General features: G+C 68.8%; 51 protein-coding genes (1 of these 51 running past the window's edge). 29 read left to right on the top strand and 22 right to left on the bottom strand.

The genetic code is table 11. The features are described 5' to 3' along the window. From ABD255_RS22020 to ABD255_RS22010, 3 genes are all read right to left on the bottom strand, one after another. A protein-coding gene (locus ABD255_RS22020) for an ABC-F family ATP-binding cassette domain-containing protein (protein ID WP_344216851.1) crosses the window boundary here: on the bottom strand, positions 1–1556 show its 5' portion. 25 nt of this gene lie to the left of the window's left edge; the window shows 1556 of its 1581 coding nt (coding positions 1–1556); its start codon is at positions 1554–1556; the stop codon falls past the left edge of the window. Positions 1557–1722: 166 nt separating this feature from the next. Next, positions 1723–2394, bottom strand: coding sequence for a FadR/GntR family transcriptional regulator (locus ABD255_RS22015; RefSeq protein WP_344216849.1), 672 nt, complete (start codon positions 2392–2394; stop codon positions 1723–1725). A gap of 128 nt (positions 2395–2522) precedes the next feature. Next, positions 2523–4112: a tannase/feruloyl esterase family alpha/beta hydrolase gene (locus ABD255_RS22010; protein WP_344216847.1), complete on the bottom strand. Its 1590-nt coding sequence runs from the start codon at positions 4110–4112 to the stop codon at positions 2523–2525. Between the two features lie 94 nt (positions 4113–4206). Between ABD255_RS22010 and ABD255_RS22005 the strand changes: the two genes are divergently transcribed. The 3 genes from ABD255_RS22005 (at position 4207) to ABD255_RS21995 (ending at position 9091) form a co-directional block, all read left to right on the top strand. After that, positions 4207–4611, top strand: a complete 405-nt coding sequence (locus ABD255_RS22005; protein WP_344216845.1) for a DUF3052 domain-containing protein — start codon at positions 4207–4209, stop codon at positions 4609–4611. Between the two features lie 423 nt (positions 4612–5034). Further along, a complete protein-coding gene (locus tag ABD255_RS22000; RefSeq protein ID WP_344216843.1) occupies positions 5035–8913 on the top strand; it encodes a multifunctional oxoglutarate decarboxylase/oxoglutarate dehydrogenase thiamine pyrophosphate-binding subunit/dihydrolipoyllysine-residue succinyltransferase subunit in 3879 nt (1292 codons plus the stop codon). A 1-nt stretch (position 8914) separates the two neighbouring features. Then, positions 8915–9091 carry a DUF6104 family protein gene (locus ABD255_RS21995; protein ID WP_165554028.1) on the top strand — a complete coding sequence of 59 codons (177 nt, stop codon included), beginning with the start codon at positions 8915–8917 and terminating at the stop codon, positions 9089–9091. Positions 9092–9166: 75 nt separating this feature from the next. Here ABD255_RS21995 and ABD255_RS21990 read toward each other — a convergent pair whose 3' ends face one another. Next, complete coding sequence (locus ABD255_RS21990) at positions 9167–9541, bottom strand: ArsR/SmtB family transcription factor (protein WP_344216839.1); 375 nt, start codon at positions 9539–9541, stop codon at positions 9167–9169. Positions 9542–9656: 115 nt separating this feature from the next. Between ABD255_RS21990 and ABD255_RS21985 the strand changes: the two genes are divergently transcribed. Then, a complete protein-coding gene (locus ABD255_RS21985) occupies positions 9657–10889 on the top strand; it encodes a sodium:proton exchanger (RefSeq protein WP_344216837.1) in 1233 nt (410 codons plus the stop codon). A 13-nt stretch (positions 10890–10902) separates the two neighbouring features. On the opposite strand, the gene ABD255_RS21980 is transcribed toward ABD255_RS21985, so the two are convergent. The 5 genes from ABD255_RS21980 to ABD255_RS21960 all read right to left on the bottom strand — a co-directional run bounded on the left by ABD255_RS21980 (position 10903) and on the right by ABD255_RS21960 (position 14697). Then, positions 10903–11202: a WhiB family transcriptional regulator gene (locus tag ABD255_RS21980; RefSeq protein ID WP_344216835.1), complete on the bottom strand. Its 300-nt coding sequence runs from the start codon at positions 11200–11202 to the stop codon at positions 10903–10905. A gap of 153 nt (positions 11203–11355) precedes the next feature. Then, complete coding sequence (locus ABD255_RS21975; RefSeq protein WP_344216833.1) at positions 11356–11865, bottom strand: GNAT family N-acetyltransferase; 510 nt, start codon at positions 11863–11865, stop codon at positions 11356–11358. Position 11866: 1 nt separating this feature from the next. Then, on the bottom strand, positions 11867–12835 hold the full coding sequence (locus tag ABD255_RS21970) for a zinc-binding dehydrogenase (protein WP_344216831.1): 969 nt from the start codon (positions 12833–12835) through the stop codon (positions 11867–11869). A 45-nt stretch (positions 12836–12880) separates the two neighbouring features. Continuing rightward, complete coding sequence (locus ABD255_RS21965) at positions 12881–13471, bottom strand: DUF1349 domain-containing protein (RefSeq protein ID WP_344216829.1); 591 nt, start codon at positions 13469–13471, stop codon at positions 12881–12883. A 20-nt stretch (positions 13472–13491) separates the two neighbouring features. Continuing rightward, a complete protein-coding gene (locus ABD255_RS21960; RefSeq protein WP_344216827.1) occupies positions 13492–14697 on the bottom strand; it encodes an NAD(P)-dependent malic enzyme in 1206 nt (401 codons plus the stop codon). A gap of 292 nt (positions 14698–14989) precedes the next feature. On the opposite strand from ABD255_RS21960, the gene ABD255_RS21955 reads away from it, so the two are divergent. The 3 genes from ABD255_RS21955 to ABD255_RS21945 are packed head-to-tail and all read left to right on the top strand — an operon-like array spanning position 14990 to position 17444. After that, positions 14990–15841, top strand: a complete 852-nt coding sequence (locus tag ABD255_RS21955) for an ABC transporter substrate-binding protein (protein WP_344216825.1) — start codon at positions 14990–14992, stop codon at positions 15839–15841. Then, positions 15838–16659, top strand: a complete 822-nt coding sequence (locus ABD255_RS21950; protein WP_344216823.1) for an amino acid ABC transporter permease — start codon at positions 15838–15840, stop codon at positions 16657–16659. Before ABD255_RS21955 ends, ABD255_RS21950 begins: the two co-directional genes overlap by 4 nt. Further along, positions 16659–17444 (top strand): amino acid ABC transporter ATP-binding protein, encoded by a 786-nt coding sequence (locus ABD255_RS21945; protein WP_344216821.1) that lies wholly within the window; start codon positions 16659–16661, stop codon positions 17442–17444. The genes ABD255_RS21950 and ABD255_RS21945 overlap by 1 nt, the downstream gene beginning before the upstream one ends. A 77-nt stretch (positions 17445–17521) precedes the next feature. On the opposite strand, the gene ABD255_RS21940 is transcribed toward ABD255_RS21945, so the two are convergent. Together ABD255_RS21940 and ABD255_RS21935 are read right to left on the bottom strand one after the other, a co-directional pair. Next, complete coding sequence (locus ABD255_RS21940) at positions 17522–18475, bottom strand: NEW3 domain-containing protein (protein ID WP_344216819.1); 954 nt, start codon at positions 18473–18475, stop codon at positions 17522–17524. A 13-nt stretch (positions 18476–18488) separates the two neighbouring features. Then, positions 18489–19937, bottom strand: a complete 1449-nt coding sequence (locus ABD255_RS21935; RefSeq protein ID WP_344216817.1) for a Gfo/Idh/MocA family protein — start codon at positions 19935–19937, stop codon at positions 18489–18491. A 168-nt stretch (positions 19938–20105) separates the two neighbouring features. Here ABD255_RS21935 and ABD255_RS21930 point away from each other — a divergent pair, with 168 nt between their 5' ends. Together ABD255_RS21930 and ABD255_RS21925 are read left to right on the top strand one after the other, a co-directional pair. After that, positions 20106–20498 carry an ATP-binding protein gene (locus ABD255_RS21930; RefSeq protein ID WP_344216815.1) on the top strand — a complete coding sequence of 131 codons (393 nt, stop codon included), beginning with the start codon at positions 20106–20108 and terminating at the stop codon, positions 20496–20498. Beyond that, a complete protein-coding gene (locus tag ABD255_RS21925; protein WP_344216813.1) occupies positions 20495–21286 on the top strand; it encodes an RNA polymerase sigma factor SigF in 792 nt (263 codons plus the stop codon). Before ABD255_RS21930 ends, ABD255_RS21925 begins: the two co-directional genes overlap by 4 nt. 24 nt (positions 21287–21310) lie before the next feature. Here ABD255_RS21925 and ABD255_RS21920 read toward each other — a convergent pair whose 3' ends face one another. Next, on the bottom strand, positions 21311–21721 hold the full coding sequence (locus ABD255_RS21920; RefSeq protein ID WP_344216811.1) for a hypothetical protein: 411 nt from the start codon (positions 21719–21721) through the stop codon (positions 21311–21313). Positions 21722–22125: 404 nt separating this feature from the next. On the opposite strand from ABD255_RS21920, the gene ABD255_RS21915 reads away from it, so the two are divergent. Further along, positions 22126–22377 (top strand): WhiB family transcriptional regulator, encoded by a 252-nt coding sequence (locus ABD255_RS21915; protein WP_012922773.1) that lies wholly within the window; start codon positions 22126–22128, stop codon positions 22375–22377. A gap of 273 nt (positions 22378–22650) precedes the next feature. Here the strand turns inward: ABD255_RS21915 and ABD255_RS21910 are convergent, their stop codons facing one another. After that, positions 22651–24126, bottom strand: coding sequence for a sensor histidine kinase (locus ABD255_RS21910; protein WP_344216809.1), 1476 nt, complete (start codon positions 24124–24126; stop codon positions 22651–22653). A 178-nt stretch (positions 24127–24304) separates the two neighbouring features. Between ABD255_RS21910 and ABD255_RS21905 the strand changes: the two genes are divergently transcribed. Beyond that, positions 24305–25210, top strand: a complete 906-nt coding sequence (locus tag ABD255_RS21905; RefSeq protein ID WP_344216807.1) for a DUF2785 domain-containing protein — start codon at positions 24305–24307, stop codon at positions 25208–25210. Between the two features lie 27 nt (positions 25211–25237). Here the strand turns inward: ABD255_RS21905 and ABD255_RS21900 are convergent, their stop codons facing one another. Beyond that, positions 25238–26290 carry an endonuclease/exonuclease/phosphatase family protein gene (locus tag ABD255_RS21900; protein WP_344216805.1) on the bottom strand — a complete coding sequence of 351 codons (1053 nt, stop codon included), beginning with the start codon at positions 26288–26290 and terminating at the stop codon, positions 25238–25240. A 94-nt stretch (positions 26291–26384) separates the two neighbouring features. Here ABD255_RS21900 and ABD255_RS21895 point away from each other — a divergent pair, with 94 nt between their 5' ends. The 3 genes from ABD255_RS21895 (at position 26385) to ABD255_RS21885 (ending at position 29026) form a co-directional block, all read left to right on the top strand. After that, positions 26385–26657 carry a DUF3311 domain-containing protein gene (locus ABD255_RS21895; RefSeq protein ID WP_344216803.1) on the top strand — a complete coding sequence of 91 codons (273 nt, stop codon included), beginning with the start codon at positions 26385–26387 and terminating at the stop codon, positions 26655–26657. Continuing rightward, positions 26654–28309, top strand: a complete 1656-nt coding sequence (gene mctP / locus ABD255_RS21890) for a monocarboxylate uptake permease MctP (protein ID WP_344216801.1) — start codon at positions 26654–26656, stop codon at positions 28307–28309. The genes ABD255_RS21895 and mctP overlap by 4 nt, the downstream gene beginning before the upstream one ends. A 135-nt stretch (positions 28310–28444) precedes the next feature. Beyond that, positions 28445–29026 carry a DUF5317 domain-containing protein gene (locus ABD255_RS21885; protein ID WP_344216799.1) on the top strand — a complete coding sequence of 194 codons (582 nt, stop codon included), beginning with the start codon at positions 28445–28447 and terminating at the stop codon, positions 29024–29026. Here ABD255_RS21885 and ABD255_RS21880 read toward each other — a convergent pair. Together ABD255_RS21880 and ABD255_RS21875 are read right to left on the bottom strand one after the other, a co-directional pair. Beyond that, positions 28988–30262: an HD-GYP domain-containing protein gene (locus ABD255_RS21880; RefSeq protein ID WP_344216797.1), complete on the bottom strand. Its 1275-nt coding sequence runs from the start codon at positions 30260–30262 to the stop codon at positions 28988–28990. The genes ABD255_RS21885 and ABD255_RS21880 overlap by 39 nt on opposite strands. Next, the gene (locus tag ABD255_RS21875; protein ID WP_344216795.1) at positions 30263–31615 is read right to left on the bottom strand and encodes an HD-GYP domain-containing protein; all 1353 of its coding nucleotides are present in this window, start codon (positions 31613–31615) and stop codon (positions 30263–30265) included. Positions 31616–31871: 256 nt separating this feature from the next. Between ABD255_RS21875 and ABD255_RS43845 the strand changes: the two genes are divergently transcribed. Together ABD255_RS43845 and ABD255_RS21870 are read left to right on the top strand one after the other, a co-directional pair. Continuing rightward, positions 31872–31946, top strand: coding sequence for a 50S ribosomal protein bL37 (locus tag ABD255_RS43845; protein WP_369759046.1), 75 nt, complete (start codon positions 31872–31874; stop codon positions 31944–31946). A gap of 330 nt (positions 31947–32276) precedes the next feature. Continuing rightward, entirely contained in the window at positions 32277–34706 is a 2430-nt protein-coding gene (locus ABD255_RS21870; RefSeq protein WP_344216793.1) for an ATP-binding protein, read from the top strand. Between the two features lie 74 nt (positions 34707–34780). Here ABD255_RS21870 and rsrA read toward each other — a convergent pair whose 3' ends face one another. The 5 genes from rsrA to ABD255_RS21845 all read right to left on the bottom strand — a co-directional run bounded on the left by rsrA (position 34781) and on the right by ABD255_RS21845 (position 38476). Then, positions 34781–35053 (bottom strand): mycothiol system anti-sigma-R factor, encoded by a 273-nt coding sequence (gene rsrA / locus ABD255_RS21865; protein WP_344216791.1) that lies wholly within the window; start codon positions 35051–35053, stop codon positions 34781–34783. Beyond that, positions 35050–35691, bottom strand: coding sequence for a sigma-70 family RNA polymerase sigma factor (locus ABD255_RS21860; RefSeq protein ID WP_344217053.1), 642 nt, complete (start codon positions 35689–35691; stop codon positions 35050–35052). The genes rsrA and ABD255_RS21860 overlap by 4 nt, the downstream gene beginning before the upstream one ends. A gap of 113 nt (positions 35692–35804) precedes the next feature. Next, positions 35805–36437 carry an alpha/beta hydrolase family protein gene (locus ABD255_RS21855; RefSeq protein WP_344216789.1) on the bottom strand — a complete coding sequence of 211 codons (633 nt, stop codon included), beginning with the start codon at positions 36435–36437 and terminating at the stop codon, positions 35805–35807. Between the two features lie 48 nt (positions 36438–36485). Further along, on the bottom strand, positions 36486–37286 hold the full coding sequence (locus ABD255_RS21850; RefSeq protein ID WP_344216787.1) for an SOS response-associated peptidase: 801 nt from the start codon (positions 37284–37286) through the stop codon (positions 36486–36488). A 374-nt stretch (positions 37287–37660) separates the two neighbouring features. Further along, positions 37661–38476, bottom strand: a complete 816-nt coding sequence (locus tag ABD255_RS21845) for a hypothetical protein (protein WP_344216785.1) — start codon at positions 38474–38476, stop codon at positions 37661–37663. Between the two features lie 234 nt (positions 38477–38710). Between ABD255_RS21845 and ABD255_RS21840 the strand changes: the two genes are divergently transcribed. The 10 genes from ABD255_RS21840 (at position 38711) to rsgA (ending at position 52417) form a co-directional block, all read left to right on the top strand. After that, positions 38711–40963, top strand: a complete 2253-nt coding sequence (locus ABD255_RS21840; protein ID WP_344216783.1) for a sigma-70 family RNA polymerase sigma factor — start codon at positions 38711–38713, stop codon at positions 40961–40963. A gap of 291 nt (positions 40964–41254) precedes the next feature. After that, a complete protein-coding gene (gene aspS / locus ABD255_RS21835; RefSeq protein ID WP_344216781.1) occupies positions 41255–42544 on the top strand; it encodes an aspartate--tRNA(Asn) ligase in 1290 nt (429 codons plus the stop codon). Positions 42545–42622: 78 nt separating this feature from the next. After that, positions 42623–43924 (top strand): ArgE/DapE family deacylase, encoded by a 1302-nt coding sequence (locus tag ABD255_RS21830; protein ID WP_344216779.1) that lies wholly within the window; start codon positions 42623–42625, stop codon positions 43922–43924. Positions 43925–43946: 22 nt separating this feature from the next. Continuing rightward, entirely contained in the window at positions 43947–46649 is a 2703-nt protein-coding gene (locus ABD255_RS21825) for an ATP-binding protein (RefSeq protein WP_344216777.1), read from the top strand. Positions 46650–46767: 118 nt separating this feature from the next. Next, on the top strand, positions 46768–47535 hold the full coding sequence (locus ABD255_RS21820; protein ID WP_344216775.1) for an alpha/beta fold hydrolase: 768 nt from the start codon (positions 46768–46770) through the stop codon (positions 47533–47535). Beyond that, complete coding sequence (locus ABD255_RS21815) at positions 47532–48338, top strand: alpha/beta fold hydrolase (protein WP_344216773.1); 807 nt, start codon at positions 47532–47534, stop codon at positions 48336–48338. Before ABD255_RS21820 ends, ABD255_RS21815 begins: the two co-directional genes overlap by 4 nt. Positions 48339–48574: 236 nt before the next feature. After that, complete coding sequence (locus ABD255_RS21810) at positions 48575–49300, top strand: DsbA family oxidoreductase (protein WP_344216771.1); 726 nt, start codon at positions 48575–48577, stop codon at positions 49298–49300. Between the two features lie 179 nt (positions 49301–49479). Continuing rightward, positions 49480–50070: a DoxX family protein gene (locus ABD255_RS21805; protein ID WP_344216769.1), complete on the top strand. Its 591-nt coding sequence runs from the start codon at positions 49480–49482 to the stop codon at positions 50068–50070. Between the two features lie 83 nt (positions 50071–50153). Beyond that, positions 50154–51425, top strand: a complete 1272-nt coding sequence (gene aroA / locus ABD255_RS21800; RefSeq protein WP_344216767.1) for a 3-phosphoshikimate 1-carboxyvinyltransferase — start codon at positions 50154–50156, stop codon at positions 51423–51425. Beyond that, entirely contained in the window at positions 51425–52417 is a 993-nt protein-coding gene (gene rsgA, locus ABD255_RS21795; RefSeq protein ID WP_344216765.1) for a ribosome small subunit-dependent GTPase A, read from the top strand. The genes aroA and rsgA overlap by 1 nt, the downstream gene beginning before the upstream one ends. A 3-nt stretch (positions 52418–52420) precedes the next feature. On the opposite strand, the gene ABD255_RS21790 is transcribed toward rsgA, so the two are convergent. Beyond that, on the bottom strand, positions 52421–52915 hold the full coding sequence (locus ABD255_RS21790) for a DUF2231 domain-containing protein (RefSeq protein WP_344216763.1): 495 nt from the start codon (positions 52913–52915) through the stop codon (positions 52421–52423). 136 nt (positions 52916–53051) lie between these two features. Between ABD255_RS21790 and hisN the strand changes: the two genes are divergently transcribed. The 3 genes from hisN to ABD255_RS21775 all read left to right on the top strand — a co-directional run bounded on the left by hisN (position 53052) and on the right by ABD255_RS21775 (position 56245). Beyond that, positions 53052–53831, top strand: a complete 780-nt coding sequence (hisN, locus tag ABD255_RS21785; protein ID WP_344216761.1) for a histidinol-phosphatase — start codon at positions 53052–53054, stop codon at positions 53829–53831. Between the two features lie 85 nt (positions 53832–53916). Next, positions 53917–54732 carry an SAM-dependent methyltransferase gene (locus ABD255_RS21780; protein ID WP_344216759.1) on the top strand — a complete coding sequence of 272 codons (816 nt, stop codon included), beginning with the start codon at positions 53917–53919 and terminating at the stop codon, positions 54730–54732. 244 nt (positions 54733–54976) lie between these two features. Further along, on the top strand, positions 54977–56245 hold the full coding sequence (locus ABD255_RS21775) for an IS110 family RNA-guided transposase (protein ID WP_344216757.1): 1269 nt from the start codon (positions 54977–54979) through the stop codon (positions 56243–56245). Positions 56246–56384: the final 139 nt, after the last annotated feature.

Genomic DNA, 56384 nt, shown 5'->3' with positions numbered 1-56384 from the left:
GTGTTGTCTTCGATGGAGAGCCAGCGGGTGATGCCTAGTTGGTGGAGGAAGGGGACGTCGTGGCTGGCTACCAGGAGGGCTCCCTGGTAGGACGCCAGGGCGTCTTGGAGTTGGGCGACGCTGGACAGGTCGAGGTTGTTGGTGGGTTCGTCGAGCATCAGGAGTTGGGGTGGGGGTTCGGCGAGGAGCAGGGCTGCGAGGGTGGCTCGGAAGCGTTCGCCGCCGGAGAGGGTGCTGACCGGCTGGTCGGCGGCTCGGCCGCGGAAGAGGAAGCGGGCGAGACGGGCTCGGCGGTCCTGGTTCTCCGCGCTCGGAGCCAGTAGGGCCAGGTTCTCGACTACCGACAGGTCGTCCTGCAGCAGGTCGAGGCGTTGTGGGAGCAATCGCCAGGGAACCAGCGGTTTGTTGTCGGAGGCAACGGCGTGGAGCAGGGTGGACTTGCCGGCGCCGTTCGAGCCGGTGAGGGCGATCCGCTCGGGGCCGCGGATCTCCAGGGCGGCGTGCAGGCCGGTACGCAGTACGTAGTCCTCCAGGCGGAGCACGATCCGGCCGGCCGGGACGACGGTGTTCGGCAGGTCGACGCGGATGGCGTCGTCGTCATGGACCTTCTCCTCCGCCTCGGCGAGTGCTTCCTGCGCGGCGTCGAGGCGTTCGCTGTGCACGCCGAGGTGTTTGCCGGCCGACACCTGCGCGCCGCGTTTGAGGTTGCCGGCCATGATCTTCGGAATGCCGCCCTGCTCGAACGCGCGCTGGCCGGCCGCCCGCCGGCGGTCCATCTTCATCCGCGCCTCGATCAACTCGCGCTTCTGCTTGCGCAGGTCGGACTCGGCCGAGCGGACCATCCGTTCGGCCGCCTCCTGCTCCACCGCGACCGCTTCCTCGTACGCCGTCAGGTTGCCGCCGTACCAGGTCACCTCGCCCCTGCGGAGATCGCCGATCTGGTCGACCCGGTCGAGGAGTTCGCGGTCGTGGCTGACGATCAGCAGAGCTCCCCGGAACGACTCCACGGCGTCGTACAGGTGCCGTCGGGCACGCAGATCCAGGTTGTTCGTCGGCTCGTCGAGCAGCAGTACGTCGGGTCGCCGCAACAACTCAGCCGCCAGGCCGAGCAGGATCGTCTCGCCACCTGACAGTTCGCCCACGCTGCGATCCAGGCTGATCGACCCGAGGCCGAGCTTGCCCAGCATCGCCTCGGCGCGCTCCTCGACGTCCCACTCGTCGCCGACGGCCGCGAAGTTCGCCTCCGAGGCCTCCCCGCGTTCGATGGCGTTGATCGCTTCACGTACGCCGGCGATGCCCAGCGCCTGGTCGACGCGCAGAGCAGTGTCCAGGGTCAGGTCCTGCGGCAGGTAGCCGAGTTCGCCGCTGACCCGGATCGACCCGCGTTGCGGAGTGAGTCGGCCGGCGATCAGCCGAAGCAGGGTGGACTTGCCGACGCCGTTGCGGCCGACCAGCCCGGATCGGACCGGGCCGGCCACGAAGCTCAGGCCGTCGAACTGGACGTCGCCGTCGGGCCAGGCGAAGAAGAGGTCGGTACAGGTCAGGGAATAGCTCATGCGCGCACTCCAAAGAGGTCTCCGACGAAATCGCTCGACCTCGGATCAGAGGGAGCGATCGACTGCTCAGAAGAAAGACCTTGGAGTTACAACGCAGGCTCCAACCGCCGGCAACAGGACGTCACCAAGACTAGGTCCTCGCGAGGAGGCCTTCAATCGGATTTGGTCAGCGGGCCTTGCGGAGCCAGTTCTCGACGCCGGCGATGTGCGCGGTCATCCAGGCGCGAGCGGCGTCGGCGTCCCCGATCTCGATGGCGTCGAGGATCGCGGTGTGTTCGGCCAGGGTCCGTTCGACCGCGCCGGCCTGGGTGACGCCGCGCCAGATCCGGGCTCGCTGGGTGGCGCCGGAGATGCCGTCGAGCAACGAACAGACGACGGAGTTGCCGCTGGCCTCGGCGATGCCGCGGTGGAAGCGCAGGTCGTTCGCGACGAGTTCGTCCACGGGCGCGGAGGCGGTCAGGTCGCTGGTGAGCAGGCGGAGGTCAGCGAGCTGTTCCTTGCTGATCCGGGTCGCGGCCAGCGCTGCCACGCCGGGCTCGAGCAACCGCCGTACTTCGAAGAACTGCAGCACCGAGTCGTCTTGGTGGAGGTCGACCATGAAGCTCAGAGCGTCGAGCAGGTGCGCCGAGTCGAGGCTCGTCACGTAGGTCCCGTCACCGTGCCGTACGTCGAGCACGTTCACCAGGGTGAGCGCCTTCACGGCCTCCCGCAGTGAGTTTCGGGACAGGCCGAGGCGCGCCGCGAGATCGGCCTCCTTGGGCAGCCGGTCCCCCGGCCCCAGTTCGCCTGAGGTGATCATCCCCTTGATCTTGACGATCGCCTCATCCGTCAGTGCCATTCGCCAAGTATGCCGCCGCGCACGCTCTCCGCGACGTACCCGGAGGCAACGATCTGACCTAGCGGCGAGGGAGCGTTCCCCAAGAGCGAACGCCGCACTCCCCCAAGGCGGGGAGTGCGGCGATCGGATCAGCCGCAGCGGTAGCTGGCGGCGTTGGCGGGATCGCCGTGGCCGAGGTACACCGAGACCTGCGGGTAGCGGCAGAGGTCGCGGGTCACCTGATTGCCGCCGGCATCAATGCCGGCAGCAGGGAGCGTCGCCGGAGCCTTGCCCTCCTCGACCCACTTGACCACCGCGGCCAGCGGATCAGTCGGCGCCGGGCCTGCTCCGGACCTGCAGTGCGCCGCACCCGGCGCGAGGAACAGCCGGTAGAAGTCGTCGACCTGAGCCCCGACAGTGCGCTCCACCTTCTTGCGGTAGTCCACCGTTCCCTGCGGGAAGATCAACTGGTCGGCCTGACCGTGCCACGAGAGCAGCTTGCCACCCGACTTCTTGAAGGCGGACAGATCCGGCTCGTCGGTGCCGATCACCACGCCGTACTGCGCCTCCGACTGCCGGAACAGCTCGGCGAACTGGCGATAAGTGACCTTCGAGGTGTCGAACGCCGGCTGCTGCTTCACGAAGTACTGGATCCAGGCGTTGGAGACCGGGAACACCTGGGCGGCACCTCCAGCAGTGGCAGCCAAACCGTCGAAGCCGGCGCCCCGGTTCAGCCCATACCAAAGTCCCTTCGGCCCTTGCCAGATCTTCCGCACGACCGCGGCGTCGGCAGCCGAGATCGTCAGCACCTTGCCCTCACAGACGACCTTCTTGCCGATCAACTGCGCCGGATCCCACTTGCAGAGCTCAGGCCGGCCGATGACGCCGTCGGCGACACCGTCGAGGCGGTCGCAGGCCTTGACCGCGGCCGCGGTGAACGCGTCGAACTCGCAGGTCGTCGGAACGTTCTTCTCCTGGTTGATCACGACGTTCGGCCACTGCGCAGCGACGGACCACTTCGCCCAGTTGATGGCCGGCGCGGCGGCGACGATGCCGTCGAAGTCGTCGGGGTATTCCTGGGCCTCCAGGTAGCCCTGCCGGCCACCTGTCGAGCACCCGTTCCAGTACGAGTAGGCGACCGCGCGACCGTAGAACTCCTTGGCCGCCGCCTTCCCGACCACCGCGAGGTCGTGCACCGAGCGGGAGGCGAAGTTCTCCAGCAGCGGCTGGTTCACCTTGCCGCTCGACGTCAGCGCCCACGAACTCACGTCGAGGAAGTCCAGCGGATGTCCCGCGTCGGTCGATCCGGCGGCGTACCCGGCCTTCACTCCCTCGGCCAGCGCAACGCCGAAGTCGCCGGCCGCGTAGGCACTACCGCCGGCGGCCAGAAATCGGCCGGTCCAGTTCTCCAGCGGTGCCCAGACCTTGACCTGAGCATGGTCCCCGGCGCCCGGGTGGGTCAGCACGACCGTGATCTCGCAGTACGCCGGTACGCCGCTGACCGGATCCGGCGCGGGGAAGGGTGGTTGGGCCGGGAAGGTCACCGTGCCGCCGGGGCGCTCGACAGCCGACACCGACTCCACCTGCGCACCGGCCGGCGCCGGAACGGAGAGGTCGGGGGAACACGCCGCCGAGGCGGACTGGGATGCCGTGCTGGTCGAGACAGGCACCAGGACGGACAGCGGCAGGACGGCCGCACCGAGGAGCAGGACGAGTCGTTTCTTCGATAGTCGCAACACGTTCGGCAGGCTAGAAAACGCTCAGCCGGCTCCGCGCCCGTCAGATGACGCCATTCCTGTACGTCATCCGATCCCCGTACGCCATGATCGGGACATGACCGCCGGCTACTCGGGCAAACCGCTCGCCGCCAAGCTCGGGATCAAGCCCGAGCACGGCGTTGTCCTGGACAACGCACCGGCCGGTTTCGTCCTCGAGGGACTGCCCGACGGAGTGCGGCTGGTCGGCCGGGCCGGGCGGACGCAGTACGACGTGGTGCTGGTGTTCTGCCCCGATCGGGCCCGGTTGGCCGCGCGGTTGCCGGTCCTGCTGGAACGGACCACCACCGCCGGGATGATCTGGGTCGCCTGGCCGAAGCGGTCGTCCGGCGTACCGACCGATCTGGACGAGAACGGGGTCCGGGAGATCGCCTTGCCGCTCGGGGTGGTGGACGTGAAGGTGTGTGCGATCGATGCCACCTGGTCCGGACTGAAACTGGTCCGGCGGTTGGTCAACAGATAGCCAATCACCTCGAACTGGACTGATCCAGTGAGTGACGTCTGCCACATTCCTGTCCACAGCTGACCATCACACCCCGCCAGCGCGCAGCTGCATACAGTGGCCAGCCAGGCGTACGACGCCCTGCCCGCGACCGGCCCCGGGACGCCGGAACCCCACCTCTGCAACGGGTCCCGCAGTAGATCGGAGGTCAGTCCACCTCGTCAAGCCCGGCCCGGCCGGCCGGATCCCTGAAACACCTGTCATCACGGTGTTCCAGCGGTCGATCGATCAACGGCCCGGGCCCGAACCACTCGATCGACTGGTCCGGTGATCCCGGGCTGCGGAACTGTTGTGGCAGCTATTAGCCTTGGCTCGGGAAGTCCCCCATAACTCCCGTAGTCATAACCGTGGTATCTGACTCGATCGGAAGAGGCGAACTGCCAAGTGGCCACCGAGCCATCAGAAACTGACCCCCTTGCAGCCTTCGGCGCGAACGAATGGCTGGTCGACGAGATGTACGAGACCTACCTCGAGGATCCCAAGTCGGTGGACCCGGCCTGGAAGACCTATTTCGAGGGCGACAGTTTCAAGGGGCACAGCCCGGGTGATGCGAAGCAGACGAAGCCTGCCGACGTTCCCCGGCCCGATGCGGTGTCGGACAACAAGACTCCCGAGGCACCCAGCCGCGGTACGGCGGCGGCGGCTCCGTCCTCCAGCCAGCCGGCCGCTCAGGCCGCCGCTGCGGCACCCGCTCCCGCTGCGCCGGCACCGGCCGCTGCCCAGGCCCCGGCCCAGCCGGCCGCCGGTCAGCCGACCGCGGCCGCTCAGCAGGCCGCGCAGCCCCAGCCGGCCTCGTCAGCGCAGAAAGCAGCGCCCGCGGCGAGCGGCGCCCCGACCGGAGGCACGGTGAACCAGCCGCCCAGCGCGCAGCCCAAGCCCGCTCCCGCGACCAGCACGGACACCAAGCGCGTGATTCTGCGCGGCGCGCCCGCGCGGACCGCGCAGAACATGGAGACGAGCCTCCAGGTCCCGACCGCGACCAGCGTGCGGCAGGTGCCGGTCAAGCTGCTGATCGACAACCGGATCGTCATCAACAACCACCTGCGCCGGGCCCGCGGCGGCAAGATCTCCTTTACCCACCTGGTCGGCTGGGCCCTGGTGAGGGCGCTCAAGACGCTGCCGGAGATGAACGCGTCGTACGACGAGACCGAGGGCAAGCCGACGCTGGTCCAGCCCGAGCACATCAACCTCGGCCTGGCCATCGACATGCAGAAGCCCGACGGCACCCGGCAGTTGCTGGTGCCGTCGATCAAGGCGACCGAGTCGATGACGTTCGCCGAGTTCTGGATGGCCTACGAGGACATCGTCCGCCGGGCCCGGGACAACAAGCTCGCGCTGCCCGACTTCCAGGGCACCACGATCAGCCTGACCAACCCCGGCACGATCGGCACCCAGCACTCGGTGCCGCGGCTGATGAGCGGCCAGGGCTGCATCATCGGCGTCGGCGCGATGGAGTACCCGACGGAGTACCAGGGCGCGGCCGAGGAGACGATGGCCAAGCTCGCGGTCAGCAAGGTGATGACGCTGACCTCGACCTACGACCACCGGATCATCCAGGGCGCCCAGTCGGGTGAGTTCCTGCGCCGGCTGCACAAGTTGCTGCTCGGCGAGGAGGGCTTCTACGACGAGATCTTCCAGTCGCTGCGGATCCCCTACGAGCCGATCCGCTGGGCCGCCGACCTCCCGCACAGCCACGAGGAGGACATCAGCAAGCAGGCCCGGATCCTGGAACTGATCCACGCCTACCGGGTGCGCGGCCACATCATGGCCGACACGGATCCGCTGGAGTACAAGCAGCGCAGCCACCCCGACCTGGACGTCGCCACCCACGGGCTGACCCTGTGGGACCTGGACCGCGAGTTCGCCACCGGCTCCTTCGGCGCCCAGAGCGACCGCCGGTTCCTGAAGCTGCGCGACATCCTCGGCATCCTGCGCGACTCGTACTGCCGGACCACCGGTATCGAGTACATGCACATCCAGGACCCCGAGCAGCGCAAGTGGATCCAGGAGCGGGTCGAGCGGCCGCACACCAAGCCGCCGCGCGAGGAGCAACTGCGGATCCTGGCCAAGCTGAACGAGGCCGAGGCGTTCGAGACCTTCCTGCAGACCAAGTACGTCGGCCAGAAGCGCTTCTCGCTGGAAGGCGGCGAGACCACCATCCCGTTGCTCGACGAACTCTGCGAGGAAGCAGCCGGCGCCGGCCTCGATGAGGTCACCATCGGTATGGCGCACCGCGGCCGGCTGAACGTGCTCGCCAACATCGTCGGCAAGTCGTACGGCCAGATCTTCCGCGAGTTCGACGGCAACATCGACCCGCGGACCGTCCAGGGCTCCGGTGACGTCAAGTACCACCTGGGCGCCGAGGGCGAGTTCGTCTCCGAGTTCGGCGACAAGATCAAGGTGTCGGTGGCGGCGAACCCGTCCCACCTGGAGACCGTCGACCCGGTGCTCGAGGGCATCGTCCGGGCCAAGCAGGACATCCTCGACCAGGGCCCCACCTTCCCGGTGCTGCCGGTCCTCGTCCACGGTGACGCGGCCTTCGCCGGCCAGGGCGTCGTGGCCGAGACGCTGAACCTGTCCCAGTTGCGCGGCTACCGCACCGGCGGCACGATCCACGTGATCGTCAACAACCAGGTCGGTTTCACCACCTCGCCGGCCTCGTCCCGCTCGTCGATGTACTGCACCGACGTCGCGCGGATGGTCCAGGCGCCGATCTTCCACGTGAACGGCGACGACCCCGAGGCCTGCATCCGGGTCGCGGACCTGGCCTTCGAGTACCGCCAGGCGTTCAACAAGGACGTCGTCATCGACCTGGTCTGCTACCGCCGCCGCGGTCACAACGAGGGCGACGACCCGAGCTTCACCCAGCCGCTGATGTACGACCTGATCGAGCAGAAGCGGTCCGTCCGCAAGCTCTACACCGAGGCCCTGATCGGCCGTGGCGACATCACGGTGGAAGAGGCCGAGCAGGCGATGCGGGACTTCCAGCAGCGGCTGGAGCGGGTCTTCACCGAGGTCCGCGAGGCGAAGAGCCAGCCGGACACGCCGGCGCCGTACGTGACCGTCCCGGTCTACCCGGACAAGCCGGAGGGCCCGGACGCGACCGCGACCACGCCCGAGGTGCTGAAGAAGATCGCCGACGCGTACACGACGCTGCCGGAGGGCTTCACCGCGCACCCGAAGGTGATGCCGCAACTGCAGCGCCGGGCCGCCGCGATCACCCAGGGTCCGGTCGACTGGGCCAGCGCGGAGATCACCGCGTTCGGTTCGCTGCTGCTGGCCGGGCGTCCGGTCCGGCTCGCGGGCCAGGACAGCCGGCGCGGCACCTTCGTCCAGCGGTTCGCCGCGGTGATCGACCGGGTCAACGGCCAGGACCACGTGCCGCTGCAGCACCTGGACGAGAACCAGGCGAACTTCTACGTCTACGACTCGCTGCTGAGCGAGTACGCCGCGCTCGGCTTCGAGTACGGGTACTCCGTCGCCCGGCCGGACGCGCTGGTGCTCTGGGAGGCGCAGTTCGGCGACTTCGTCAACGGCGCCCAGTCGATCATCGACGAGTACATCTCGGCCGGTGAGGCGAAGTGGGGCCAGAAGTCCGGTGTCGTGCTGCTGCTGCCGCACGGCTACGAGGGCCAGGGCCCGGACCACTCGTCCGCGCGGATCGAGCGGTTCATGGCGCTGTGCGCCGAGAACGCGATGACGGTGGCCCAGCCGTCCACCCCGGCGTCGTACTTCCACCTGCTGCGTCGCCACACGCTGCAGGAGGAGCACAACCCGCTGATCGTCTTCACCCCGAAGCAACTGCTCCGGTTGAAGGCAGCGGTGTCGCAGCCGGAGGAGCTCACCAGCGGCACGTTCCGCCCGATCGTGAACGACCCGGAGGCCGAGCAGAACACCGCGGCGGTCGAGCGGGTCATCCTGGCCTCGGGCCGGATCAACTACGACCTGCTGGCCGAGCGCAAGAAGGCCGAGCCGGACAAGATCAGCACCGCGATCCTGCGGGTCGAGCAGCTCTACCCGCTGCCGGCCGAGGAGATCAAGGCCGAGTTGGCGAAGTATCCGAACCTGCAGGAGATCCGCTGGGTGCAGGACGAGCCGGCGAACCAGGGCCCGTGGCCGTTCATGGCGCTGAACCTGACCGAGCACCTGGGCGGCAAGCCGTTCTACCGGGTGTCCCGGCCGGCCATGTCCGCACCGTCGGTCGGCTCGCACGGCGTCCACGTCGCCGAGAACGCGACGCTGATGAAGCAGGCCTTCAGCTGACGTGTACTTCACCGACCGAGGGATCGAGGAACTCGAGGGCCGGCGTGGCGAGGAAGACGTCACGCTGGCCTGGGTCGCGGAGCGACTCCGCGAGTTCGTCGACCTGAACCCCGAGTTCGAAACCCCGATCGAACGCTTCGCCACCTGGCTGGCCCGGCTGGACGACGAGGACGACTAGCCGCAGTTCTTCCGCTCCACACCGAGTGCCCTTCGCCGCGTCCGCGCGGCGGAGGGCATCAGCGTTTTCAGGACGTCAGTCCACGTGTGGCGGGCGGCGGCGTAGCGGCGGGTCGGGGGCCAGGGAGCCGTCGGGGGCGATGTGTTCGAAGATCTGGTCGACCATGTTGAGGACGTGTGGGTCGTCGACGGTGTAGATGTGCCGGCGACCCTCGCGGCGGGCCGTGATGATGCCGGCCAGGCGGAGCTTGCCGAGGTGCTGGCTCGCGGTGGCGATGCTCACGCCGACCCGCTCGGCCAGGGTACCGACGTCGTACTCGCCCTGGGCCGCCAGGGACACCAGGTGGAGCCGGACGGGCGCCGAGAGCATGGCGAAGGTGCTGGCGGCGGCGTCGAGTTGCGCTCGGGTGGGTTCGAGCGGTGCTCGGGTGGGTTCAGGGGGTGTGCTCATCGCGGAGTCATTGTGACCTCTCCGGAGGTCCCCCGGTACACGGCAGGCCGATCGTGAGGACGGTCTCATACTTTCGCAATTGCGAAAGTATCAAAACGATGGCACGCTAGACAGCGTGATCAGAGCCCTGCGCCCCGTTTTCCTGTGCCTGCTGGCGGCTGTCCCGGCGGTCGCACTCCGACTGGGCGGGGTGCACCCGGCGGCGCCGTTGGCGATCGTTGTCTTCGGACTCGCGGTCGTCGCCGCGTCGTTCGTGCTCGCCTGGGCGGCCGAGGCGGCCGAGGTCGACATCTCGGGCGGGCTCGCGATCGCGCTGCTCGCGGTGATCGCCGTACTCCCGGAGTACGCGGTGGATCTGTACTTCGCTCACACGGCCGGCAGCCAGCCGGAGTACGTCGCGTACGCCGCCGCCAACATGACCGGCTCCAACCGGCTACTGCTCGGCCTGGGCTGGTCCAGCGTCGTACTCATCAGCCTGTACGTCGCCAGCCGGCGCAGCGGGCAGACCATCAAGGCACTGGTGCTCGACTCCGGCTACCGGCGTGAACTGGGCTTCCTGGCAGTGGCGAGCGTGGTCGCCTTCATCATCCCGGTGACCGGGCAGATCCACCTGGTGCTCGGCATCGCCCTGCTGGCCTTCTTCGCCTACTACCTCTGGCGGGCGGCCGCGTCCGGCCACGACGACGAGCCGGACCTGATCGGCCCCGCGGCGCGGATCGGTGGACTGCGGAAGGTCCAGCGGCGGGTAGCGGTGGTGTCGATGTTCCTGGCCTCGGCCGGCGTGATCCTGCTGTCGGCAGAGCCGTTCGCCGACTCCCTGGTCGAGGGCGGGCACGTGCTGGGGATCGACCAGTTCCTGCTCGTCCAGTGGCTGGCTCCGCTGGCCTCCGAGGCGCCGGAGTTCATCATCGCGATCCTGTTCGCCTGGCGGGGCAAGGGGGCCGCTGCGCTGGGCCTGCTGATCTCCGCGAAGGTGAACCAGTGGACGCTGCTGATCGGCAGCCTGCCCATCGCGTACGGCATCGGCGGCGGTCCCGCTGCCCTGCCGCTGGACGGGCGCCAGGTCGAGGAGTTCCTCCTGACCGCCACCCAGACTGTCCTGGGGCTGGCCATCCTGCTGAGCCTGCGCTTCCCCCGGTGGGCCGCGTGGACGCTGCTGGGCCTGTTCGCCGTACAGTTCGCGATTCCGGGCCAGACCGGGCGGTACGTCATCGCCGGCATCTACCTCGCGCTGGCCATCGGCGCCCTCGTCTACAACCGCCAGCACATCATCCCGACCCTGACGTCACCGTTCCGCCGCACCCCGACGGTGACGGCGGACCGGTCGGACGAACTCGTCGGAGTCTAGGACCAGACCCGGCCTAGCTCGCCTGCTGCTCCTCGACCAGAGGGGTCGGGCGGCGGCGCTCCTGCGGGCCGGGACGTCCACGGCGGCGGCCGGAGAGGAACTTCTCCCCCGCCGCGGTGCCGGTGAACTTGGTCCGGCGGGCCCACTCACGGCACTCCTCGATCACCGGGCACGCGGTCAGGCAGATCGCCTGCGCCCTGCGCTGCTCCCAGTGACTCGCGCTCTCGTCGTACGCCGGCGCCTGGCCGATGCAGGCCGCACGCATCATCCAGCGGTCGGCGGGGTCGGCGATCACCGTCAAGGTCGGCCTCATGGGCGCTCCTGTTTCCGTCATCGATCGGGCGGATCGAATCCGTGGGGGTTTCCCGCGGTAGGAACAGCCTGCGCCAGCGGCGTTGCCCCGGTGCGACGGCAATGTTTCAGCCATGAAACGTCACGCCGGACAGGTGTCACATCAGTGCCGCTGTCACTGACCGGGCCGGACCATCCTGATCTCCGGTACGCCGAATAACGGCTCGTCGACCCGGCTGCCGTCCTCGACGAAGCCCTGGCGGCGGTAGAACGCCTTCGCCCGCTCGTTGCCTTCCAGCACCCAGAGGCTGGCCGCTTCCTTGCCGATGGCAACATCCAGCAGCCGGTCGCCGAGCCCGCTGCCCCACCACTTCGCCCGGACGTAGATCGCGTACAACTCCAGCGGCGTCGGGGCGTCCTCGTCCCGGGTCGGGCCGGGGCAGGAGAAGCCGATCACCCGGTCCTCGACCGGCGCAGCCGGGTCCGGGTTGAGCGCGATCCAGCGAACCACGCCGGCTTCGAGGGCCTGGGCCCACCGCTTGCCGCGTCCCTCGGGATCACCCGTCTTCTCGGCGAGCCGCGCGGGGTCGGCGAGGTCGGCGTACGCCTCCTGCCAGCACTTCAGGTGACACCAGGCGCCCGCTGCCGCGTCCGCGACCCCGGCACGGCGAATCTCGATCTCCACGTCAGACAGTGAAGACGATCTTGCCGAACACGTCACCCTCGTTCATCTTGGCGAACCCCTTGCGGGCGTCGGCCAGGGCCAGCGTGGTGTCGATGTGCGGCTTGATCCCGGCGTTGTGCATGAACTGGAGCAGTTCGGCCAGTTCGGTCCGGGTGCCCATCGTCGAGCCCTGCACGCGCAGTTGCAGGAAGAAGATCCGGTTCAGTTCGGCGGACTTCGGCGCCTGGCCGCTGGTCGCGCCGGAGATCACCAGCGTGCCGCCCTGCTTGAGCGACTTCAGCGAGTGCGACCAAGTCGCCTGCCCGACGGTCTCCATCACCGCGTCGACCCGCTCGGGCAGCCGCGCGCCCGACTCGAACGCCTCGTGCGCGCCGATCTCGACGGCCTTGGCCCGCTTGCCCTCGTCCCGGCTGGTCGCCCAGACCCGGATCCCGGCCGCCCGCGCCAGCGTGATCAGCGAGGTCGCGACCCCACCACCGGCGCCCTGCACGAGCACGGTGTCACCCGGCTTCAACCCGGACTGCGTGAACAACATCCGGTACGCCGTGAGCCACGCCGTCGGCAGGCACGCCGCCTCCTCGAAGCTCAACCCGGCAGGCTTCGGTACGACGTTGCGCGCCGGCACCACGACCTTCTCGGCCAGCGTCCCCTGATACCGCTCACTCAGCAGCGACCGCTTCGGGTCGAGCGTCTCGTCGCCCTTCCACGCCGGATCCGAGATCACCGCGTGCACGACGACCTCGTTGCCGTCCGGGTCGATCCCCGCCGCGTCGCACCCAAGGATCATCGGCAGATTCTGCTCAGCCAGCCCGACACCCTTCAGCGACCACAGGTCATGGTGATTCAACGCCGTCGCCTTGACGTCGATCGTCACCCACCCGTCCGGCACGACCGGCTCAGGCCGCTCCCCCACCTCCAACGCGGAGACAGGGTCCTCGGCATCAAACCTGGCAGCGAAAGCAGCAAGCATGCCGCCCACCCTAGGCCCGCGGGGCGGAGCAGTCAGTTACAAACGTCACGAGTGCAGGGCGGCATCGGGGTCGGTGACTGCGAACGAGGTGAAGCGGACGGTGAGGCCTTCGCGGGTGGGGGCGCAGACCATCGGACCTGCGGCGGCGGTCGCGCCGGGATCGAGAGGCGCCAGGCGGACCATGCGCCAGGGCTCGTCCTCGCAGCGGGCGCGGAGAGTGATCGCGTCGCCGGTGCGGCTCGCGCGGATCGTCACCTCGCGACCGTCCCACTCCGGCACCGGAGCGAGCGACCAGTCCGAGCGCCCGTGCGTCACCACGGCGCCCAGGTACGGCGCTCCGTCGGTGTACTCGATGCCGGCCTTGATCCAGGTCTGCTCGTCCACCCGGATCAGCAGGCCGGCCTGGTCGTACAACTCCTCGAAGGACGCCACGAAGGCGACCTCGATCGCGGTGCCGACGCCGAAGTCCGTCAGCAAAGCGTGCCCGTCGTCGTGCACGAACCCGTAACTGGTGGTCCGCCAGAAGTCACTGCCCTTCCTGGCGGTCACCAGCAGGTTGCTGCCGTCCGCGAGCACCGCCTCCGGCTGGTTCAGCCAGGCTGCCTCGGACCACTCGATCGCGCGTCTGTTCTCCACCGCGCCAACGCTAGTGCCCCTCAGGCGCGGGCTACTCCGTCACGGTGCGCCGCGTCCGCGACGGCGGCCGCGACAGCCGGCGCCACCCGCGGGTCGAACGGCGACGGGATCACGTAGTCCGGGCGGAGGTCGTCGGCGGAGATCAGGTCCGCCAGCGCCTCGGCCGCGGCCAGTTTCATCCCCTCGGTGATCCGGGAGGCGTTCACGTCGAAGGCGCCGCGGAAGATGCCGGGGAAGGCGAGCACGTTGTTGATCTGGTTCGGGAAGTCGGAGCGGCCGGTCGCCACCACCGCGGCGTACCGGTGGGCGATGTCGGGGTGGACCTCCGGGTTCGGGTTCGCCAGGGCGAAGATCATCGCGCCCGGCGCCATCCGCGCGACGGCCTCCTCCGGCACCGTGCCACCCGAGACGCCCAGGAACACGTCGGCGCCGTCGAGGGCATCGACCAGGCGGCCGGACAGCCCGCCGGTGTTGGTGTCCTTGGCCAGCGAAAGCTTGACCGGGTTCAGGTCGGCCCGGTCCTCCGACAGCACCCCTTTGCTGTCGACAACAGCCAGGTCCCCGACGCCCGCCTGCAGCAGGATCCGCGCACAGGCGACGCCGGCCGCACCCGCGCCGGAGATCACCACCCGGATCTCCTCGATGGACTTACCTGTCAGCCGGAGCGCGTTCCGCAGCGCCGCCAGTACGACGACCGCCGTACCGTGCTGGTCGTCGTGGAAGACCGGGATGTCCAGGCGTTCCTTCAGCCGGCGCTCGATCTCGAAGCAGCGCGGCGCCGAGATGTCCTCCAGGTTGATCCCACCGAAGGTCGGGGCCAGCCGGACCACGGTCTCGACGAACTCGTCCACGTCCGTGCAGTCCAGCGCGATCGGCACCGAGTTGACGCCGCCGAACTCCTTGAACAGAAGGGCCTTGCCCTCCATCACCGGCAACGACGCGGCCGGCCCGATGTCGCCCAGGCCCAGTACCGCGGTGCCGTCGGTGACGACTGCCACCACGTTCGACTTCCAGGTGTACTTCCGGACCAGCGACGGGTCCTCCGCGATCGCGGTACACACCCGGGCGACGCCGGGGGTGTAGGCCTTGGACAGTTCGTCGGCGGTGTCGACCGTGACGGTCGAGGTGACCTCGATCTTGCCGCCGCGGTGCAACTCGAAGACGGCGTCACCGGCGTACCGGTCGGAATCGATCGAGGGGGTGGACGGAAATGGTTCGGCAACCATCGGGAGGGACCCTTCACTTCGGAATGCAGGCAAGCGTTTACAGGGAGTGGGCGGTTCGGAAAGGGTGCGTCGAACGGCGCCGTTGCCAGGGGGTCACCCGTGGCTACGAGTAAACCACAGGCCGCACTGGTCTGGTCTGTGAGGGCCACCACTCGGGCACCACACGGTGACGATCGCGTCTCGTCCGGGGTCATCAGCCGACACGCGGCAGTCTGCTGTGTCAGGATGCGGAGAATCCGGCCCGGTACCGTCTGGTCCGGCGTTTCAGAACCAGTGTCGAGGAGTCCTAGCGATGAACATCGTCCCCACCCTCCGCAAGAGTCGCCTCTCGGTCGCCGCAGCCACGGTCGCCGTTCTCGCGCTCGCCCTGTCAGCCTGCGGCAGCGACGATTCCGGCAGCGGCGGTGGAGGAGGCGAGGACAAGGCCCAGGCGGCCGGCATCACGCTGGTCAAGCCGGGCAAGCTCACCATCTGCACCCACCTGCCGTACAAGCCGTTCCAGTACAAGGACGGCGCCGACGTCGTCGGCTTCGACGTCGACCTGCTCGACCTCGTCGCCAAGGACCTCAGCCTGGAGAAGGAGGTGGTCAACATCGAGTGGGCCCAGGTCACCTCGGGTGCCGCCTTCCAGGCCAAGAAGTGCGACATGGGCATGGGCGCGATGACCATCACCCCGGCCCGCCAGCAGGCGATCAGCATCACCGCGCCCTACATGGACGCCACCCAGGTGCTGCTGGTGAAGAAGGACTCGCCGTACAAGACGCTCGAGGACCTGAAGGGCAAGAAGGTCGGGGTCCAGGCCGACACCACCGGCAAGGACTTCGCCGACGAGAAGGCCAAGGAGATCGGCTTCTCGGTGGTCGTCTTCAACGACCTCGCGCTGCAGGAGAACAACGTCAAGTCCGGCCGGGTCGATGCCGCGATCAACGACAACGGCGTGCTCTACGACTTCGTCAAGGAGAACCCGGACACCGCCGTGGTGGCCGAGTTCGACACCGGCGAGCAGTACGGGTTCGGCGCCCTGAAGGACGGCAGCGGCCCGAAGCTGGTGGAGAAGTTCAACACCCTGCTGGCCGCGGCCAAGACCGACGGCAAGTACAACGAGATCTACAAGAAGTGGTTCGGGGTTGAGCCGAAGAAGTGAGTGCCCCCACCGACATCGTTGAACGGAAGGGGCTGAGCCCGCGGCAGCGGGCTCAGCGCTCCCGCTGGATCCAGTACGCGATCCTCGTCGCCGTGGTCCTGGTGGCGGCCCTCTCGGCCGACTGGGGCCAGATCGGCAGCGTCTTCTTCAAGCCCGAGTACATCAAGGCCTCGTTCGCCGACGGGATGCTGCAGGCCTTGGTGAAGACGCTGGAGTACACCGCCGGCGCCTTCGTGATCGGCCTGCTCGGCGGCACCCTGCTGGCGCTGATGCGGCTGTCCAGCGTCGGCCCGTACCGCTGGTTCTCGACCGCCTACATCGAGTTCTTCCGCGGCCTGCCGGCCATCGTGGTCTTCATCGCCTTCAGCCTGCTGCCGCTGGCCTTCGAGGGCATGACGATCCCGTTCGACCCGTACGGCGTGGTCTGGCTGGCGCTGGGCATCGTGGCGGCGGCCTACATGGCCGAGGTGATCAGGGCCGGCATCCAGGCGGTCCCGAAGGGGCAGGTCGAGGCGGCTCGCTCGCTCGGCATGCCGCTGGGCCTGGCCACCCGCAAGATCGTCCTGCCACAGGCGTTCCGGATCGTGCTGCCGCCGCTGACGAACGACCTGATCCTGCTGGTGAAGGACTCGTCGCTGGTGTTCATCATCGGCACCAGCGCGTCGGCGTACGAGCTGACCGGCTTCGGCCGGGACCTGGCCAACACCTACTCGAACCTGACCCCCCTGGTCACCGCCGGTTTCTGCTACCTGGTGATCACCCTGCCGCTGGGCATCCTGGTCCGCCGGCTCGAGGCGAAGGCTGCGAGGGCACGCTGATGACTGCACAGGATACTTCTCCCACCCCACCGCCCCAGTCGGTCGAGATCAAGAACCTGCACAAGTCGTTCGGCAGCAACCACGTCCTGCGCGGTATCGACTTCACCGTCGAGCAGGGCGAGGTGGTCTGCGTGATCGGGCCGTCCGGCTCGGGCAAGTCCACCCTGCTGCGCTGCGTCAACCTCCTGGAGGAACCCCAGGAGGGCCAGGTCATCGTCCGCGGTGAGGACATCACCCATCCGGACTGCCACCTGGACGCGGCCCGGCAACAGATCGGCATGGTGTTCCAGCAGTTCAACCTGTTCCCGCACCTGTCCGTGCTGGCCAACTGCACCGTGGCCCAGATCACCGTGCTGAAGCGCAGCAAGGCCGAGGCGGACAAGGTCGCGCTGGCCAACCTGGACCGGGTCGGCCTGAACGACAAGGTCAACGCGTTCCCGATGCAGCTGTCCGGTGGGCAGCAGCAGCGGGTGGCGATCGCCCGGGCGCTGTCGATGGACCCGGCGCTGATGCTGTTCGACGAACCCACCTCGGCGCTCGACCCCGAACTCGTCGGCGACGTCCTGACGGTGATGCGCAAGCTCGCCCTGGACGGCATGACGATGCTCGTGGTCACCCATGAGATGGCCTTCGCCCGCGAGGTCGCGGACCGGGTCGTCTTCATGGACGGCGGGGTGATCGTGGAGCAGGGCCCGCCGTCGGAGGTGATCGGCAACCCGCAGCACGAGCGGACCCGCAACTTCCTGCGCCGGGTGCTCAACCCGACGCACGTCGAGGACGTCTGACCCGTACTACGGATCGACGGCGCGAGGCCGGTTCCCTTCCGGGGAACCGGCCTCGCGTTCGTTCGGGGCGGGGTTGGTCAGGCGACCGCAACCCCGAACACGTGCATCCCGCCGTTGGCCGGGAGCGTGATCAGTTCGACGGTCTTCGCCGGGTCCAGCGGGATCGAGTGCGCGAACACCCGGTACTGGTACTCCGCGTTCGCATAGCCCGTCGGGGTGTTCCGCCCGGTGGTCGAGATGACCAGGGTCGCACCGTGCGCCCCGGCGTCCTGGAACGACCAGTTCGGGAACCCGATCGACCCGGTGGTGGAGGTTCCGTCGGAGTACCAGACCTTCACCAGGCCGGCGGCGGACAGGCCCGCGCCCGAGCCGAGCAGGACCAGCTTCGAGCCCTGGCCGGAGTACGCGAAGGTCTGGCCGGCGGCGATCGCGTTGTCCTTGGTGCCGACCGGTCCGGGCCAGGTGAAGGTGGCGCCGAGGGCGGTCACCGTGCTGCCCGCGGTGACGCCCTTCTCGGCCAGGCGCTGGGCGGAGAAGCTGTTGCCGTCGCCATCGAAGTCGCCCCTGGTGGGATGGGACTCATTGCTCACGGCAACATTATTGAAGGCGGCGGCCAGGTTCGGCAGCGGCGTACCGGAATGCTGGGTGCGGGTGCCGACGGTCTGGCCGCCCGAGTAGGTGGCGGTCGCCGTGAAGGTGCGGATGGTGAAGCCGGGACGCTGCTCGGGCACCCGGATCTGGAAGGCGACGGTGACGGAACCGCCTGGTTTCACGGCCTCCTTGACCGTCCGGATCTCCGGGGAGACGGTCCAGCCGACCGGGCCGGCGAAGCTCACCGCGAGCTTCGACAGCTTGGCCGTGGACTTGTTGGTGACCGTGACGTCGACCGCCGCGATCACCGGACCGGCCAGATCGACCTCGGAGATGGTCACCTCGACACCTTCGGCGGTGGCGTTCGCGGCGGCCGTGGCCGGGAGCTGTGGAACGAGCAGGGCGGCTGCCAGCGCCACCAGGAGTGCGAGTTTCTTCATCTGCGGTGGCCTCTCAGCTCGTCGGGGGCATGTCGGTCTCGCGGGAGTCGAGACCGAGCCGAAGCTCGGCCCAGCCGCCGCGGGTGAAGTCGGGGACGGCGACCGGACGGCCGTCGTTGCTCAGCGACTGCACGCTCAGCGGCACCGGAGCACACCAGGCGGCCGAGTCGTACACGTCGATGTCGGGCACCAGGCCGGCCCGCATCTGCTGCACGATCCGCCACTGCAGGACGTAGTCCATCCCGCCGTGGCCGCCGTTGTTCGCGGCGTCGTCGCCGATCTTCTTCCACAGCCAGTGGTCGTACTCCGCGCGGTACGGCGCGAAGTCGCGCCAGGAGTGGCCGCCGTGGTCGGGCTCGAGGTAGACCCGCCCGCCGGTGCTGCCGACCGGGACGTAGTCCTCGAAGATGCCGCGGCTGCCGGCCAGGCTGTTGATCCGGCTGTACGGCCGGGGTGAGCTGACGTCGTGCTCGGCCCGGACGATGCGGCCCTTGGCGGTCTCGATCAGGCAGGTGACCAGGTCGCCGTTGACGTACGTCTCGTTCCACGACGGGTGCGTCTTCGGGATGTGCCGCTCGCGGTAGTCGGCCAGCCCGCGCGGTGCGGTGGCGGTCGCCCGCAGGGTGGTGAAGCGGTCGCCGCGGTTGATGTCCATCGCCGCGGCGATCGGAGCGAGGCCGTGCATCGCGTAGAAGCTCGCGGTGCTGCGGGTGTGCCACTTCCGTCGCCAGGCGTCGGTGTAGTAGGTGTCGCTGAACAGCAGCTCCCGCAGGTCGTGCAGGTAGCCGCCGTGGCCGTTGGTGATCTCGCCGAACAGCCCTTCGTGGGCCATCTTCAGCATCGCCAACTCGTTGCGGCCGTAGCTGCAGTTCTCCATCAGCCACAGGTGCTTGCGGGTCCGTTCGGAGGTGTCCACCAGGTCCCAGAGCTCGTTGAGCTCGGTGGCGATCGGCAGTTCCACGCCGACGTGCTTCCCACCGAGCAGAGCCGCCTTGCCCTGCTCGTAGTGGAACTCCCACGGCGTGGCGATGTAGACGAGGTCCACGTCGCTGCTGCGGACCAGTTCCTTGTAGGCGGCCGCGGAGCCGCCGTACTCAGTCGGGCGGGGTTTGCCGAGCTGGACCAGGCGGTCGGCGGCTGCCTTGGCCCGGTCGGCCCGGATGTCGCAGACGGCGGTCACGACGGCTCCGGGGACGGCGGCCCAGCCGCTGAGCATCCCGGCGCCGCGGTTGCCCAGGCCGATCAGGCCGATCCGGACGGTCTGGTGCTGGGTGAACGGGACGTCGATCATCGAGCGCTGCCCGCTGCGGCGGGCGGGGGTCGCGGCTGTCTGGTCTGCCGCGGCCGCGCTGGTCGTAGTAGTCGTGGCGGAGGTGGCGGACGCCGTACCGGCGGTGGCGGCGCCGAGGACGCCGGCGAGGCCGGCTCCCAGCACGGTACGGCGTGAACTGGTCGGATTCACGGGGAACTCCTGGGGTCGTCGAGCGGGAGAACACCAAGTGCGCGATTGTGCTCGATATCTGAGCATGGCTTGCAGGTTCGCGCAAGTGGTCAGAATGATCCCGAACGGGGAAGATGTACGCGGTGGGCCGAGCGCCCAAGAGTTCAGCCCGCCTGGGAGGCAAGCACTGTGAGCAGCACCGGACGACCCGCCGAGGTACGCCTCAGCATTCCCGCGGACAGCGCCTACATCGCCGTCCCGCGATCGGTGGTCGGCAATCTCGCCGCCCGCAACGACTTCACCGTGGACGCCATCGACGACCTGCGGATCGCAGTGGACGAGGCGTGCGCGCTGCTGCTCCCGCAGGCCACCGACGGGGTGCTGGACCTGGTCTTCGAGATCGACCCGCCGCAGCTGAAGGTGAGCACGTCGGCGATCGTCCCGAACGGCTGGAAGCCCGACACCGGCTCGTTCGGCTGGACCGTGCTGACCGCGCTGGTGGAGTCCGCCGCGGCCGTGTCGGTCGACGGGCGGCTGACGATCACGGTGACGGCGACCGCCACCGCTTCGGAGAAGGCGTGACACAGGATCGACCCCTGGGCGATTCCCAGGAACCCGACCTACGCACCCGCACCGCCACCCTGTTCCGGGCGATGGCGGCCTCGACCCCGGGCGATCCCGCGCACACGCTGGCCCGGGACGGCCTGGTCTCGCTGCACATGCCGCTGGTGGAGCACCTGGCCCGCCGCTTCCGCAACCGCGGCGAGCCGTACGACGACCTCGTCCAGGTCGCCACGATCGGCCTGATCAAGGCGATCGACCGGTTCGACTCCGACCGCGGGGTGGAGTTCTCGACCTACGCGACGCCGACGATCCTCGGCGAGATCAAGCGGTACTTCCGGGACAAGGGCTGGGCGATCCGGGTCCCCCGCCGGCTCCAGGAACTGCGGCTGTCGCTGACCGCGGCGACGGCCGAGCTGACCCAGCAGCTCGGCCGGGCGCCGACCGTGGCGGAGCTGTCCGACCGGCTCGGTCTGTCCCCGGACCTGGTCATCGAGGGCCTGGAGTCCGCCAACGCCTATAACACCCTCTCGCTGGACGCACCGGACCAGAACGAGGCGGACGCCACCACGGTGCTGGACGGCCTGGGCGGCGAGGACGAGGCGCTGGAGAGCGTGGAGTACCGCGAGTCCCTCAAGCCGCTGCTGGCCCAGCTGGACCATCGCGAGAAGCGCATCCTGACGCTGCGGTTCTTCCGTGGCATGACGCAGTCCCAGATCGCCGAGGAGATCGGCATCTCGCAGATGCACGTCTCCCGGCTGCTCGCCCGCACGCTGACCGAACTGCGCGCCGGCCTGCTCAAGGAATAGCCGGCATCCTTCCGACTCAGGACGCTAGAGAACGGGGTGGTCCTTGGTCGGATCGTCGGCCAAGGCCTCCATCGACACCTTCTGGAACAGCGCCACCAGTACTGCGACCGCCGCGATCGCCAGCACCACCGAGACGGCACTGGTGGAACCACCCCAGAAGCTCCACGCCACCCCCAGCTGGATCAGCTGGGCGAACACGGCCGGGCCGCGGCTCCAGGTGGACAGCCGGTAGAGCCCACGGGCCACCAGCAGCAGGCCGGCGCCGTACAGGAGCAGGAAGCCGGTGGTGGTCAGACCGAGAACCAGGCGGTCACCGTGGATCGTTATAGCTTCGACAATTCCGAGAACGGCGACCACGAGCCCTTCCGCAGCGACCACAGCCGCGGCTAGCTTGAGCGGGCGCGGAGCGGTGGACGGCGTCGATTCTGTCGGCACAACCGCAAGCCTAGTGCGCGGCACTGGATGTCAGGTGGGACGAGGACCTCTTCCCCGCACTGACGAGGGCCTCAGAACTTCAGCCCCACAGGGATTCGAGGTTTTGCGTAACCCCAGGGCTGTTGGATCGGTTACTTGCAGTGAACGGGCGATCGCACCATGGTTGCTCCGTCCGGTTAACGGACGCGGTGATCCGCTGTGCACCGCTTCGTAGTGTTAAGGAAGTGTTGTGATCGGATCGACAAGTCCAGAACCCTTGTTTCGTTAACCCGGGATTGGGAACATGGAGTCGTTCGTGAAAACGTTCACAACGCTTCGCACCACCCCCGTGCGAGTACAGGCGCGCTGATCGGGCACAGACCATGCCGTCAGCGTAAAAACTACTGAGAGAGATGGGATCCGCCATGGATTGGCGCCACCGGGCCGTTTGCCTCGATGAGGACCCGGAACTGTTCTTCCCCATCGGCAACACCGGGCCCGCGATCATGCAGATCGAGGAGGCCAAGCAGGTGTGCCGTCGCTGCGACGTGCGTGAGCAGTGCCTCGCCTGGGCGCTGGAAGCCGGCCAGGACCACGGTGTCTGGGGTGGCCTGAGCGAGGACGAGCGACGCGCTCTGAAGCGCCGCAACGCCCGCGCTCGCATCCGCACCGCCTGACACGCTTCCCGACGCAGGCCCCGCGGGATCCGCGGGGCCTTTCGAATTCCCGGGCGTCACCCGTTGTCTCCGAAGAACTGTGGACAAGGACCCACGGCTGTTCAGAGACCTAGTGTCCTGAGTCGGAGGTTCGTGCTTCAGCTCCGGTGTCCAGGTGCGTGCATCGCAAGGCGGAGAAGCGGCCTCGATGCTTTTCCATCGTGGCCGTTTCTCCAACGCGGCGAGGTGCGTGCCTGGGCGCCGGAGATGTGCACGAACCTCCGACTCAGGACACTAGTCCTTGACCGGAAAGTCGAGGACCACGGTCGTTCCCGGGCCGTCGTGCCGCGGGTGGAACTCCAGCACTCCGTCGAGTTCCCCGATCACCAGCGTGCGCACGATCGACAGCCCGAGGTTGCCGGACGTCTCGGAATCGAAGCTCGCCGGAAGTCCCTTGCCGTCATCGGTGACCACCACCCGCATCCGCCCGACCGACCTGGTCGCGGCCAGCTCGATCGAGCCGGTCGCGTCCTCACCGGCCCGGGTGCTGAAGGCATGCTCCACGGAGTTCTGCATCAGCTCGGTCAGCACCATCGCCAGCGGGGTCGCCACCTCGGAGTCCAGGACGCCGAAGCTGCCGGTCCGCCGGATCTCCACCTGGGTGGACACGGTCAGCACGTCCGCCACCATCGCCGCGATCCGGTCGGCGACGTCGTCGAAGTCCACGTGCTCGTCGAAGGACTCCGACAGCGTCTCGTGCACGATGGCGATCGACCCGACCCGGCGGACCGCCTCGGCCAGCGCGGCCTGGCCTTCCGGCACCGTGATGCGTCGCGCCTGCATCCGCAGTAACGCGGCGACGGTCTGCAAGTTGTTCTTGACGCGATGATGAATCTCCCGGATGGTCGCCTCCTTGGTGACCAGCTCCCGCTCCCGGCTGCGCAGCTCCGTCACGTCCCGGAGCAGGATCAGCGCGCCGACATGCTCGCCGTCGGCCCGCAACGGGATCGCCCGCAGGAACAAGGTGGCATCGGCGTTCTCGATCTCGAGCTCCTTGGCCGCGCGGCCGGTGAGCACGGAGGCGAGCACGTCGTCGACCTTGTGGCCGGTCTGCAGGAGGTCTCCGGTGATGTCCTTGAGCCGGCTGCCGACCAGGTCCGTGACGAGGCCCATCCGGCGGTAGGCGGACAACGCGTTCGGGCTGGCGAACGTCACCATGCCGTGCCGATCGACCCGGATGCAGCCGTCACCGACCCGCGGAGTCGTCGACAGCAGCCGCTCCCCGCCGTACGGGAAGATGCCGTCGGTGATCATCCGGGCCAGGTCGGTGGCGCTCTGCAGGTAGGCGATCTCGAGTCGCGAGGGAGTACGGACGCCCAGCAGGTTGGTGTTCCTGGCGATCACCGCGATCACCCGGGAGCCCCGGCGTACCGGGATCGTCTCGACCCGGACCGGGACGTCGTCGCGCCACTCCGGGTCGCCCTCGCGGCAGATCCGGCCGCCGTCGTAGGCCTGGTCCAGCAGTGGCCGGCGGTCGCGCGGGATGAAGCTGCCGACGATGTCGTCCAGGTACGCCGTCGGGCCGGTGGTCGGCCGCATCTGCGCGCCGGCCCAGAAGCCGAGCCCCTCGGTGTCGGGCAGCCAGAGGACCAGATCCGCGAAGGACAGGTCGGCGAGCATCTGCCAGTCGGACACCAGCAGCTGCAGCCGGTCCAGGTCCGCCTGGTCCAGCGTCGTGTGGTTCCGCGCCACATCGGTCAAGGACGGCACAGGCTTGAGCCTAGTGCCTCGTGCCGGACGTGGCTTCAGCGATGCTGGGCGCCAGCAGCGCGAAGCCACGTCCGACACGAGGCACTCGGTCTGTGGCGATCGCCGGACCCGCACGGCAGGCTCGACAGATGGCGCGGATGGGTGTTGATTGAGCAGGTCCAAGTGAAAGGATGCATCGGTGGAGTCGACGTACTGGCAGGACGTGATGGCCGCGGACTACGCGGTACCGGGCGACCGTGCGCTGACCGACCTCACCGAGGAGCTGGTCCGGGGGCTGGCCAGCACCAACCCGCAGATCCGCGACGCGCTGGCCTACCCGACGCTCGCCACCTGGCTCGAGCGCGGGATCTACGACGACCTGCTGCCCGGATTCGGTGACGGTCTCTGCGCCGGACTCGCCTACGGGCTCGGGGAGGACGGCACCGACACGGTGTTCCGGCGGTCCTTCACCGCGCTCACCCTGGCGGAGGTGATCCACCGCGACAACGCCGAGTTCCTGGTCCACGACGAGGTGGTGATGCGCTGGGGCGACCGGCTGGCCACCTGGCTGCTGCGCGAGCGCGACCTGCGCGGGTACGTCGCGGACTGCGGCTGGGCTCACGCGGTCGCCCACGGCGCGGACGCGATCGGCGCGCTGGCCAGATCCCGGCACTGCGACGCCGGCGTACTGCGGGCGCTGCTGGACGTGCTCGCCGACCGGATCGTGAAGGACACGCAATACCGGTGGGTGCACGAGGAGCACGACCGGGTCGCGCACGCGGTGATGACGATCCTGCACCGCAACATGCTGACCAGCGACGAACTCGAGCGCTGGCTGAAGCCGATCGCCGCGACGGCCGCCCAGCAGCCGCTGATGCACGAGACGCTGCCCGAGTGGCCGACGCCGTCGGTGTTCAACGCGCGCGGTGTGCTGCACGTGCTGCTGAGCCAGTTGGCGATCGGCGTGAAGGGCTTCCCGATCCCCGGTGACGACGAACTGTTCGGCCGGCCGATCGAGGCCCGCGCCGACATGCTGCTGATGCTCACCGAGGCGGTCCGCTCGTCCCAGCCGTACATCTACCGGCCCGCCGCCTCCCAGTCCTGAGCCCGACGCTGAGGCCGGCCTGGGTCGCTACTTCGGTACGGCGACCGTGGCCAGTACCGCGCGGTGGTCGCTGCCCTCGATCTCGTAGGTCCGGAACTTGCCCGGGTGGATCTTCTCGGTGACGACCACATGGTCGATCTGGGTGCGGAACACGGCCGGCCGGTCCGCCGGCCAGGTCCCCTGCAGGCCTGCTCCGACTGACGGCGCGACGCTCTTGCAGTGCGAGCCGAGCGCCGAGCGGAAGTCGGCGTGGTCGGTGGTCGCGTTGAAGTCGCCGGCCACGATCGTCGGCTCGTCCCCGGCGCACCAGTCCTTCAGCACGAGCAGATCCTGCTTCCAGGTGGTCACTGCGGACGGCAGCGGCGGGTAGCCGTGGTACGCGATCAGCCGGAGCTTGCCGAGGTTCCCGCCGGTGACGACGATGTGCCCGAACTGGGTGGTGGTCTGCTGGACGGGCCCGATCGTCTCGGCCCCGGGTTCACCCGCGCCCGGCTTCGCAGTACCGGGTTGTTCTGAGCTGACCTTGCCGGTGTCCAGCTTCTCGGCGTCGAACTTGACGTTGCCGAGGGTCGCCGAGACGAGCACGCTGGTGGCGCTCTCCACGGCCGCGTTGGCCTGCTGGGTGTAGCCGTAGTAGCTGACGCCCTGGAGGTGGGCCTGGATGTCCTGCCGGACGTCGACCTGGGCCTCGGGCAACGAGACCAGGTCCGGCCGCGTCTCCCGGATCAGCTTCGCCACCTCACCGGCGTCGGCGCCACCACCGATCACGTTGGCCACCAGGACAGTCAACTCCCGGGTACCAGCCGGGGGTGGCTCGGGGTCGGACAGATCACGCGGGACGGTCAGTGCTCCTCCGGTGAGCGCGAGGAGGATCACCAGGCAGGCCGCGATCCGCCAGTTCCAACGCAGTAGCATCACCACGCCCAGCACTCCGGCAAGCACCAGCAGTTGTGGCCGGAACGCCACCAACTGGGTGAACGGGGTCACCTCGTCCAGTCCGTACAGCTCTGGATAGAGGGGAAGGGCAACGATCAGGAGGAACAGCACCGAGAGGACGACCCGCCGTACGTTCCATGCCATGTCCGTGTCCATCGCCCACCCTGAAGGTCTAGTCGCTGTGCGTTGCCGAGCGGTAGCGTTCACCGCGCGCCTGTGTCCCGAGGAGGTTGCTGTTGTGTCCAAGCTGTCCGCGGTCAGACCCGCGTACTGGATCGCCGGCGTACTGCTGGTGCTCTCGGTCGTCGTACCGCTTCTAGTCTCCACTTATGCCAAGGACGAACCCCGATTGTGGGGATTCCCCTTCTTCTACTGGTACCAGCTGCTCTGGGTCTTCATCTCCGCGATCACCGTGAGCATCTCCTACCAGTTGGTGATGCGGGAAGAACGGAAACGGCGAGCCTCGCAAGGCCTCGACGGCGGCTCCAGCGTCAAGGGGGACCAGCGATGAACAACGACGTCGACTGGGTACAGCTGATCATCGTCGTCGCCATCTTCGGTGCCGTCACGGTGATGGGCTTCATGGCCGCGCGCTGGCGGCGTACCGGTGAGCTGGACAGCCTGGACGAATGGGGTCTGGGCGGCCGGGGCTTCGGCACCTTCATCACCTGGTTCCTGCTGGGCGGCGACCTCTACACGGCGTACACGTTCATCGCCGTACCGGCCGCGATGTACGCCACCGGCGCGGTCAGCGGCTTCTTCGCGGTGCCGTACACGATCGTGGTCTACCCGATCATCTTCGTCTTCATGGCCCGGCTCTGGTCGGTCTCGCACCGCAACGGCTACGTGACCCCGGCGGACTTCGTCGGCGGCCGCTACGGCAGCCGCGGCCTGTCGCTGGCGGTGGCCGTCACCGGCATCCTGGCGACGATGCCGTACATCGCGCTCCAACTGGTCGGCATGCAGGCCGTGTTCGAGACGATGGGCCTGGGCGGCGACAACCTGCTCGCCAAGGACCTGCCGCTGCTGATCGCGTTCGCCGTACTGGCGGCGTACACGTACTCGTCCGGGTTGCGGGCGCCGGCGATGATCGCGTTCGTCAAGGACGGCCTGATCTACCTGGTGATCGGCGCCGCGATCCTCTACCTGCCCGGCCAGCTCGGCGGCTGGGACTCGATCTTCGACGCCGCGAAAACGAAGATGGAAACCCCGAACCCGACCACCGGGCGACCGACCGGCGCATTCATCCCGGGCGAATCGGGTTACTCCGCGTATTGGACTCTGGCACTCGGCTCGGCGCTCGCGCTGTTCATGTATCCACATTCCGTGACGGCGGTGCTCTCCACGAAGAACCGGAATGTCGTCCGGCGAAATGCGGCGATCCTGCCGGCCTATTCCCTGTTGCTCGGTCTGCTCGCGCTGCTCGGTTTCATGGCGATCAAGGCCAATGTCAACGTGACCGGCCTGGACGGGCTGGCGAATCCGCAGCTGGCGATTCCGCGGTTGTTCGATCAGGAATTCCCGTCCTGGTTCGCCGGAATCGCGTTCGCGGCGATCGCGGTCGGCGCCCTGGTGCCAGCGGCCATCATGTCGATCGCGGCGGCCAACCTGTTCACCCGCAACATCTACCGCGACTTCCTGAAGAAGGACGCCACCCCGGCCCAGGAGGCCAAGGTGTCCAAGCTGGCGTCGCTGCTGGTGAAGTTCGGCGCGCTGGTGTTCGTGCTCGGGATGGACAAGACGATCTCGCTCAACCTGCAACTGCTGGGCGGCATCTGGATCCTGCAGACGTTCCCGGCGATCGTGGTCGGCCTGTTCACCCGGTGGTTCCACCGCTGGGCGCTGCTGGCCGGCTGGGCGGTCGGCATGATCTGGGGCACGATCACGGCGTACAACGTGATCAACCCGGCGACCAAGAAGCACTTCGGCGGCTCGCTGGCGAACATCCCGTTCACCGAGACGCAGGTCTACATCGGCCTCACCGCGTTCGGCATCAACCTGATCGTCACGATCGCGCTGACGCTGATCCTGCGGGCCGCGAAGGTCGGTGAAGGCGTGGACTCGACGCACCCGTCGGACTACCTGGCCGACGCCGGCGACCCGGGCGTCAAGGACCTGCCCGAACTGCTGGACGAAGGCGGCGCGGCTCCGGTCAAGTCGTAGTACGGGCTGAGCCCCTCTTCCCTTGCTCACTTGCCGATGCGAGGGAAGAGGGGCTCTGTCACGGATTGCAGCTATGTCGACACGCACGGGAAGCGATTGCCTCGATTCCGGCCGGTGGCGCGGCAGAATCACAGGATGTTGCTGGTCCTCCTCGTCATGCTGCTCGCCGCCGTCGCGGCGCTGCTGACTGGCGGCCGTTTCAGCCGCCTGGCCGACAACACCCTCACCGGGCTGCACTGGCTCGCCGCGGCGGCCACAGGGCAGTTCCTCGGCTCGGTGACGGGCGGAATCGCCTACCCCGTCGGCCTGATCGGCTCGGCCGCCTGCATAGCGGTGTTCCTGCGGTTGAACCTGCTTCGCCCAGGGGTGGCCCTGCTGGCGATCGGCTTCGGCGCGAACGCGCTGGTGGTCGCCCTCAACGGCGCGATGCCGGTCTACGCGTCCGCCCTTGCCCGGGCCGGCCTCGACCGCTTCGTGGATGACCCGCGCCACGAACTCTCGAACGCGTCCACCTGGCTGCCGTGGCTGGGCGACGTAGTACCGGTGGCTCTGCCCGGCCTGGGTCAGGCGGTCAGCCCGGGCGACGTACTGATCGCCGCCGGCGCCGGCCTCCTCCTGTACGCCGGCATGGGCGGCACCGGCCGGATCCCCGTCGAGCCCGCGCCCACCTGGGAAGACCTAGAACTGAAACCCGCGCCCGATCACCCGGCGCAGTGACTCCACCACCACCGGGTCGTACTCCGCCCCGATCCCCAGCCCGATGTTCTCCATCGCCTTCGCCGGCGACTGGCCACTCCCCTCCCCCACCAACTGCTCATAAGCCAACGCCACGTTGACGATCCCGCTCTCCACCGGGATGTTGGGGTTGTTCGCCCGCCCCAGCCGATACGGATCGTTCGAGTGCCGCACGATCTCGGCCACGTGATCCAGCACCCCAGACCGCTCGATGATCGAAGCCCCGATCTCAGCCGCCTGCTGCCGCTCCTCCCGACTCCGCAACAACGAAGTCCCACCCGGACTGGGATCGGCCAACGCCAACTGCCCCACCCCCGACAACAGCGCCGCATACTCCAACGCCTCCATCCGAGCAGGCCGCAGACCCAGATCGTGGCCCATCGCCACCGCCAACTGCGCGGTCCGCGCGTTCTGTCCAGGACTGCTGAACCCCGCGATCTCCGTACTTCGCGCCATCGATCGCATCGTGGTCCGATAGGTGCGCTGCGCCGACGCGAACCGCCGAAACGCGAACTGCGTCAGCAGTAGCGGCACCAGAACCAGCGGCGGGCCCCACAGGCCGAGCAGGGACGTGCCGATCGCGAGCAGGATTCCGCTGATGCCCATGGCCATGCCGATGCGCGCGGCCATCACCACCTCGTCGCGCAGGGCTGCAGGGAACGGCTGGTTGAACCTCTCCGTCGCCTGACCGGCACCGACCAGGGCGTCGATCGTGGCGGCGCTCAGAACCGCCAGCAGCATCGCGCCGGTGAGCGGAATGGCGTGCCTCCATGACCCGCTCCAGTACAGATCGGACGGTGTCACCGCGGCGAAGACTGCGGCGGCACAGGCGACCGACAGGACGCGGCGGCACGACACGACGACGTCCCAGCGCAAGCCCGCGATCATCCGAGGCAGCACGCCGGCCAGGGTCGCCAGCCCGACGACGGCGATGATCTGCGCGACGTCCGGCGGGATGGCGACCTCCGGCGGGCGCAGCACGGCATAGCCGAGCGCCGCGCTGGTCGCGATCGGCGCCCGGTTCCGGTTGCGGTCGACGCGGAACTGGACCATCTCGCCGATCGCGACCAGGAAGCCGAACGTCAACGCGTAAGGCCATTCGGTCACCCCGCGCCGCACAGTCATGCTGAGCGCCGCCAGTCCCAGTACTCCGCCCGCGAACACGATCACGAATCCGCTGCTGAGCCAGCGTGGCTCCGTCGCGTCGGGGCCGTTCATCTAGGCATCCGCCGGTCCCGCTGCCGACCCGGAGGCGCCGCCGCTGCTGCCGAGGCTGAGGTCGTCGTGGTCGATGCTGGCCTGGATGCTGCCGTCGGGGGCCGGTTGGTCGGCCGCGGCCTTCCAGCCGTGGGTGCGGATGACGTCGACGAACGCGTCGACCAGGTGCGGATCGAAGTGCGAGTACCGGTCCTTCAGCAAGATCTCGAGCGTGTTCTCGATCCCCCGCGCCGGCCGGTAGGAACGGGTCGAGGTCAGGCAGTCGAACGCGTCCACGATGCCGATGATGCGGGCGAAGTACGGGATGTTCTCGCCGCTGAGACCGGCCGGGTAGCCCGAGCCGTCGAACTTCTCGTGGTGGTGCAGGACCGCGGACTTCACCTCTTCGAGGAAGGGGATGTTACCGATCAACTCGACCCCGCGGGCTGGGTGCAGCCGGATGGCGTCCATCTCGGAATCGTCGAGCCGGCCCGGCTTCTGGATGATCCGGGTGGGGACGCCCACCTTGCCGACGTCATGCAGGAGTCCCGCGTGCTCCAGGGCCTGTTGCCGGTCCTCGTTGAGCTTCAGGTGCTTGCCCAGCATGCCGACGCCTTCGCTGACCCGCTCCGAGTGACCCCGGGTGTAGAGGTCCTTCGTCTCGATCACCTGGATGAAAGCCCGCATGGTCGCCGCCTGCGCGTTCTTCTCGGCCTCGTACAACGAGAGCGCCCACCGGGCGACGAGTAGCGGAACCACGACCAGGAAGATCGCGCCGACACCGAGGCCGCCGATCCAGACCACCGCCAGCAGAACGCCGAGCAAGCCGTATCCCATCATGGGCAGGGCGGTGGGAGCCGCGACCTTACGCAGGAAGACAAGCGGCGATGTGGTCCCGTGGTCGAGCCACAGCACGAGGCACATGAGGGCGGCGTTGACAGTCAGCCAGGTGATGATCGCGGCGGTCGCGGCCACCAGAGCGCGCCACGGTGACTCAAGGACAGCGGCGCCACGGACATCGCCCGCCCAGACGAAGACGGCACCTGCGGCAGCCGCGCACAGCACGGCCTGCGCTCCGTTGAAGACCCTTCGCATCAACGGCAGGCGGCGATCCTGGGTCAACGGCAGCAGGACCGACACCACCACCGCGGCGGCAGGACCGGACAGCAAGAACAAAGAGATGTGAACCACGTAGTCCAGGGACGCACGGACCGGGCCGACCTTCGATCGGAGCAGCACCCCGACCAACAACAAGAGACCAAGCGTCACTGTAGGGGCGTCGACCCTGGTATGGAACAGCGCGACGAAGAGTGCCACGATGGCGATACCAGCGCTGAACGCCACCGTCAGACGGAGCGGCCAGCGGCTGTTCACCTGTGAACCCTAACCTTCACCACTCCCAACCGTCACTCCCCAACATCTTCGTCACCTCCGATCAGCGGTAGCGGTCTTGTAGCCACGGCAGTGGACACAGGGGGCAGACAGCACATCGCTGACTCGTCAATATCTTGCTCATCATGCGCGCGCCGAAACACTGTAAGCCAGACGGTGACCCGCCGCACGATGGCGAACCGGCCTCCGTGGTATGAGAGACTGTGACTCTTTGCAGTTGTTACAAGGAGGCTTTCAAATGGGCAAGACCGGTCGTAAGCGCCGCGCACGCAAGAAGAAGGGCGCAAACCACGGTAAGCGCCCCAACGCTTGAGGCAGGCGGCTACAGACAGCGAGGACCCCGGTGAAAACCGGGGTCTTTGCAGTTTGGTCACATGTCACAACAAGACCAATGACCGACTGGTTTCGTATACTCAGTGTTCCACTGTGGATACACACCGCAATTTCGCCGAGATAAATCGTGACCGAATTAGCGCCAATTGTTATCCGGCGCCAACGGGTTTCGGCCCGGCGGCGAGGTCCTCGCTCGTTCTTCGCGCCTGTGGACAACCCGACGCAGCACCGCGCCACCCCGGTCTTACAGTTGGCAGGCATACCCGGCAACCCCCAGCTTCGCGGCAATCGCGGGCACGGCGGACAGGAGGTGGGTCAACTGTCGGCGTCATTCGGCGAACTGCTCCGCCGCCATCGCCTCGCGGCCGGGCTGACCCAGGCCGGACTGGCCGAGGCAGCCGATCTCAGCGAGCAGGCCGTCAGCATGCTGGAGCGCGGATCCCGGCGAAGGCCCCGGGTCGCGACGGTCGAAGCGTTGGCTGCCGCCCTCAAGCTGACCGACGAGAACGCGCAGAACCTTGCCCTGGCCGTCGGAGTGGCTCGCCGTAAGCCGCCGGATGCTCCGGCACGCACCACCAGTGCGGCGCCGCGGCAGCTTCCGCCAACGGTGTCGGACTTCACCGGACGAGCTGACGAGCTCGACGCCGCGCTGCGGGCGCTCGCGGACTCGAGCCGGCAGAACCGGGGATCCGTCGGACTGGTCGCGGTGACCGGCATGGGCGGGGTCGGCAAGACGGCTCTGGCACTGCAGGCGGCGCACCGAACCACGGAGATGTTTCCGGACGGCCACCTCTACCTGAACCTGCGCGGATATGGACCCGGCGCACCGATGCCTGTCAGCGAGGCCCTCTCCCAGCTGCTGCAGTCGCTCGGCGTCCAGACGCAGTCCGTGCCACCGGGCGTGGAGGAGGCGTCCGCTCTGTTGCGCTCGATGCTGGCAGGCCAGCGTGTGCTGATCCTGCTGGACAACGCCGTCAACGTGCGGCATATCGTCCCCCTGCTGCCAGGCAGTGCGGGCTCGGCCGCCATCGTGACCAGCCGCCGGTCCATGACCACGCTGCCCGGCAGCAAGCAGATCAGGCTCGATCCGTTCTCCGAGCGGGAGTCGCTCGATCTGCTGTCCAGCGTCGTCGGCCCGGACCGGATCGAGGCTGAGCCCGACGCAGCTGAGACATTGGTCCGGCTGGTGGGCCGATTGCCCCTGGCCGTCCGGCTGGTCAGTGCGCGGCTCGCCGCGAGGCCTGCCTGGCCTCTGCAGCACCTGGTCGACCAACTCCAGGACGAGTACCGGCGTCTGGACAGCTTGGGTGTCGACGACACCGGCGTACGAGCCAGCATCTCCGGTTCGGTCGCCTTCCTGGAGTCCAGCGACGAAGAGGTTGACCGCCGGTCTGCTCGCGCCCTGCCGCTGCTCGGCTTACCGGACGGCATGGAGCTGATCACTTCGACGGCAGCGCGGATCCTGGACGCCTCGGAGCTGCAGAGCGACGCGATTTTGGAACGGCTCGTCGACCTGAACCTGCTGGAGTCGATCGGTCCGGGCCGCTACCGCTTTCACGACCTGGTCCGGGCCTACGCCCGCGAACTCGGCGGACGGGTGCTCACCGAGAAGGAGCGCGACTCGGCGATGGATCGCGTTCTGCGTTTCTACGCCGCCATCGCCTGGTCGTGCCACGAGCTGACCCACAGCGCCAGTCCACGCCTGGTCTTCGCGACTACTCGCTCGGAGTCGCTGCCGGCCTTCGCCGATGGCAACGCGTTGCTGCGCTGGCTTGATGCGGAGTTCGCGAACGTCACCGAGGTCATCCGCCAGGCCGGCGAGACGCCGAACCTGCGGACGGCGATCCTTCCCGAGCTCGCGCTGGCCCTGTTCGGCTACACCGAGTCCAGGGCTCGCTGGAGCGAGATGCGGGAGTTCCTCCGCGGCATGCCGGAGCTCGCCGAGGCGCTGGAGCTCAACACGATGGCGGCCTGGCTGCAACACGACAGGGCGATCCCCGAGGTCGAGAACGGTGACCTCGAATCGGCGCGATCGCTGGTGGCCAAGGCACTGACGATGTTCGAGGCACTGGCCGACGAGCGAGGAGAGGCACGATGCTGCTCATCGCTGAGCCACATTCTCGAGCGGCTGGGCCGCATCGACGAAGCCCTGGCGATGATCAGCCGGGCGCTGTCCCTGAGTCTCCGCATCGGTGACACGACCGTTGAGGGCGTCAGCTACCTGGCGCTGGCGCGACTGCACAATCGCAACGGTGACTTCGCCCAGGCGGATCAGGCCTTCGAGCGAAGCTTCGCCCTGGCCGAGCAGGCCGGCGACCTCCGTTCGCTGGCCAAGCGGTACCTCAACGCAGGACTGTCCTACTTGGCCGCCGGGCGCCTGGATGACGCCGGCAAGGTCCTGTCCAAGGGTCTCCAGGCCACCGACGAGTTGGGTGACATCAATGCCCAGTCGGACACGTTGATGACCTTGGCCAAGACCAACCTGGCCAACGGGGATCTGGAGCCTGCCAGGCGCCATGCCGAAGCCAGCCTGGAGCTGGTCAGAACCCTGGACAACAAGCTCCGCGAGGGCCGGCTGCTCATCCTGCTGGGCAAGATCAGCAATGCCGCCGGAGACGAGAAGGAGGCCGGCCAGTACTGGCACGAGGCCGCTTCTATTCTCAACCCGATCCCCACCAGACATCTGCAGGAACTGAACCGGCTCCTCGCCCAGTCCCCACACCACTCACCACCGGGTTGACCTCGCTCCCCTGGCGGTCTTGATCGGCGACAGACCTTCGGGGACGTCCGGCGCGCAACGGGGCCGGACCCAGGTTATTCGGTGGTGGTGATCTCCGCGCGGACTTCGGTGATGCGGAGGAGGATTTTCTGGCGGAGGGCTTCGGGGGCGTGTTCGTCGCCGCAGGAGCGGTGGACGAGCTTCTTGACGCAGCGTTCCAGGTCGTACTGGTCGAGGCAGGGGGCGCACTCTTCCAGGTGCTGGCGGATCTCGTCGTTGCTCGCGTCTTCGAGTTCGTTGTCGATGAAGACGTACACACGCTGCAGGATCTCGCTGCAGTCCACGTCGTGGTGCTCGCCGCAGCTCACGACTCCTCCTCCTCGGCGGTCGCCGGGGCCTTGGCCGCCGGCGCATCGTCTGACGCGGGGATCAGGCCCCGCTCCCGGGCATAGTCGGCCAGCAGTTCGCGCAGCTGGCGCCGGCCACGGTGCAACCGCGACATCACGGTACCGACAGGAGTCCCCATGATGTCGGCGATCTCCTTGTAGGCAAACCCCTCGACATCGGCCAGGTAGACAGCCAGCCGGAAGTCCTCCGGGATCGACTGCAGGGCCGACTTGATGTCGGAGTCGGGCAGGTGCTCGAGCGCCACCGCCTCGGCCGACTTCAGTCCACCGGGAGTGTGCGACTCGGCAGCGGTCAGCTGCCAGTCCTCGATCTCCTCGGTCGGCGACTGCGTGGGCTGACGCTGCCGCTTGCGGTATCCGTTGATGAACGTGTTCGTCAGGATCCGGTACAGCCACGCCTTCAGGTTGGTCCCGGGCGTGAACTGGTGGAACGAGCTGTACGCCTTCGCGAAGGTGTCCTGGACCAGGTCTTCGGCATCGGACGGATTACGCGTCATCCGCATCGCCGCGGCGTACATCTGGTCAAGGAAAGGCAGGGCCTCGCGCTCGAAGCGCTCGGTCCGCTGCTCGGGTGTCTCGGTGGTCGTCGGAGTCGGCATCGTGATCGAGAATACCGGGGTCTTCGCGGTCTTCCGCGCAGGAGCCAGACTCATTGCCGTCATGCTCGTCACAACAAGGCTCGCGACCCGGTCATTCCCGGGTCCGCTCAGGCTCAGCCGGAGACTTCGCGGGTCACCCATTCGAACACAGCTTCGACCAGCAGGTCGTAGCTCTCGTCCTGGGTCAGCTCGGCCCGCTTCGGCACCTTGAACGAGTGGTCACCGTCCGGTACGACGGCCATCTCGGTCAGCGGCGGGAACTCCTCCGGCGTGCCGAACGGATCCCGCTCCCCCTGCACCACCAGCGTCGGCAGCCGCGCCGCCCGGAGCTCGTCGACTCGCGACTTGTCCGGCTTGCCCGGCGGATGCAGCGGGAAGGACAGCGCCAGTACTCCGGACGCCCCCAGCCCCGCCGCCGTCCGGCAGGCGACGCGCGCTCCGGCACTGCGCCCGCCCAGCACCAGCGGAGTACGGATCCTGAGCTGGCCGATGATCGCGATCCAGGCCTCGTCGAGGATCTTCGGCGCCGGCGCGAGCTTCTTGCCGGCCCGGCGCCAGGGCTGCTCGATCAGGAACACGTTGACGTCCTGCTTCGGCAACCGCGCCGCCAGCGCCGTCAGGTCGCCGGACTCGATCCCGGCGCCGGCGCCGTGACCGAGCGCGAGCGTCGCCACCGGTCGCCGGGCCCGGTGCGCCAAGATCCGAGCCTCACCGTGCGGCGTCGCCACAATCCGTTCGTCGGTCACGGGCCCATCCTGTCATCCCGAGGCTCGCGAACCGGCCGCCACACGAACTCAGAAAAGGGTGATCTCTTCCGGTTCTTCGGGCTTGTCGATCGGGTCGGTGCCGTCGGGCGGGAGCGGGTCGACGAGATGGGGGCCGTTGTTCTTCACCGAGCTGACCGCTTTGGAGACCGCGTAGGCCTCGAGGCGGCCGGGGGCGGCGGGGATCAGGAGTTCGCGGAGCTCGTCGGGGTCGGAGCTCAGCGGGTTGAGCCAGGCGTCGTAGCGCTCGGGCTCGACCAGGAGCGGCATCCGGTCGTGGATCCGGCCGAGGTCGTCCGTCGCGGTGGTGGTCAGGACGGTGCAGGACCAGAGCCAGGCCTCGTCCTTGTCCGGGTCCTCGACGGCCTTGTTGCGCCAGATCTCGTAGAGGCCGGCCATCGCGAGGACGCCGCCGTCGGCCGGACGGATGAAGTACGGCTGCTTGACGGGCTTGCCGTTGAGCTTCTGCTCCGATTCGTACCACTCGTAGTAGCCGTCGGCGGGGAGGATGCAGCGGCGTACGGCGAAAGCCTTCTTGAAGGCGGGTTTCTCCGCGACCGTCTCCATCCGCGCGTTGATCAGGCGGCTGCCGATCGACGGGTCCTTCGCCCAGGACGGGACCAGGCCCCACTTCACCGTGGTCAGCTTGCGGACCACTTCGTCGGGTTCGTCGCGGTTCTTCCGCTCGACGACGGCGATCACCTGGTCGGTGGGGGCGACGTTGTAGTTGTCCGGGAGGTCCTGGACGGATTCCTTGACGTTGCCGGCTTCGATCTCGAACTCGACCACCAGGTCGGCTGGGTCGCGGGACGACGCGTATCTACCGCACATACCCAGCACCCTAGCCAAGTCCACCGACAGATTCCCGTACTCCGATCGGTGCCTGGCTGAGGCTGCTGACCAGACGTCCGCCGGCGCCTGGCTGAGTACGCGAGCAAGCTCGCAGGAGTGGGTGAAGAGGTCGGTTCACCCAGCCATCCGGCTGACGGAAAGGTGAGCTGGTCGGCCGGCCTCAGCCACACCTGCGAGCTTGCTCGCGTGGTCAGTGTTCGCGGTCGGTCGGCCGGAAGGCGGCCTCGGCGGGGCGCGACGTAGTACGGGCTGAGAAATGGCCAGTGACGGCGGATCGCCTACCCCGTGATAGGCGATCCGCCGCCGGTTCGATGCGCCCGGTCGTCCCCCTGTCGGCGACCGGACGCAAGTCCCTAGGCGGGTCTTGCCAGTTCGTCCAGGACCCGGCCGGCCCACTGGTCGGAGGCCGGCAGGCCCTCGATCCAGACGCGGGCCAGTTGTGGTTCGTCGGTGTCCAGGCGCCACTGGGTGATCAGGGCCCGGACCGTCTCGACCTGGTCCGGCAGGTTCGGCTCGCGGTCGACGAGCGCCGCCGCGCGGCGTGCGCCGAGGCGGCCCAGTACGTCGCCGCCGGCGAAGACGATCCGCAGGCACTCCGCGACGTCGATGAGCCGCAGTTCGCGCTCGAACGGCGTGATGCCCGGTGGATGGAGCGGTTCGACCACCACCAGTGCGTGGGTCGCCGGTACGGAAGTTCCACGGAGCTCTGCCTCCCGGTAGATCTCGCCGAGCCGGGACCGCAGGTGCGCCAGGCTGGACAGCCCGGTCAGCGGGTCCTCGCAGGACAGCGAGTGCAGATAGATGAGTGACGCCTCGGCCCAGCTGGAACTGAGTGCGCGTACCGCGGCGAAGGCCGGCTCGCCCCCGGCGATCGAGCGGTACAACGCACTCAGCCCATCAAGTGCCTCGAGCAACGAGACTCCGTCGGCCGCCAGTCGGCGGCCGACCTCGTCACTCGCAGGCACGACATCGGCACCGTCCTGCAGGGCCTCGGCGATCGCGAGATAGGCACTGCGGTCGATACCAGCTGTGCCGTGCGGCTCCCTCCTTCCGCACGGTTGCTCAGGTGACGACGCCTCCGGCCGGTCCCGGGCGAGCGACCCCGCCAGGTTCAGGGACCGGCTGGGACGCAGGTCCAGCCGTCGGCGGATGTCCGCGAACAGCGACATGGCCCTCCTTGGTGGTCCCCTCGTCTCCCGACCGGGTGGCCGGAAGCGTCGTTCTGGAGGTGAGACACGGCGCGGGCGGGTTCATGACGCGGATTCTCAAAACTTTTTTCCCGTAACCTCACAGCAGTCGCCGTCGTCATGAAAGGTGCGCGGATCGGCCACCTCGTGGGAACCTTGATCCCGGCAACCAGTGACAGACGGTGACGGTGCCGTGACACAACCAGGGGGATTCGGATGGAGACGCCGGAGGGACCGAGCGACGCGGAGCTGATCGCGCGCGTCCGCGCCGGCGACCTCGAGGCGTACGGCGACCTGTTCGGCCGGCACCACCACGCCGCCGAGCGGATGGCGCGCCAGCTGGTCCCGGCCGGCGACGCCGACGACCTGGCCGGCGACGCGTTCGCGAAGGTGCTCGATGCCCTGCGCAACGGCGGCGGGCCGGACATCTCCTTCCGCGCCTATCTGCTGACCACTGTCCGCCGGGTGCACGTCGACCGGATCCGCTCGGGCCGCAAGGTCCAGACGACGGACGACATCGCTGCGTACGAGCGGGAGCCGCAGGGGTTCGACGACCCGACGGTGACCGGGTTCGAGAGCGGCGCGGCGGCGAAGGCGTTCGCCTCGCTGCCGGAGCGGTGGCAGGCAGTCCTGTGGCACACCGAGGTGGAGGGCGAGAAGCCCGCGGCCATCGCCCCGTTGCTCGGCCTGACCGCCAACGGTGTCTCAGCCCTCGCCTACCGGGCCCGCGAGGGTCTACGGCAGGCCTACCTGCAGCAGCACCTGGCTGACGTCGCCAGCGACCGCTGCCGCTGGACCACCGAGCGCCTGGGCGCCTACGTGCGCGGCGGCCTCACCAAGCGGGAGAACCACAACGTCCGCGAGCACCTGGACGACTGCGCCAAGTGCACCGCGGTTTACCTGGAGCTGGTCGAGGTCAACAGTGCGCTGCCCGCGCTGCTGGCTCCCGCCCTGCTCGGTACTGCGGGGCTTGGCTACCTGGCCGCTGCTTCCGGCGCCAAGGTCGGTTTCGTCGGCTTCCTGGTCACCGGCTGGAGGAAGGCGACCGAGAACAGCACCCGTACTGCGGTCGGCGGCGGCGCCGTCGTCGTGGTCGCGGTGGCCGCGGTGCTGGCGGCGATCGCGCTGACCGGCAACGAAACTCCCCCGGCGGCGATCGACCAACCGCCGACGCAGCAGCCCAGCCAGCCGCCGCCGAACCCGCCGACCGTCAACCCGCCGTCGGTCAAACCACCGACGGTGAAGCCGCCGGTGGTTTCGCCGACGCAACCGCCGCCGGTCGATCCCACCACGGCGCCGACCACCGCACCGACGACTGAGCCGCCGGCGCCCACGCCGACCCCGACGCCGCCGGTCCCGACCACGCCGATCCTCGACGAGGGGCTGCTGACCATCAGCGCGCCGCAGGGAGGTGGCGCTCCCGCAGGCCCCGGCGCTCAGGTCGAGGCGGTCGCGAGCGCCCAGTGGCTGATCACCATCAAGGTCCCGGCGAACAACACCAAGCCGGTGACGATCGGGATCAAGTACGGCTCGTCCCTGCGCTGGCCACTCAGCGGCAACCCGGCCGGCTGGACCTGCGCCAAGGCTGCCGACGGCAAGAGCGGCACCTGTACTGCGACCAACCGGCGCTCGCCCTCCACCATGCCGGTCACGTTCACCAGCCCCACCGCCGGTACTGCGGCCGACCGCACCTTCACCGTGTCCGCCAAGACCGGGCGCCTGTACGACGACGACTCCCAGACGTTGGCCACGCCCCCCACTCCTCCCCCGGCCGAGCCGAAGCTGGACGAGAACCTGCTGAAGCTCACCACCCGCAAGACCGACCCGGACCGGTACTTCCGCACCATCACCGTTGCCCCCGGCACCGGCCGGACCAGCGTCACGGTGAAGCTCGCGTACGGCGCGTCGCTGTCCTGGCCGATCGCGGCGAACCCCGCAGGCTGGAAGTGTTCCCAGTCGTCGAAGACGTGCACGGCCCTCACCCCGGCACGACCGGCCCCGCTGTACGCGGAGTTCGACATACCGGAGGGTGGTGCGCCGGCTCGTACGTACACGGTGCTGGCGACGGCCGGGCTGCTCTACGACACGGACTCGGAGACGCTGGCCGGACCGCGGTCGGACGAGTCGCTGCTGCATATCCTGACGCCCAATCCGGGCCAGGACCCGAACCCGCTCGTCTACAACCGCTTCCTCAAGCTCAGTGGCACCTCCGGCCGGGTCACGCTGGAGATCTCCTGGGGCCGCAACCTCAGCCTGCTGTCGACCTTCGACCGCGGCTGGACCTGCTCCCGCTCGACGGACATCCGCCGCGCCACCTGCTCGACGGAGAACTACCGGAAGCACCTCGACACCGAGTGGGCCGCTTGGCCCGGCTCCGGTCCGTCCAACACGATCACCGTGACGGCCATCACCCCGTCCCGCCGCGACACCGACACCAACCTCATTCCACCCGCCAAGTCCCGCCGCTGACAGCGGCGGGCGGCGGCAGTCCGCAGTACTAATGGGTTTTGTGTGTGGGGGTCGAGGGTTCTACCCTGAACGTGTTCGTGGTGACGGAACCGAGTAGCGCCGTTCACCCGTGCCAGAGAGAGTCGCCGGTAGCTGGGAAGGCGACGCACGGGCCGGTCGTGAAGACACTCCTGAGCGAATGAAAGGCAAGAGGCCGGATCGTCCGATCCGGTGAAGGTGTGGTGGCACCGCGAGATTCCCCTTCGCCCACACCTCCGGGGTTCGAGTTGACCAACGGAGGTGAAAACAGCCATGCGCATTCTCAACCACGAGATCCCCTCAGCAGTAGGCCAGACCGTCACGGTGGCCGGCTGGATCCATCGAAGACGACGGCTGGCGGCCGTCAGCTTCCTGGTCCTGCGGGACCGCTCCGGCCTGAGCCAGATCGTCGTCAAGACGCCGGAAACCCAAGCCCAGCTGGACGAACTCGGCGAGGAGACCGTCGTCCAGGTGACCGGTACGGTCGCCGCCAACCCGCAGGCGCCGGGTGGCGCCGAGATCGTCGAGCCCACGATCGAGCCGCTCACCGAACCGGCCGCGACACCACCGATCGAGCTCTGGCGCCCATCCGTCGGCGCGAGTCTGCCGGTCGTACTGGACAACGCTCCGGTGGCTCTGCGGCATCCGGCCGTCCGGGCCGGGTGGGAGGTCGCCGCGGCCGCGCTGCACGGCTTCAGGGCGTCGGTGGACGGCCAGGGCTTCACCGAGATCCAGACCCCCAAGATCGTCGGTACTGCGACCGAGTCCGGCGCGAACGTGTTCGCGCTGGACTACTTCGGTGGTCCCGCGTATCTGGCCCAGTCGCCGCAGTTCTACAAGCAGACGATGGTCGGCGTGTTCGAACGCGTCTACGAGGTCGGCCCGGTCTTCCGCGCCGAACCGCACGACACGGTTCGGCATCTGGCCGAGTACGTCTCGCTCGACGCCGAACTCGGCTTCATCTCCGACCACCGCGACGTCCTCGCCGTACTGCGTAACGTCATCGCCGGCATGCTCCGAGCAGTCGGCGAGCGGGCTCCGGCAGCGCTGGAGCGGCTGAGCGTGGAACTGCCGGAGATCCCCACGGAGGTGCCGGTCCTGCACTTCAGCGAGGCGCTCAAACTGGCCGGGGCGGACCCGGACGAGCCCGACCTGTCGCCGGCCGACGAGCGGGCGATCGGCGAGTGGGCGCTGCGCGAGCACGGCAGCGCGTTCGTCGCGGTCGAGGGGTATCCGATGGTGAAGCGGCCGTTCTACACGCACCCGCAGCCGTCGGACCCCCGCTGGTCCAACTCGTTCGACCTGCTGTTCCGGGGCATGGAACTGGTGACGGGTGGGCAGCGACTCCACCGCTACAGCGACTACGTGGCGGCGCTGGCGGCCCGGGGCGAGTCCGCGGAATCGCCCACCTACAGCTCGTACCTGCAGGCGTTCAAGCACGGGATGCCGCCGCACGGCGGGTTCGCGATCGGTCTCGAGAGGTTCGTGGCCCGGCTCATCGGTGCCGAGAACGTTCGCGAGGTCACGCTGTTCCCGCGCGACCTGCACCGCCTGACGCCCTGAGGTCGGGTGTCCCCCTCAGCGAGGTTTCTCTCGCCGAGGGGGACTTCGGCCTGGGACAGGCTCATGGATGATGTGGGCATGTTGAGTGAGGTTGAGCAGGCGGTCCTGGACGCGGTGGACGACGGGCGGATCGTCGCGGAACTGCGGGAGCTGGTGCAGATTCCGAGTGTCGACGGGACCGCGGCCGAGGTAGACATCCAGGGGTGGTGTGCGCGGAAGCTCGCGGAGCTGGGGATGGAGGTCGATCACTGGCAGCTGGATCTGCCGGCGATCACCGCCGATCCGGAGTTCCCCGGGATGGAGGTCGAGCGGACCGAGGCCTGGGGCTGCGTGGGCACGCTGGGCCAGACTGCGCCAGGCCAGGCAGCGCCAGGCCAGGCAGCGCCGGGGCGGGCGACGCCGGGCTTGGTGCTGAACGGGCATGTGGATGTCGTGCCGGTGGGAGATCTGGCGCTCTGGCCGGATGCTGATCCGTTCTCGGCGCGAATCACCGACGGGATCATGTGGGGCCGCGGCACCTGCGACATGAAGGGCGGCCTGGCCGCGATCCTCGGCGCCGTCGCCGCGATCACCGCCGCCGGCGTCACGCTCAAGAAGCCGTTGGCGGTCCACACCGTCGTCGGCGAGGAGGACGGTGGCCTCGGCGCCTTCGCCACCCTCAAGCGCGGTCACACCGGCGACGCCTGCCTGATCGCGGAGCCGACGGCCGGTGGCGTGATCCCGGCCAACGCGGGTTCGCTGACCTTCCGGCTGGAGATTCCCGGCCTCGCCACCCACGGTTCGACCCGCACCCGCGGCGTCAGCGCGATCGAGAAGTTCGAGCTCGTCAACCGGGCGCTCGCGGCGCTGGAGATCGAGCGCAACCTCGACCCGCACCCGTTGCTGAAGCACCTCGACCTGGCGAACCCGCTGTCCGTCGGCACGATCCAGGCCGGCGACTGGGCCAGCACAGTCCCGGACCTGCTGGTCGCCGAGGGCCGGTACGGCGTACGCCTGGGCGAGCCGGTCGACGAAGCCCGGCAGGCCTTCGAGCACGCCATCGCCGAAGCGTGTGCCACCGACGACTGGCTCCGCGACCACCCGGTCAAGATCACCTGGCCCGGCGGGATCTTCGCGTCCGGCCTGCTCCCCGAGGGTGATCCCCTGCTCGAAGACACGCTGCAGGCAGCCACCGCGGCCGGGGCGAGCGCAGTACCGGAGGTCTTGGGTGGGCCGTATGGGTCTGACCTGCGGCAGTACGCCGCTGCCGGGATCCCCACGCTCCAGTACGGTCCGGGTGACGTCCGCTACGCCCACGCCACCGATGAGCACGTACCGCTGGCCGAGGTCCTTCACTGCGCCCGTGCGTACGCTCTGCTCGCTGTGAGGCGCTGCAGCTAGCAGGCGGTGGTAGAAAGTGCGCATGGATCCGCTGCGAGGGCGTTCGGCTGAGCTTGGCCGGTTACTCGAGGCAATGCGCGCGGCGGAGTCCGGTGAAGCTTCTCTGACCGTCGTGACCGGTGAGCCCGGTATCGGCAAGTCCGCCCTGCTCCGGGCAGCTGTGGAGCAGGCGAGCCGCCACGGCATCCTCCTGGCGACTGCGGCGGCTCACCAGACGGACGACATCAGTCCGCTGGCGTCCCTGGCTCCAGCACTCCGCGCCGGCACGGACCCGCTGATCAGCACCGACCACTTCCTGGAGCTGGCCGCCCTCAACGGCCAGCCGCTGTGGTTGGCCGAGCGGCTGGCAGACCTCATCGGCCGCCGCCTCGACGGCGTGGTCGCCCTGGTAGTCCTAGACGACGCCCAGTGGTCAGACCCGCTCACAGCCTTCGTACTGCGGGTCGTCATCGCCCGGCTCAGTCGGGCCAAGGTGATGTGGCTGCTTGCCACCCGTCCATCACCCGGTGGTGTCACTGACCAGCTAGTAGACGCTGTGCGGGACCAGATCCCCGTCCACTCCATCCACCTGGCTCCTCTCAGCACCGAGGCGGTTCTGGAACTAGCCGCCGACCGCTTGGGCACACCGATCGACCCGGCCTTGTCGGTACGCCTGGGCGGGGTACAGGGCGTGCCCTTCCTGGCTGAGCAGCTTGTGGCCGGGCTCTACCTGTCGGACCTGCCTGACGGACTTGTCGAGGGTGTGCGCCGCAGAGTCAGCGGTACTTCGGACCGGTGCCAGTCGTTGCTCCGGACGGCGGCGGTGTTCGGGAGCGAGTTCCAGCTCGAGGACGTGGCCGTGCTGATGGGTGAGCCGATTGCCAAGCTGTCCGGGCCACTGGACGAGGCGATACGTGCTGGGCTTCTGGCCGATGGTGGTTCCACCCTCATGTTCCGGCATGAGCTGCTGCGGGCCGCAGTACTGGGTGATGTGCCGCCGTCGGCGCAGCGGGCTCTGCACAGAGCGATTGCGGATCAGCTACTGGCCGGCGGGCGTGGTCCCGCCGCGGCAGCGCCACACATCCTCGCTGTAGCTGCGCCTGGAGACGCTGGGGCCGTCAAGATCCTCCGGGAAGCGGCCAAGGAGCTGCTGGCGACTATGTCCATCACTGCCGCCAACGTGATCCAGCAGGCCTTTGAGCTCACACCGGTCGACCACAACCTGCGTGGTGAGGTCGGTGAGGACGTGGTCGCGGTACTGCTGGGTGCGAGGCAGTTCGACCGAGCCAAGGCGTTCGCGGACGACCTGCTGGGCGGGACGGCGCTGTACCGCGGTCCAGTTACTCCGGACCTTCGCGCCTCGATCCGGTTGCGTCTGGCGCCTCAGCAGTGGGCGACCGGGCAGCTGGACGAGAAGGACCTCGCTGTCCGGTTCACCGCGCCGCAGCTCGCCGAGCGGCTCAAGGCCTACCGGGTCCTGCTCGGCAACGAAGAACCCTTCGAAACCGAGGACCCAGTCGCCGTCGGCGTCCAACTGCTCGCCGCGGCAGAGCGCGCGCAGCGGGAAGGCCGGTACCGCGAGGCACGCGACCTGTACGCGCAAGCGAGAACGTCGTCGCTCGACGAAGGCGGCAGCCATCGGGCGTCGTCGGATGACAGTGCTAGCGGCCGGCCGGCCTCGTCGATCGACGAGGTCGGGAGCCATCCGGCGCTTCGGATCGAGCTGGCGGAGCTGTTCTGCCAGGCGCAGCTCGACGACCTCGACGGCGCCCTCGGCCGGCTGAAGGAGCTACTCAGCGCAGGTGATTCCTGGCTCGCTCCCCACCTGTCCGTCCTCCGCGCTCGCCTGGAACTTGCCGCAGGCAACCTCTCCGCAGCCGCCGAAGCCGCGACGACCAGCCTGCGCTGGAGCGCGGAGATCCACGATCCCTTGTCCGAGCCAGTCGCTCGACAGATCCTCGCCCTAGTGGCGCTGCTGCGCGGTCACCTCTCCGAAGCTCGCGAGCAGGCCGCCGGCGACGAGCAGATCCGGGCGCTCCTGGCGATGGCCGATGGAGATCTGTCAGCGGCCGCCAAGCTCATGGAGACACCGTTCGACTTCCCCGAGCGCCAGGACCTGCTCATCCACGCCGCAACCGCCTCGAAGGACGGTGAGCTGGCCCGGGCGGCCGCAGTACTGCTCCAGGAGCAGGCAGAGGCGACTCCTGCTCGTGGGTTCCAGGCCGCAGCGAAGCTGGTCGCTGCCTTCAACGACGCCGACCGGCTGGGCCTGGCCGAAGCGGTAGAGCTGCTGCGGGAGGTCCCCCGGCCGCTGCTTCTCGCAAGAGCCGAGGAGCTGTATGGCCGAGCCTCGCTGGAGGAGGACCGAGCAGACGGAGTCGCGGCGCTGGAACGTGCTCACGACTCCTACACGAAGCTCGGAGCCACCGGACCGGCCTCACGGGTCCAGTCGGTGCTTCAGGCCGCCGGAGTACGCCGGCGGCGGTGGGCCGCAGTACAGGCGCGGCCGGAGACCGGGTGGGAGGCGCTGACGCCGATGGAGCGGCGGGTGGCTCTGCTGGTCGCCGAGGGCCATACGAACCGGTCTGCCGCCGAGGAGCTCGTACTGTCCCGCCAGTACGGTCGGCACCCACCTGAGGGCCGCCTTCGGCAAGCTCGGGGTCAATTCGCGGGTCCAGCTCACCCGGCTGGTGCTCGAGCGCTTCGCGTCTCCCCCGAACGCATGAGATTTGGGTGCGGTAGGTGAGCTGACACCTCATCCGGTGCTCGCCGAGTTCCGCTGTTCGGTCGATTCGTCCACACACCCGTTCGCTGTTCTCTTGCGGTGTTGGAAAACGGACCGACCTAGGAACGAGGAACAAACGATGAGTGAGAAGACCCCGACCGTCGTACTGATACACGGAGCGTTCGCCGACTCCTCCAGCTGGAACGACGTGATCTCGGAACTGAAGGGCCGCGGCATCGAGGCCATCGCGGTCTCCAACGAGCTGCGCGGGCCGGCGCTGGACGGCAGCCGGGTCGCGGCGCTGGTCCGTGAGATCGACGGCCCGGTCGTGCTGGTCGGCCACTCCTACGGTGGCGCGGTCATCACCGCCGCCGCGAACGACGCCGACAACGTCAGCGGGCTGGTCTTCGTGGCCGCCTTCGCTCCCGAGGAGGGCGAGAGCCTGCAGGATCTGCTCGGCAGCTTCCCCGCCAACGACTTCGCCTCCGGCCTGGTGCCGCACGCCCTGCCGACCGGTGACGGCGGCGAGGAGGTCTGGCTGAGCATCGCGCTGGACAAGTTCCCGGCGCTGTTCGCGGCGGACGTTCCGCAGGCCGAGCTGATGGGCCGCACCCAGCGCCCGATCGCCGCGGCCGCCTTCGAGGAGAAGTCCGGCGCGGCCAGCTGGAAGCGGCTTCCGGTCCACACCCTGGTGGCCACCGGCGACCTGGCGATCCACCCCGAGGGTCAGCGCACGATGGCAGCCCGGGCCAACGCCACCACGATCGAGGTCGACGGCTCGCACGCCATCTCGGTCTCGCAGCCCAAGGCCGTCGCCGCCTTCATCGCGAGCGCCGTCGAGCACAGCATCGCGACCGCGGTCGAGCACAGCATCGCGAGCGCCGTCGAGGCAGGTGCGAACCGATGACCGCCCGCTTCCTCACCACCCGCCGCCGGGTCCTCGCCGCCGCGGCCGGGATCGCCCTGATCGCCGCTGGGACGACCACCGCCACCGCCGCCGTACAGAACCACAACCAGCCGAAGCCGACCGTCGTCCTCCTGCACGGAGCGTTCGCCGACGGATCGAGCTGGAACGAAGTGACCGAGCGCCTGCAGCGCGACGGCTACGAGGTGGTAGCACCGGCCGTGCCGCTGCGGAGCATCGCAGGCGACACGAGCTACCTGACCGGCGTACTGGCCGGCATCCCGGGGCCGAAGGTCCTGGTCGGCCACTCGTACGGCGGCGCGCTGGTCAGCCAGCTCGCCGGGACCTCCGGGGTCAAGGCTCTCGTGTACGTCGCCGCCTTCATCCCGCAGGCCGGCGAGACCCTGGGCGGCCTGACCGCGAAGTACCCGGGCAGCGAGATCGGCCCGGACACGACGAACGTCATCACCTACCCCGGTGGGGTGGACCTGGTGATGAAGCCAGGCTCGTTCCCCACGGTGTTCGCCGCGGACCTCTCGCCCCGCGAACAGGCCGTCCTCACCGCCGCCCAACGGCCGGTAGCCGCCGCCGTCTTCGACGAGCCCGTCGCCACCACCACCGCGCCGGCCTCCCTCCCGAAGTACGCGTTGGTCGCCACCCAGGACAAGGCCATCCCCCCGGCCGCCGAGCTCTTCATGGCAGAGCGCGCCGGAGCCACCACGGTGAAGGTCCGCTCCTCCCACCTCCCGATGCTCTCCCACCCCAAAGCAGTAACCGCCCTAATCGAGCAGGCCGCAAAGAACTAAGGCGGCCGCAGGCCGGACGGCGGGCGGTCGCAGGCCGCTCGCCGGACGGCAGCGGCCTAAGGCGGAGGGCGCTCGAGCGCCAACGCCTTCAGGCAGCAGCTGGCGGCGGCCGGAGGACGCTCGCCGGGAGGGGCGGGCGGCTCCTCCATCAACCACACGCCGTGCAGTCCCCCCAGGACTGCACGGCGTGGTGCTGTGTGGGAATACAGACGGACAGCAGGTAGTTGCCAACTGGCATGCGTATTGATGTTTGGTCTGATGTGGTCTGTCCGTGGTGCTACATCGGGAAGCGGCGGCTGGAGCAGGCGTTGGTAGAGGCCGGGGAGAAGGCTGAGGTCACCTGGCACAGCTTCCAACTCGATCCGTCTGCGACCAACGACGACCCGCGGGATCTCGCCGAGCGGCTGGGTGAGAAGTACGGGCGGGGGCGTGAGTTCGGGCTGCAGGCCAACGAGCATGTGACGACCGTTGCTGCGGAGGTTGGGCTGGACTTCAAGCTCAAAGATGCGAAGGCGGCCAACACGGTCGACGCGCACCGACTGATCCACCTCGCCCGCGACCTCGAAGCGACCGGCGAGCTCAGCAGCGGAACCCACGGTCAGCTCAAGGAGCGGCTGCTCAAGGCGTACTTCACCGAAGGCCTCCCGGTCGGCGACCACGACACCCTCACCCGCCTCGCCGTCGAGACCGGACTCCCCGAAGACCGCGTCACCGAAGTACTAGCCGGTACTGCGTACGCCGCCGAGGTGGCCGCCGACCAGGCCCAGGCCGTCGCGTACGGCGCCAACGGGGTCCCCTTCTTCGTCATCGACGAGAAGTACGGCGTGAGCGGGGCTCAGCCGGTCGAGGTGTTCCAGGAGGCGATCCGCCGGGCCAACGCCGACCGCAAGCCCGTGACGCTGGTCACCGCCCCCGGCACCACCGACGACACCACCTGCGGCCCCGACGGCTGCCCGATCTAGCCCACCCGACCCCCGATCCACCGCCCCGGGCGGCGCCTCACGGCTGCCCGATCCAGCCCACCGGTGGCCCGCACGGCCGGCCGATTCGAAGCGCACGGCTGGCCGATTCGAAGGTGGGTACACGACACACGGGGCACCTGGTGCTCCCCAGGCATTGTCGGACCAGGTAAGAAGGAGACATGACTGTCGTGCGCGCACTGGCCAGGCCGTTGCTGTCCACCATTTTCGTCGTCCAGGGCGCCAAGGCGGTCCGGGACCCCGAACCCCACGTGACGAAGGCGCAGCCAGTCGCGGACCGTCTGGTTCCGCTGGTGAAGAAGGTGGCGCCGCCGCAGGTCAGTGACCGGCTCCCGGAGAGCACGGCGAACCTGGTCCGGCTGAACGGCGCCGCCCAGTTGCTCGGTGGACTGGCGCTTGCCAGCGGCAAGGGTCGCCGCCTCGGCGCCGTCCTGCTGGCGGGCTCGCTGGTGCCGACGACGCTGGCCGGGCACTCGTTCTGGCAGGAGTCCGACAAGACCGTCCGCGCGGCTCAGAAGGTCCAGTTCATGAAGAACCTCGGACTGATGGGAGGCCTGCTGCTCGCCGCGGTCGACACCGAGGGCAAGCCGGGCGTCATCTGGCGGGCCAGCCACGGCGCGAAGGTGACCAAGCGTGAGACCCGGCGCGGCGTCAAGGCGGCCAAGCGCGAGACCAGGCAACTGGCCAAGTCCGCCCGGCGCGAGGCGAAACTGGCCGCCAGGACCGCCCGCGCCGAGCTTCCGTTCGGCTGAGATCCACCCCTCACCAACCTGACAGGGCGTGACCTGACCCATCCCCGCTAGGCTCGGAGCACAACGAGCCTCAAAGGAGTGGGATGGGAACGCAGCAGGGCTGGCCGGCACCGCGCGCCGAGGGACCGGTCGAGGGCCGGGTCACCGTGCCTGGTTCGAAGTCGATCAGCAACCGCGCGCTCATCCTCGCCGCGATCTCCGACGGGCCGTCCACCCTGTCCGGGCTGCTCGCGGCCCGGGACACCTCGCTGATGCGGTCCGCGCTGGTGGCGCTGGGCGTCGGCATCACCGAGCAGGACGGCCTCGTCACCGTGACGCCCGGCTCGCTCAAGGGCCCGGCGAGCGTCGACTGCGGTCTGGCCGGCACCGTGATGCGGTTCGTGCCACCCGTCGCCGCGCTGGCCGACGGCGAGGTCGCGTTCGACGGCGACGAGTACGCCCGGGAACGCCCGATGGACGTCATCCTCGGCGCGCTGCGCACCCTCGGAGTACGGATCGAGGACCACGGCACCGGCCGGATGCCGTACTCCGTGAGCGGGGCCGGGTCGGTCCGCGGCGGCAAGGTGACCCTGGACGCGTCCGGGTCGAGCCAGTTCGTCTCCGCGCTGCTGCTGGCCGGCGCGCGGTACGACGAGGGCGTGGACCTCCGGCACGACGGCAAGCCGGTCCCGTCGCAGCCGCACCTGGACATGTCGGTGGGGATGCTGCGCGAGCGCGGTGTGCACGTCGACGACAGCGAGCCGAACCGCTGGGTGGTTGCCCCCGGCCCCATCCGCGCGCTCGACAGCGCGATCGAGCCGGACCTGTCCAACGCGGCACCGTTCCTGGCCGCCGCGGTGATCACCGGCGGCTCGGTGACGGTGACCGGCTGGCCGTCCGCCACCACCCAGCCCGGCGACCACCTCCGGGAGATCTTCACCCGCTTCGGCGCCGAGGTCTCGCTGTCCGGCGGTGACCTCACCGTGCGCGGGACCGGCCGGATCCAGGGGGTCGACCTGGACCTGGGCGAGGTGGGCGAACTGTCGCCCGTGCTCGCCGCGGTCGCCGCGCTGGCCGACGGCCCGTCGTACCTGCGCGGGATCGCGCATCTGCGCAACCACGAGACCGACCGGCTGGCCGCGCTGGAAACCGAACTCAACGCGCTCGGCGGCGACGTGAACCAGACCGACGATGGCCTGGAGATCCGCCCGAAACCCTTGCACAGTGGGCTTTTCGGCACCTACCACGACCATCGGATGGCGCACGCGGCCGCCGTTCTCGGCCTCGTCGTGGCCGGTCTCGAGATCGAGAACATCGCCACCACCGCCAAGACGATGCCCGAGTTCCCGGACCTCTGGTCGGCGCTGGTCGGCTGATGTCGCGGTACGACGAGGAAGCGAAGTACGACCGGCCCAAGCGCCGGACCCGGCCGCGGACGAAGGACCGGCCGACGTACGACGATGCCGTCACCGGGTTCGTGATCACCCGGGACCGCGGCCGGTACACCTGCTGGGTGGGCGAGAAGGATCGCGTCGTCACCGCGATGAAGGCGCGGCAGCTCGGCCGCAAGGGCGTCATCGTCGGCGACCTGGTCAAGCTCGACGGCGACGCCAGCGGCGACGAGGGCACGCTGGCCCGGATCGTCGAGGTCCTCCCCCGCAAGACCCTGCTGCGCCGGTCGGCCGATGACGACGACCCGGTCGAGCGGCCGCTGGTCGCGAACGCCGACCAGCTCGTGATCGTCGTCTCCGTGGCCAACCCCGAACCGCGCACCCGGCTGATCGACCGTTTCCTGGTCGCCGCCTACGACGCCGGCATGCGGCCGCTGCTCTGCCTGACCAAGACCGACCTGGCGGATCCCGACGGATTGCTCTCGATCTACCGGCCGCTGGGAGTGGAGTCGGTCGCCACCCACCAGGGCGGCGACCTCAGCGAGCTCGCGGAGCAGCTGCGCGGCCGGACGAGCATGATGGTCGGACACTCCGGCGTCGGCAAGTCGACGCTGGTGAACGCGCTGGTGCCGGGCACCAACCGCGCGATCGGGGTGGTGAACGACAACACCGGCCGCGGTCGCCATACGTCCACCAGTGCGTTGCTGCTCCGGCTGCCTGACGGCGGCTGGATCGTCGACACGCCTGGGATCCGGTCCTTCGGGCTGGCGCACGTGCAGCCGGACCAGCTGATCAACGCGTTCGGCGACCTGGCCGACGAGACCCGGGACTGCCCGCGCGGCTGCACCCACTCCGAGACCGAGCCGAGCTGCGCGCTCGACACCGCCGTGGCCGAGGGCCGGGTCGACGCCGAACGCGTCGCGTCCTTCCGCCGGCTGCTGGCCAGCCGCGAAGGCCGCGACCTCGAAACCACCTAGGCCCTAGTTGGGTGGGAGCCGGCCGTCCCAGACGGCTTTGGCGCCCGCGTCGCCGGTGCGGATGGTCTGCCAGATCACCAGGACGCCGACCACCACGACCGCCGCACTCACCACCAGCTCCAGCGGCTTGCTCTTGGTTGCCTTGGCACCCTTTCCGCTGGCCAGCTGGGACGGGCCGCCGAGCAGCAGGAACGCCGCGATCGCCACCGCCAGGAAGATCAGGCAGAACCAGAACAGCAGCTTGCCGCGGTCCTCGTGCAGCCTGACGAGCTGCTCCAGCTCGGGAACCGCCGCCACGAACGCCTCGCCGCTCTCGCGGGCGACGTACGCGAGCACCACCGAGCCCAGTCCGAGCAGCAGCGTGGGCCAGCGCAGCAGCCACCGCCACTTCGGCACCAGCGCGAAGACGATCGCGATCAGCGCGCCGGCCGGCAGCACCACCACGGCCGCATGGATGACCAGGACGTGGAGGGGGAGATCTCCGAAGCGCTCGAACATGACGCCTCCAGCAGTCGTAGTTGTCTGACACTAACTGCACGTTCAACCACCACGGATGGTTCAATCCGAGCCGAGACCGAGCCGCAACCTTTGGACTGGCCCCCCGACTCGCCGCGCGGCAGGTTAGCCTTCGGGCATGCCCTCGCATACCGACGATCTGCGGCTCGCCCACATCCTTGCCGACGACGCCGACTCCACCACGATGGACCGTTACAAGGCGCTCGACCTGCACGTCGCCACCAAGCCGGACCTGACGCCGGTGAGCGAGTCCGACCGAAAGGTCGAGGACGTGATGCGCAAGACGCTGGCCCGGGCCCGCCCGCGGGACGCCTTCGTCGGCGAGGAGGAGGGCACCACCGGCTGGGGCATCCGCCGCTGGGTGGTCGACCCGATCGACGGCACCAAGAACTACATCCGCGGCGTCCCCGTCTGGGCCACCCTGATCAGCCTGATGATCGAGGACCAGGTCGTGGTCGGCGTCGTCTCCGCCCCCGCGCTCGGCCGCCGCTGGTGGGCGTCGTACGGCGACGGCGCGTGGACCGGCCGGGCGCTGATGTCCGCCCAGCCCTGCCGGGTCAGCGATGTCTCCGACCTGGGCGACGCCTCGCTGTCCTACTCGTCGCTGAAGGGCTGGGACAAGCTCGGCCGGAAGGACCAGTTCGCCGACCTGATGGACACCTGCTGGCGGACCCGCGCGTACGGCGACTTCTGGTCCTACATGCTCGTCGCCGAAGGCGCCGTGGACATCGCGGCCGAGCCCGAGCTCAACCTGTACGACATGGCCGCCCTCGCGATCATCGTCGACGAAGCAGGCGGCAAGTTCACCGCCCTCGACGGCACCCCCGGCCCGAACGGCCCCAACGCCGTGGCCACCAACGGCCGCCTCCACGACGAGGTCCTCCACCGCCTCGGCTAGCACGCACCGATCGGGTGGGTTGGTCGGCCTGTCATCGCCTAGAGTGACCGGGGTCGTACAAACCGCTTGAAGGGATGACGTTGCGATGACCGATGCGGGCGCAGAGAACGCCGTGATCGCAGGGATCGACGTCACCAAGCCGAGCATCGCGCGCACCTACGACTATCTCCTCGGCGGCAAGGACAACTACGCTGTCGACCGGGCGCTGGCGGACCGCTTCATCAACGACCTGCCCGGTTCGCAGGCGATCGCGTTCGACAACCGCGGCGCGCTCGTCCGCGCCGTCCGGGAGATCGTTGAGAACACGCCGGTCCGGCAGTTCATCGACCTCGGCAGCGGCCTGCCCACCGCCGACAACGTGCACCAGGTCGCCCAGCGCCACGCGCTCGGCTCGAAGGTCGTCTACGTCGACAACGACCCGGTCGTGCTCGCCCACGGCCGGGCCCTGCTCGCCGAGAACGAGAACACCACCGTCTTCCAGGCCGACCTGCGCAACCCGAAGGCGATCTACGACAGCTCCGAGACGCGCGAACTGATCACCTTCGACGAGCCCGTCGCGGTCATCTTCAGCGCCGTCCTGCACCACCTCAACGACGACGAGGACCCGGCCTCGATCGTCCGCTTCTGGTACGACCGCGTCCCGTCCGGCAGCTACTTCTTCATCAGCCACTTCCGCAGCGAGAACGACCCGCGCAGCGCGCACATGCAGGAACTCCTGCAAGGCTCCCTGGGCCGCGGCCGCTGGCGCACCGACGAGGAGATCCTCGCCCTGTTCGGCGAAGGCCTCACCATCCTTCCCCCTGGCCTCGTTCCCGCCGCCGAGTGGCGCCCCACCCAGCCCACCGACGACCTCACCGACTGGGAACGCCTGATCGCCGCCGCCCTGGCCGTGAAAAACTAGCCCGTACGTAGTACTAGTCCCTGATGCCCCCTGGTGGGGCAGCCCGTTCCGGGCTGAAAATTGGGGGTGGTCGCCCGCTGACGCCGTTTTTCTATGGTTCGTTTGAGGCCGTGTACTGGTCGGGCGCTGGGAGCTGCGCCGTGGGCCCTTCAGTGTTGCCTCGAGCACGCGGATTAGATTCGCCAGACCCTTGCCGCTCCTGCGGGTGACCGTCGGTCAGAGGTCGAGTGGGGAGGTGGGGTTGATGTTGGAGGAGACGCACGACGCCGAGGAGATCATCGCGCGGGTCGCGGCGCTGGATATCGGCAAGGCGGAGTTGGTGTGTTGTGTCCGGGTGCCCAGCCCGGATCGGCCGGGCAAGAGGCTGCAGGAGGTGGACACGTATTCGACGATGACCCGGTCGCTGCTGCGGTTGGCGGATCGGCTGCGGGAGCTGGGGGTGTCCAGGGTGGTGATGGAGGCGACCTCGGACTACTGGAAGCCGCCGTTCTATCTGCTGGAGGCGGCCGGGTTGGAGACCTGGCTGGTCAACGCCAAGGACGTCAAGCACCTGCCCGGCCGGCCGAAGACCGACCGGCTGGACCCGGTCTGGTTGTGCAAGGTCGCCGAGCGGCAGATGCTCCGGGCCAGTTTCGTGCCGCCGCTGCAGATCCGGCAGTTGCGGGACCTGACCCGTTACCGGGTCGACCTGGTGGACGCCTGCACCGCGGAGAAGAACCGGGTCGAGAAGCTGCTGGAGGACGCCTGTATCAAGCTGTCCGTGGTCGCCTCGGACATCTTCGGGGTGTCGGGTCGCGACATGCTGGCCGCGTTGGCGACCGGTGAGCGTGACCCGAAGGTGCTCGCACAGTTCGCCCGGGCCCGGATGCGGGGCAAGATCAGCGATCTGGAGGAGGCGTTCACCGGGTACTTCACCGACCACCATGCCTGGCTGCTGACCAAGATGCTGGCCCGGATCGATCAGATCAGCGCCGACATCGCCGAAGTCGAGGACAAGATCGGCGACCAGATCGCCCCTTTCGCCCAAGCGGTGGACACACTCGATGAGATCCCCGGCGTCGGGCGGGTCGCCGCGCACGTGATGATCGCCGAGATCGGGATCGACATGACCCGGTTCCCCACCCCGAACCATCTCGCGTCCTGGGCCCGGTTCGCGCCCGGCGTCAAGGAGTCCGCCGGGAAGAAGAAGGGCACCGGCTCCACCGGACACGGCAACCGCTACCTGGCCCGGGTACTGGGCGAGGCCGCCGTCGCCGCAGGCAGGACCGACACCTTCCTCGGCGAACGCTACCGCCGCATCACCCGCCGCCGCGGCAAGAAGAAGGCCATCGTCGCGGTCGGCCGCTCCATCCTCGTCATCGTCTGGCACCTGCTCGCCGACCCCGACACTCGCTTCCATGACCTCGGCCCCGACTACCACGACAACCGCACCGGCCCCGACCACAAGAAACGCAACCACATCCGCCAACTCGAAGCCCTCGGCTACAAAGTCACCCTCGAACCCGCCGCCTGAACCCCAACCAACAACCACTCCCGGCTCCGCTGCGCTCCGCCGGAAGCCAACGCACGCCCCAGCACAGTCATTTTCGGATTAGTAGACCGTCGCTTCTAATATTCGGGGTAGGGGTGGCGGTGGCCGAAGGCCGAGTTGG

The sequence above is a fragment of the Kribbella sancticallisti genome (assembly GCF_039530625.1).
GTDB lineage: Bacteria > Actinomycetota > Actinomycetes > Propionibacteriales > Kribbellaceae > Kribbella > Kribbella sancticallisti.
The sequence above is the reverse complement of the archived record's forward strand: the minus strand, read 5'-3'. Positions and strand labels throughout refer to the sequence as shown.

Excerpts from the sequence above, each read along its gene's own strand:
- ABD255_RS22015 (WP_344216849.1), bottom strand. The coding sequence starts at position 2,394 with ATGGCACTGACGGATGAGGCGATCGTCAAGATCAAGGGGATGATCACC.
- ABD255_RS22005 (WP_344216845.1), top strand. The coding sequence starts at position 4,207 with ATGACCGCCGGCTACTCGGGCAAACCGCTCGCCGCCAAGCTCGGGATC.
- ABD255_RS21990 (WP_344216839.1), bottom strand. The coding sequence starts at position 9,541 with ATGAGCACACCCCCTGAACCCACCCGAGCACCGCTCGAACCCACCCGA.
- ABD255_RS21980 (WP_344216835.1), bottom strand. The coding sequence starts at position 11,202 with ATGAGGCCGACCTTGACGGTGATCGCCGACCCCGCCGACCGCTGGATG.
- ABD255_RS21970 (WP_344216831.1), bottom strand. The coding sequence starts at position 12,835 with ATGCTTGCTGCTTTCGCTGCCAGGTTTGATGCCGAGGACCCTGTCTCC.
- ABD255_RS21960 (WP_344216827.1), bottom strand. The coding sequence starts at position 14,697 with ATGGTTGCCGAACCATTTCCGTCCACCCCCTCGATCGATTCCGACCGG.
- ABD255_RS21955 (WP_344216825.1), top strand. The coding sequence starts at position 14,990 with ATGAACATCGTCCCCACCCTCCGCAAGAGTCGCCTCTCGGTCGCCGCA.
- ABD255_RS21945 (WP_344216821.1), top strand. The coding sequence starts at position 16,659 with ATGACTGCACAGGATACTTCTCCCACCCCACCGCCCCAGTCGGTCGAG.
- ABD255_RS21940 (WP_344216819.1), bottom strand. The coding sequence starts at position 18,475 with ATGAAGAAACTCGCACTCCTGGTGGCGCTGGCAGCCGCCCTGCTCGTT.
- ABD255_RS21915 (WP_012922773.1), top strand. The coding sequence starts at position 22,126 with ATGGATTGGCGCCACCGGGCCGTTTGCCTCGATGAGGACCCGGAACTG.
- ABD255_RS21900 (WP_344216805.1), bottom strand. The coding sequence starts at position 26,290 with ATGGCATGGAACGTACGGCGGGTCGTCCTCTCGGTGCTGTTCCTCCTG.
- mctP (WP_344216801.1), top strand. The coding sequence starts at position 26,654 with ATGAACAACGACGTCGACTGGGTACAGCTGATCATCGTCGTCGCCATC.
- ABD255_RS21885 (WP_344216799.1), top strand. The coding sequence starts at position 28,445 with ATGTTGCTGGTCCTCCTCGTCATGCTGCTCGCCGCCGTCGCGGCGCTG.
- ABD255_RS21880 (WP_344216797.1), bottom strand. The coding sequence starts at position 30,262 with ATGAACGGCCCCGACGCGACGGAGCCACGCTGGCTCAGCAGCGGATTC.
- ABD255_RS21860 (WP_344217053.1), bottom strand. The coding sequence starts at position 35,691 with ATGCCGACTCCGACGACCACCGAGACACCCGAGCAGCGGACCGAGCGC.
- ABD255_RS21850 (WP_344216787.1), bottom strand. The coding sequence starts at position 37,286 with ATGTGCGGTAGATACGCGTCGTCCCGCGACCCAGCCGACCTGGTGGTC.
- ABD255_RS21845 (WP_344216785.1), bottom strand. The coding sequence starts at position 38,476 with ATGTCGCTGTTCGCGGACATCCGCCGACGGCTGGACCTGCGTCCCAGC.
- ABD255_RS21840 (WP_344216783.1), top strand. The coding sequence starts at position 38,711 with ATGGAGACGCCGGAGGGACCGAGCGACGCGGAGCTGATCGCGCGCGTC.
- aspS (WP_344216781.1), top strand. The coding sequence starts at position 41,255 with ATGCGCATTCTCAACCACGAGATCCCCTCAGCAGTAGGCCAGACCGTC.
- ABD255_RS21830 (WP_344216779.1), top strand. The coding sequence starts at position 42,623 with ATGTTGAGTGAGGTTGAGCAGGCGGTCCTGGACGCGGTGGACGACGGG.
- ABD255_RS21825 (WP_344216777.1), top strand. The coding sequence starts at position 43,947 with ATGGATCCGCTGCGAGGGCGTTCGGCTGAGCTTGGCCGGTTACTCGAG.
- ABD255_RS21820 (WP_344216775.1), top strand. The coding sequence starts at position 46,768 with ATGAGTGAGAAGACCCCGACCGTCGTACTGATACACGGAGCGTTCGCC.
- ABD255_RS21815 (WP_344216773.1), top strand. The coding sequence starts at position 47,532 with ATGACCGCCCGCTTCCTCACCACCCGCCGCCGGGTCCTCGCCGCCGCG.
- ABD255_RS21810 (WP_344216771.1), top strand. The coding sequence starts at position 48,575 with ATGCGTATTGATGTTTGGTCTGATGTGGTCTGTCCGTGGTGCTACATC.
- ABD255_RS21805 (WP_344216769.1), top strand. The coding sequence starts at position 49,480 with ATGACTGTCGTGCGCGCACTGGCCAGGCCGTTGCTGTCCACCATTTTC.
- aroA (WP_344216767.1), top strand. The coding sequence starts at position 50,154 with ATGGGAACGCAGCAGGGCTGGCCGGCACCGCGCGCCGAGGGACCGGTC.
- rsgA (WP_344216765.1), top strand. The coding sequence starts at position 51,425 with ATGTCGCGGTACGACGAGGAAGCGAAGTACGACCGGCCCAAGCGCCGG.
- ABD255_RS21790 (WP_344216763.1), bottom strand. The coding sequence starts at position 52,915 with ATGTTCGAGCGCTTCGGAGATCTCCCCCTCCACGTCCTGGTCATCCAT.
- hisN (WP_344216761.1), top strand. The coding sequence starts at position 53,052 with ATGCCCTCGCATACCGACGATCTGCGGCTCGCCCACATCCTTGCCGAC.
- ABD255_RS21780 (WP_344216759.1), top strand. The coding sequence starts at position 53,917 with ATGACCGATGCGGGCGCAGAGAACGCCGTGATCGCAGGGATCGACGTC.
- ABD255_RS21775 (WP_344216757.1), top strand. The coding sequence starts at position 54,977 with ATGTTGGAGGAGACGCACGACGCCGAGGAGATCATCGCGCGGGTCGCG.